The sequence below is a fragment of the Devosia sp. FJ2-5-3 genome (genome assembly GCF_029201545.1).
Classification (GTDB): domain Bacteria; phylum Pseudomonadota; class Alphaproteobacteria; order Rhizobiales; family Devosiaceae; genus Devosia.
This window is the reverse complement of sequence record NZ_CP104007.1, coordinates 3,492,160-3,547,527: the sequence shown is the minus strand read 5'-3', so window position 1 is coordinate 3,547,527 and position 55,368 is coordinate 3,492,160. Positions and strand designations below refer to the sequence as shown.

59 protein-coding genes, 1 other RNA gene and 1 pseudogene (2 of these 61 cut by a window edge) are annotated in these 55,368 nt (G+C 63.0%); 33 read left to right on the top strand and 28 right to left on the bottom strand.

Going from position 1 to position 55,368, the window contains the following annotated elements; genetic code table 11:
- Positions 1 to 603: the 5' portion of a 5-aminolevulinate synthase gene (gene hemA, locus N0P34_RS17115; protein ID WP_345774439.1), read on the bottom strand. Its footprint begins 678 nt before the window's first position; 603 of the gene's 1,281 nt are visible here — the first part of the coding sequence; the start codon lies at positions 601 to 603; its stop codon lies beyond the left edge, outside the window.
- 357 nt (positions 604 to 960) lie between these two features.
- Here hemA and N0P34_RS17110 point away from each other — a divergent pair, with 357 nt between their 5' ends.
- Both N0P34_RS17110 and N0P34_RS17105 read left to right on the top strand, forming a co-directional pair.
- Positions 961 to 2,286, top strand: a complete 1,326-nt coding sequence (locus tag N0P34_RS17110; protein ID WP_275604430.1) for a hypothetical protein — start codon at positions 961 to 963, stop codon at positions 2,284 to 2,286.
- 328 nt (positions 2,287 to 2,614) lie between these two features.
- Positions 2,615 to 3,385 carry an SDR family oxidoreductase gene (locus N0P34_RS17105; protein WP_275604429.1) on the top strand — a complete coding sequence of 257 codons (771 nt, stop codon included), beginning with the start codon at positions 2,615 to 2,617 and terminating at the stop codon, positions 3,383 to 3,385.
- On the opposite strand, the gene N0P34_RS17100 is transcribed toward N0P34_RS17105, so the two are convergent.
- The 3 genes from N0P34_RS17100 to mscL all read right to left on the bottom strand — a co-directional run bounded on the left by N0P34_RS17100 (position 3,382) and on the right by mscL (position 4,722).
- The gene (locus N0P34_RS17100; protein WP_275604428.1) at positions 3,382 to 3,705 is read right to left on the bottom strand and encodes a LuxR C-terminal-related transcriptional regulator; all 324 of its coding nucleotides are present in this window, start codon (positions 3,703 to 3,705) and stop codon (positions 3,382 to 3,384) included. The two genes, N0P34_RS17105 and N0P34_RS17100, sit on opposite strands and share 4 nt — an antisense overlap.
- Before the next feature lie 15 nt (positions 3,706 to 3,720).
- On the bottom strand, positions 3,721 to 4,017 hold the full coding sequence (locus N0P34_RS17095) for a response regulator (protein ID WP_275604427.1): 297 nt from the start codon (positions 4,015 to 4,017) through the stop codon (positions 3,721 to 3,723).
- A gap of 270 nt (positions 4,018 to 4,287) precedes the next feature.
- Entirely contained in the window at positions 4,288 to 4,722 is a 435-nt protein-coding gene (gene mscL / locus N0P34_RS17090) for a large conductance mechanosensitive channel protein MscL (protein WP_275607011.1), read from the bottom strand.
- 153 nt (positions 4,723 to 4,875) lie between these two features.
- On the opposite strand from mscL, the gene N0P34_RS17085 reads away from it, so the two are divergent.
- Complete coding sequence (locus tag N0P34_RS17085; RefSeq protein ID WP_275604426.1) at positions 4,876 to 6,504, top strand: ATP-binding protein; 1,629 nt, start codon at positions 4,876 to 4,878, stop codon at positions 6,502 to 6,504.
- 87 nt (positions 6,505 to 6,591) lie between these two features.
- Here the strand turns inward: N0P34_RS17085 and N0P34_RS17080 are convergent, their stop codons facing one another.
- A complete protein-coding gene (locus tag N0P34_RS17080) occupies positions 6,592 to 6,981 on the bottom strand; it encodes a PRC-barrel domain-containing protein (protein ID WP_275604425.1) in 390 nt (129 codons plus the stop codon).
- A 77-nt stretch (positions 6,982 to 7,058) separates the two neighbouring features.
- Entirely contained in the window at positions 7,059 to 8,672 is a 1,614-nt protein-coding gene (locus N0P34_RS17075; RefSeq protein WP_275604424.1) for an EAL domain-containing protein, read from the bottom strand.
- Between the two features lie 131 nt (positions 8,673 to 8,803).
- Between N0P34_RS17075 and N0P34_RS17070 the strand changes: the two genes are divergently transcribed.
- Both N0P34_RS17070 and N0P34_RS17065 read left to right on the top strand, forming a co-directional pair.
- Entirely contained in the window at positions 8,804 to 9,061 is a 258-nt protein-coding gene (locus tag N0P34_RS17070; protein ID WP_275604423.1) for a hypothetical protein, read from the top strand.
- Positions 9,061 to 9,354, top strand: coding sequence for a hypothetical protein (locus tag N0P34_RS17065; protein ID WP_275604422.1), 294 nt, complete (start codon positions 9,061 to 9,063; stop codon positions 9,352 to 9,354). Before N0P34_RS17070 ends, N0P34_RS17065 begins: the two co-directional genes overlap by 1 nt.
- A gap of 52 nt (positions 9,355 to 9,406) precedes the next feature.
- Here N0P34_RS17065 and N0P34_RS17060 read toward each other — a convergent pair whose 3' ends face one another.
- Positions 9,407 to 10,072, bottom strand: coding sequence for an OmpA family protein (locus N0P34_RS17060; RefSeq protein ID WP_275604421.1), 666 nt, complete (start codon positions 10,070 to 10,072; stop codon positions 9,407 to 9,409).
- Positions 10,073 to 10,243: 171 nt separating this feature from the next.
- Entirely contained in the window at positions 10,244 to 11,107 is an 864-nt protein-coding gene (locus tag N0P34_RS17055; RefSeq protein ID WP_275604420.1) for an LOG family protein, read from the bottom strand.
- A 126-nt stretch (positions 11,108 to 11,233) separates the two neighbouring features.
- Between N0P34_RS17055 and N0P34_RS17050 the strand changes: the two genes are divergently transcribed.
- The 3 genes from N0P34_RS17050 to N0P34_RS17040 all read left to right on the top strand — a co-directional run bounded on the left by N0P34_RS17050 (position 11,234) and on the right by N0P34_RS17040 (position 13,559).
- Entirely contained in the window at positions 11,234 to 12,064 is an 831-nt protein-coding gene (locus N0P34_RS17050; RefSeq protein ID WP_345774438.1) for a DUF817 domain-containing protein, read from the top strand.
- Between the two features lie 170 nt (positions 12,065 to 12,234).
- Complete coding sequence (locus N0P34_RS17045; protein WP_275604419.1) at positions 12,235 to 12,987, top strand: M15 family metallopeptidase; 753 nt, start codon at positions 12,235 to 12,237, stop codon at positions 12,985 to 12,987.
- A gap of 20 nt (positions 12,988 to 13,007) precedes the next feature.
- A complete protein-coding gene (locus N0P34_RS17040; RefSeq protein WP_275604418.1) occupies positions 13,008 to 13,559 on the top strand; it encodes an rRNA large subunit pseudouridine synthase E in 552 nt (183 codons plus the stop codon).
- A gap of 70 nt (positions 13,560 to 13,629) precedes the next feature.
- Here the strand turns inward: N0P34_RS17040 and N0P34_RS17035 are convergent, their stop codons facing one another.
- The 5 genes from N0P34_RS17035 to N0P34_RS17015 form a co-directional block, all read right to left on the bottom strand.
- Positions 13,630 to 14,322 carry a CE1759 family FMN reductase gene (locus N0P34_RS17035; RefSeq protein WP_275604417.1) on the bottom strand — a complete coding sequence of 231 codons (693 nt, stop codon included), beginning with the start codon at positions 14,320 to 14,322 and terminating at the stop codon, positions 13,630 to 13,632.
- Positions 14,309 to 14,776 carry a MarR family transcriptional regulator gene (locus tag N0P34_RS17030; RefSeq protein WP_275604416.1) on the bottom strand — a complete coding sequence of 156 codons (468 nt, stop codon included), beginning with the start codon at positions 14,774 to 14,776 and terminating at the stop codon, positions 14,309 to 14,311. The genes N0P34_RS17035 and N0P34_RS17030 overlap by 14 nt, the downstream gene beginning before the upstream one ends.
- Positions 14,777 to 14,780: 4 nt before the next feature.
- Positions 14,781 to 15,971, bottom strand: coding sequence for a CE1758 family FMN-dependent luciferase-like monooxygenase (locus tag N0P34_RS17025; protein WP_275604415.1), 1,191 nt, complete (start codon positions 15,969 to 15,971; stop codon positions 14,781 to 14,783).
- A 90-nt stretch (positions 15,972 to 16,061) separates the two neighbouring features.
- A complete protein-coding gene (locus tag N0P34_RS17020) occupies positions 16,062 to 16,706 on the bottom strand; it encodes a hypothetical protein (protein WP_275604414.1) in 645 nt (214 codons plus the stop codon).
- Between the two features lie 77 nt (positions 16,707 to 16,783).
- On the bottom strand, positions 16,784 to 17,419 hold the full coding sequence (locus N0P34_RS17015) for a hypothetical protein (protein ID WP_275604413.1): 636 nt from the start codon (positions 17,417 to 17,419) through the stop codon (positions 16,784 to 16,786).
- 419 nt (positions 17,420 to 17,838) lie between these two features.
- Here N0P34_RS17015 and N0P34_RS17010 point away from each other — a divergent pair, with 419 nt between their 5' ends.
- On the top strand, positions 17,839 to 18,201 hold the full coding sequence (locus N0P34_RS17010) for a thermonuclease family protein (RefSeq protein WP_275604412.1): 363 nt from the start codon (positions 17,839 to 17,841) through the stop codon (positions 18,199 to 18,201).
- 23 nt (positions 18,202 to 18,224) lie between these two features.
- Here the strand turns inward: N0P34_RS17010 and N0P34_RS17005 are convergent, their stop codons facing one another.
- Complete coding sequence (locus N0P34_RS17005) at positions 18,225 to 19,010, bottom strand: DUF3037 domain-containing protein (RefSeq protein WP_275604411.1); 786 nt, start codon at positions 19,008 to 19,010, stop codon at positions 18,225 to 18,227.
- Between the two features lie 26 nt (positions 19,011 to 19,036).
- Positions 19,037 to 19,801 (bottom strand): HipA family kinase, encoded by a 765-nt coding sequence (locus N0P34_RS17000; protein WP_275604410.1) that lies wholly within the window; start codon positions 19,799 to 19,801, stop codon positions 19,037 to 19,039.
- 212 nt (positions 19,802 to 20,013) lie between these two features.
- On the opposite strand from N0P34_RS17000, the gene ffs reads away from it, so the two are divergent.
- The 4 genes and pseudogenes from ffs to recR all read left to right on the top strand — a co-directional run bounded on the left by ffs (position 20,014) and on the right by recR (position 23,110).
- An RNA gene (gene ffs, locus N0P34_RS16995) (signal recognition particle sRNA small type) lies at positions 20,014 to 20,109 on the top strand.
- Positions 20,110 to 20,226: 117 nt separating this feature from the next.
- Positions 20,227 to 21,975: pseudogene (locus N0P34_RS16990) on the top strand (DNA polymerase III subunit gamma/tau); the annotation flags it as partial.
- The gene (locus N0P34_RS16985) at positions 21,972 to 22,295 is read left to right on the top strand and encodes a YbaB/EbfC family nucleoid-associated protein (RefSeq protein WP_275604408.1); all 324 of its coding nucleotides are present in this window, start codon (positions 21,972 to 21,974) and stop codon (positions 22,293 to 22,295) included. The pseudogene N0P34_RS16990 and the gene N0P34_RS16985, both read left to right, overlap by 4 nt.
- 218 nt (positions 22,296 to 22,513) lie before the next feature.
- Positions 22,514 to 23,110 (top strand): recombination mediator RecR, encoded by a 597-nt coding sequence (recR, locus tag N0P34_RS16980; RefSeq protein ID WP_275604407.1) that lies wholly within the window; start codon positions 22,514 to 22,516, stop codon positions 23,108 to 23,110.
- Here the strand turns inward: recR and N0P34_RS16975 are convergent.
- From N0P34_RS16975 to rmuC, 4 genes are all read right to left on the bottom strand, one after another.
- Positions 23,107 to 24,516, bottom strand: a complete 1,410-nt coding sequence (locus N0P34_RS16975) for an ATP-binding protein (protein ID WP_275604406.1) — start codon at positions 24,514 to 24,516, stop codon at positions 23,107 to 23,109. The genes recR and N0P34_RS16975 overlap by 4 nt on opposite strands.
- Before the next feature lie 3 nt (positions 24,517 to 24,519).
- On the bottom strand, positions 24,520 to 25,191 hold the full coding sequence (locus tag N0P34_RS16970; RefSeq protein ID WP_275604405.1) for a response regulator transcription factor: 672 nt from the start codon (positions 25,189 to 25,191) through the stop codon (positions 24,520 to 24,522).
- A 68-nt stretch (positions 25,192 to 25,259) separates the two neighbouring features.
- Positions 25,260 to 26,786: a Do family serine endopeptidase gene (locus tag N0P34_RS16965; protein WP_275604404.1), complete on the bottom strand. Its 1,527-nt coding sequence runs from the start codon at positions 26,784 to 26,786 to the stop codon at positions 25,260 to 25,262.
- Between the two features lie 148 nt (positions 26,787 to 26,934).
- Entirely contained in the window at positions 26,935 to 28,359 is a 1,425-nt protein-coding gene (gene rmuC / locus N0P34_RS16960; RefSeq protein WP_275604403.1) for a DNA recombination protein RmuC, read from the bottom strand.
- 132 nt (positions 28,360 to 28,491) lie between these two features.
- Between rmuC and def the strand changes: the two genes are divergently transcribed.
- Complete coding sequence (gene def / locus N0P34_RS16955; protein ID WP_275604402.1) at positions 28,492 to 29,007, top strand: peptide deformylase; 516 nt, start codon at positions 28,492 to 28,494, stop codon at positions 29,005 to 29,007.
- A 213-nt stretch (positions 29,008 to 29,220) separates the two neighbouring features.
- Positions 29,221 to 30,144 (top strand): methionyl-tRNA formyltransferase, encoded by a 924-nt coding sequence (fmt, locus tag N0P34_RS16950; RefSeq protein ID WP_275604401.1) that lies wholly within the window; start codon positions 29,221 to 29,223, stop codon positions 30,142 to 30,144.
- On the opposite strand, the gene N0P34_RS16945 is transcribed toward fmt, so the two are convergent.
- Positions 30,137 to 30,373, bottom strand: a complete 237-nt coding sequence (locus N0P34_RS16945) for a methionyl-tRNA formyltransferase (protein WP_275604400.1) — start codon at positions 30,371 to 30,373, stop codon at positions 30,137 to 30,139. The genes fmt and N0P34_RS16945 overlap by 8 nt on opposite strands.
- Positions 30,374 to 30,388: 15 nt before the next feature.
- Here N0P34_RS16945 and truA point away from each other — a divergent pair, with 15 nt between their 5' ends.
- Complete coding sequence (gene truA / locus N0P34_RS16940) at positions 30,389 to 31,135, top strand: tRNA pseudouridine(38-40) synthase TruA (RefSeq protein ID WP_275604399.1); 747 nt, start codon at positions 30,389 to 30,391, stop codon at positions 31,133 to 31,135.
- Positions 31,136 to 31,245: 110 nt separating this feature from the next.
- On the opposite strand, the gene uxaC is transcribed toward truA, so the two are convergent.
- Positions 31,246 to 32,664: a glucuronate isomerase gene (gene uxaC / locus N0P34_RS16935; RefSeq protein ID WP_275604398.1), complete on the bottom strand. Its 1,419-nt coding sequence runs from the start codon at positions 32,662 to 32,664 to the stop codon at positions 31,246 to 31,248.
- A 217-nt stretch (positions 32,665 to 32,881) separates the two neighbouring features.
- On the opposite strand from uxaC, the gene N0P34_RS16930 reads away from it, so the two are divergent.
- From N0P34_RS16930 to N0P34_RS16885, 10 genes are all read left to right on the top strand, one after another.
- Positions 32,882 to 33,049 (top strand): hypothetical protein, encoded by a 168-nt coding sequence (locus N0P34_RS16930; RefSeq protein WP_275604397.1) that lies wholly within the window; start codon positions 32,882 to 32,884, stop codon positions 33,047 to 33,049.
- 62 nt (positions 33,050 to 33,111) lie between these two features.
- On the top strand, positions 33,112 to 33,783 hold the full coding sequence (locus N0P34_RS16925) for a response regulator transcription factor (protein WP_275604396.1): 672 nt from the start codon (positions 33,112 to 33,114) through the stop codon (positions 33,781 to 33,783).
- Between the two features lie 159 nt (positions 33,784 to 33,942).
- Positions 33,943 to 36,393, top strand: coding sequence for an extracellular solute-binding protein (locus N0P34_RS16920; protein ID WP_275604395.1), 2,451 nt, complete (start codon positions 33,943 to 33,945; stop codon positions 36,391 to 36,393).
- A gap of 87 nt (positions 36,394 to 36,480) precedes the next feature.
- Positions 36,481 to 37,323 carry a 2,3,4,5-tetrahydropyridine-2,6-dicarboxylate N-succinyltransferase gene (gene dapD / locus N0P34_RS16915; RefSeq protein WP_275604394.1) on the top strand — a complete coding sequence of 281 codons (843 nt, stop codon included), beginning with the start codon at positions 36,481 to 36,483 and terminating at the stop codon, positions 37,321 to 37,323.
- A gap of 89 nt (positions 37,324 to 37,412) precedes the next feature.
- The gene (locus N0P34_RS16910) at positions 37,413 to 37,883 is read left to right on the top strand and encodes a DUF805 domain-containing protein (RefSeq protein ID WP_275604393.1); all 471 of its coding nucleotides are present in this window, start codon (positions 37,413 to 37,415) and stop codon (positions 37,881 to 37,883) included.
- Between the two features lie 21 nt (positions 37,884 to 37,904).
- Positions 37,905 to 39,071, top strand: coding sequence for a succinyl-diaminopimelate desuccinylase (dapE, locus tag N0P34_RS16905; RefSeq protein WP_275604392.1), 1,167 nt, complete (start codon positions 37,905 to 37,907; stop codon positions 39,069 to 39,071).
- Positions 39,068 to 39,613 (top strand): hypothetical protein, encoded by a 546-nt coding sequence (locus N0P34_RS16900; protein ID WP_275604391.1) that lies wholly within the window; start codon positions 39,068 to 39,070, stop codon positions 39,611 to 39,613. The genes dapE and N0P34_RS16900 overlap by 4 nt, the downstream gene beginning before the upstream one ends.
- 13 nt (positions 39,614 to 39,626) lie before the next feature.
- Positions 39,627 to 40,187, top strand: coding sequence for a hypothetical protein (locus tag N0P34_RS16895; protein WP_275604390.1), 561 nt, complete (start codon positions 39,627 to 39,629; stop codon positions 40,185 to 40,187).
- Positions 40,188 to 40,277: 90 nt separating this feature from the next.
- On the top strand, positions 40,278 to 41,129 hold the full coding sequence (locus N0P34_RS16890; RefSeq protein WP_275604389.1) for an aminoglycoside phosphotransferase family protein: 852 nt from the start codon (positions 40,278 to 40,280) through the stop codon (positions 41,127 to 41,129).
- A gap of 15 nt (positions 41,130 to 41,144) precedes the next feature.
- Positions 41,145 to 41,645 (top strand): CAP domain-containing protein, encoded by a 501-nt coding sequence (locus N0P34_RS16885; RefSeq protein WP_275604388.1) that lies wholly within the window; start codon positions 41,145 to 41,147, stop codon positions 41,643 to 41,645.
- 180 nt (positions 41,646 to 41,825) lie between these two features.
- On the opposite strand, the gene N0P34_RS16880 is transcribed toward N0P34_RS16885, so the two are convergent.
- From N0P34_RS16880 to N0P34_RS16865, 4 genes are all read right to left on the bottom strand, one after another.
- On the bottom strand, positions 41,826 to 42,563 hold the full coding sequence (locus tag N0P34_RS16880) for a TlyA family RNA methyltransferase (RefSeq protein ID WP_275604387.1): 738 nt from the start codon (positions 42,561 to 42,563) through the stop codon (positions 41,826 to 41,828).
- A complete protein-coding gene (locus N0P34_RS16875) occupies positions 42,560 to 43,156 on the bottom strand; it encodes an SCO family protein (protein ID WP_275604386.1) in 597 nt (198 codons plus the stop codon). The genes N0P34_RS16880 and N0P34_RS16875 overlap by 4 nt, the downstream gene beginning before the upstream one ends.
- A gap of 115 nt (positions 43,157 to 43,271) precedes the next feature.
- Entirely contained in the window at positions 43,272 to 43,523 is a 252-nt protein-coding gene (locus N0P34_RS16870; protein ID WP_275604385.1) for an exodeoxyribonuclease VII small subunit, read from the bottom strand.
- An 8-nt stretch (positions 43,524 to 43,531) separates the two neighbouring features.
- Complete coding sequence (locus tag N0P34_RS16865; RefSeq protein WP_275604384.1) at positions 43,532 to 44,479, bottom strand: histone deacetylase family protein; 948 nt, start codon at positions 44,477 to 44,479, stop codon at positions 43,532 to 43,534.
- A gap of 66 nt (positions 44,480 to 44,545) precedes the next feature.
- On the opposite strand from N0P34_RS16865, the gene N0P34_RS16860 reads away from it, so the two are divergent.
- Complete coding sequence (locus tag N0P34_RS16860; RefSeq protein ID WP_275604383.1) at positions 44,546 to 45,484, top strand: L-threonylcarbamoyladenylate synthase; 939 nt, start codon at positions 44,546 to 44,548, stop codon at positions 45,482 to 45,484.
- Between the two features lie 66 nt (positions 45,485 to 45,550).
- Positions 45,551 to 46,252 (top strand): carbonic anhydrase, encoded by a 702-nt coding sequence (locus N0P34_RS16855; RefSeq protein WP_275604382.1) that lies wholly within the window; start codon positions 45,551 to 45,553, stop codon positions 46,250 to 46,252.
- A 109-nt stretch (positions 46,253 to 46,361) separates the two neighbouring features.
- Here the strand turns inward: N0P34_RS16855 and N0P34_RS16850 are convergent, their stop codons facing one another.
- The gene (locus N0P34_RS16850) at positions 46,362 to 47,309 is read right to left on the bottom strand and encodes a DnaJ C-terminal domain-containing protein (protein WP_275604381.1); all 948 of its coding nucleotides are present in this window, start codon (positions 47,307 to 47,309) and stop codon (positions 46,362 to 46,364) included.
- 115 nt (positions 47,310 to 47,424) lie between these two features.
- On the opposite strand from N0P34_RS16850, the gene pdxH reads away from it, so the two are divergent.
- The 4 genes from pdxH (at position 47,425) to N0P34_RS16830 (ending at position 51,302) form a co-directional block, all read left to right on the top strand.
- Positions 47,425 to 48,054 carry a pyridoxamine 5'-phosphate oxidase gene (gene pdxH, locus N0P34_RS16845; RefSeq protein ID WP_275604380.1) on the top strand — a complete coding sequence of 210 codons (630 nt, stop codon included), beginning with the start codon at positions 47,425 to 47,427 and terminating at the stop codon, positions 48,052 to 48,054.
- Positions 48,055 to 48,064: 10 nt separating this feature from the next.
- On the top strand, positions 48,065 to 49,273 hold the full coding sequence (locus N0P34_RS16840; protein ID WP_275604379.1) for a DUF898 family protein: 1,209 nt from the start codon (positions 48,065 to 48,067) through the stop codon (positions 49,271 to 49,273).
- A complete protein-coding gene (locus N0P34_RS16835) occupies positions 49,274 to 50,413 on the top strand; it encodes a M48 family metallopeptidase (protein WP_275604378.1) in 1,140 nt (379 codons plus the stop codon). It abuts the gene before it with no gap.
- Between the two features lie 64 nt (positions 50,414 to 50,477).
- Positions 50,478 to 51,302, top strand: a complete 825-nt coding sequence (locus N0P34_RS16830; protein WP_275604377.1) for a DUF1499 domain-containing protein — start codon at positions 50,478 to 50,480, stop codon at positions 51,300 to 51,302.
- Between the two features lie 203 nt (positions 51,303 to 51,505).
- On the opposite strand, the gene glpK is transcribed toward N0P34_RS16830, so the two are convergent.
- The gene (gene glpK / locus N0P34_RS16825) at positions 51,506 to 52,996 is read right to left on the bottom strand and encodes a glycerol kinase GlpK (protein WP_275604376.1); all 1,491 of its coding nucleotides are present in this window, start codon (positions 52,994 to 52,996) and stop codon (positions 51,506 to 51,508) included.
- 253 nt (positions 52,997 to 53,249) lie between these two features.
- Complete coding sequence (gene glpD / locus N0P34_RS16820; RefSeq protein ID WP_275604375.1) at positions 53,250 to 54,743, bottom strand: glycerol-3-phosphate dehydrogenase; 1,494 nt, start codon at positions 54,741 to 54,743, stop codon at positions 53,250 to 53,252.
- A gap of 162 nt (positions 54,744 to 54,905) precedes the next feature.
- On the opposite strand from glpD, the gene N0P34_RS16815 reads away from it, so the two are divergent.
- On the top strand, positions 54,906 to 55,368 hold the start of the coding sequence (locus N0P34_RS16815) for an AEC family transporter (RefSeq protein ID WP_275604374.1). 473 nt of this gene lie beyond the right edge of the window; only the first 463 of its 936 coding nucleotides appear in the window; its start codon is at positions 54,906 to 54,908; its stop codon lies beyond the right edge, outside the window.

Here is a 55,368-nt window from a genome sequence, read left to right as displayed (position 1 = left end):
GCAGATTTCTTTGATCGGGGCGATGTCCCCGTCCATGGAATAGACGCTCTCGAACACGATCAGCTTGGGCCGCTTGCGGTCCACCTGGCTGAGCAGTTCGCGCAGATGCGCAACGTCATTGTGGCGGAAAATCTTCTTTTCCATGCCGCTCTGGCGCACGCCCTGGATCATCGAGGCGTGGTTGAGCTGGTCCGAGAAGATCACGCAGTCCGGCAGCAGCCGGGCAATGGTGGAAATGCCGGCTTCGTTGGACACGAAGCCCGAGGTAAAGACGAGAGCCGATTCCTTGCGGTGCAAATCGGCGAGCGAGCGCTCGAGCTCGACCAGCGGGCGGTTGGTGCCCGAAATATTGCGGGTGCCACCGGCGCCGACGCCCATCGCACCGGCGGTGTCCTGCATGGCCTTCACGACTTTTTCGTGCTGGCCCATGCCCAGATAGTCATTCGAGCACCAGATGGTGATTTCGCGCGCATTGTCCGCGTCGTCACGATAGATGGCGCGCGGAAAACGTCCGGCGATGCGTTCGAGGTCGGCAAATACGCGATAGCGCTTTTCTGACCGCAGCGCATCGACTGCTTCCTCGAAAATACCGCGATAATCCATGGATCTTTCCTTTGAGCCTGCGCCCGGATCGATAAGGGGTCAGGTAGGATCCGGCTTGCTAGCGCAAGCCCTATCTAGCTGACAGAAAGTGGCGTTGACATAGGTCAATTCGACGCGCGGCCGATCCCTTGGGGCCCGCGGCTCGAGGCATGGAAACGACGCCGAACTAAGATTCATTCTAAACGGAAGATGGTTGGCTGCCAACCTTTTGAGGGCGCTCCGAAGAGCATATTTCCTATTGGGAGCCGGCTTTGAACCACCGACAGTATTAACCTGCCCGCATGCTGGTAGTTGCCAGTATTTACAAGGTGCGCTTAGATCAGCTCTGCCATCATGTGGCGTACGAGGGGTCGTATCGTGAAGAGTTTTTCGTCTTCAAGCTTTGCCGGGCACCATGGGGATGCTCTGGCGCTGGCGCAGGCGGCGACGCGCCGCAATCCTCAGGCGCTGTTCACCGATTTCCAGTGGTTCTTGTACGAGGGACGGGACACCGTCTTCTTCACCGCCTTCTCGACCAATTCCTATGACAGGGAAGGTCTGGCCAATATGGTGGCCGAAATGGTGGCGCTGGCGCCACAGCTGACCCACGGCTTTGTCGGTGCCCAGCCGGGTCAGCCCTTTCCGAAACATCTGCTCGACGCCATCACTTCGGTCGAAATGGTCGATGAGTTCGATGGCTATCCGGATAAATGGCTGAGCAAATCGACCGATATTTTCGAGCGCAAGGATTTGCCCCTGTTCCGCGTTATGGCGGCCGTCCGTCGGCACGGCCCGGATGCCCAGGGTCGCGCCGCGATCCTGCAGGTGCGCTCCAGCCACGCCCTGCTCGAGGGCTCGGATTCGGCGCTTCTCACCCGCTCGGCCTCCGCCGGCCACGGCGTGCAGTCCGACAAATCCCACACACTGCCTTTTCTCGATCGCCTCAAGAGCGCACTGCGCGGCTGGTCGACGGTTTTCCTCTATCTCCTCGCTGCCAACATTCTGGCCCCGCCGGAACGGCCCTGGGGCTTCAGGACCCTCGCCGTCGAGCGCCATCGCCTGCGGCGTCTCGCCAACAAGCTCGGCGTGCGCCAGCGCTCGCTGATGTTTGCCCTCGTCACCCATGCGCTCAATGGCGAGGGTCAGGAAAAGCATATGAGCAAGAAGGTGATCGGCGCGGCCTACACCATGCTCGACACCAAGCGGAACAGCGCCGACGATGATTTCTTCCGCGTTCGCGCCCTCGAGGCCAAGTTCAAGGTGATGGAGGATTTCGTCGCCTATGTCCGGGCCGTCGACAACACCGTGGCCGGCATCGAGCAGAAGGACATCACCTCGTTCCAGGTGGTGGTCAATTCCATGTTCAAGGCCATGCGCGCGCTCAACCGCGTCATTCCGGCCCTGCCCAACAAGCGGTTCTGGCGCTTCAATGGCGGCATGCACATCGTGCTCACCCTCGTTCCGCCCCACCGCACCTATGGGCCGATGACCCATGGCATGATCGAGCCGCTCTATTGCGGCGCCTGGCATACCGAGGTGAACATCTGCACCTTCTGTCCCGGTCGCGACTACGTCACCCTCAACTTCTCCATGGAGCAACGCCATCTTGCCAATGTCGACAAGATCCTCGCCCTGCTCGACGAGGTCGAGCGGCGCGAAGTAACGCCCCACACCATGGCCCCCTCGGTCGAAAAGTTGCACTGACCCCGACCCGTTTCGCCACCATTTTTATGCGCACGCGCCAACGCACCCTGGCGCCCGCGACCCGCTCCCCTGTGCGCCGTCCAAACACCAATCGCCCCCAAAACGCCGCGCCTCCCTCAGGCCTGACCCGAGGGCCCCTCCGCGAGCCCCCAAGCCCCCAATGTGGCCGCCAAACTCCACCGCTCCCGGACCACCCCCACCAGGCCCCACGCCTGCAAAATGCGGGCGCGCCTCATTCTGAGGTACGTACATCAAATCCCCTTGCCCCTCCGTCGACTTGCCGCTATCACATTCATGTCGCCTACAAACCCGCCGGAAAGATCGGCTCATGAGCCAATACGCCAATTACCCCAGCCTCCGCGATCGCCCCGTGGTCATCTCCGGCGGCGCCACCGGTATCGGGGCGGGCCTGGTGCGGCATTTCGCGGCCCAGGGCGCACGCGTCGGCTTTGTCGATATCGCTGTCGATGAGGGCCATGCCCTGGCGGCCGAATTGCAGGCAGAAGGGCAATCGGTGCTGTTCACCCCCGCTGACGTCACCGACACCGAGACCTTCCAGGCAGCCATCGCCGGCTTTGCGGCCAGCCATGGCGCGGCGCGGGTTCTGGTCAACAATGCCGCCCACGATCAGCGGCACGATTGGCGCGAAGTGACCCCCGCCTATTGGGACGAGCGCATCGCCGTCAATCTCAAGCATTTCTTCTTTGCCATCCAGGCCGTGGCGCCCGGCATGCAGGCGGCCGGCGGCGGCTCGATCATCAATTTCGGCTCCATCAGCTGGATGATCATGACCCCGTCCATCCCCATCTACGAAACCGCCAAGGCCGCCGTGCATGGCCTCACCCGCTCCATGGCGCACGAACTCGGCCGCGACGGCATTCGCGTCAATTCCCTGGTGCCGGGCGCGGTCATGACCCAGCGCCAGCGCGATCTCTGGATTACCCCTGAGGATATCAGCGCCATCCAGGCCCATCAGGCGCTGCCGGGCCTGCTCGGTCCGGACGATTGTGCGCGCATGGCCCTGTTTCTCGCCGCCGACGACAGCGCCATGATTTCCGGCCAGCATTTCCTCGTCGATGCCGGCTGGGCCAATACTTAGCTGGTCAGGACGATCCGCATCAAATCGGCGGTGTTGCGCGCGCCCAGCTTTTCCATAACCCGCGCCCGGTGCACTTCGATGGTGCGCGGCGAGATCCCCAGTTCGCGCCCCGCTTCCTTGTTGGATTGACCATTGGTGATCAGCAGCAGCACTTCGCGCTCCCGCGGCGTCAGCTGGGCAAACCCGCGCACTTCCACTGCGCGCCTGCCGCCCTGCATGGCCCCCAGATGGACGTCGCGCCGCAACGTGTCGCGGATGATGGTCAACAGATGTTCGCTGTCGATGGGCTTGCTCACCACGTCGGTGGCGCCCAGCTTCATCGCCGTCACCGCCGCCTAGAGCTGCGGCACATTGGCCAGCATAACCACCGGCGTGCCGGTCCGCAGGGCCTTGACCCGGCGCAGCAGGGGCAGGCCGCTTTCTTCCCCCACCGCCAGATTGATCACCGCCACGTCGGGACGCCGCCTGTCGAGGCTGGCGAGAAAGTGCGGTGCTTCCAGCGAAAAAGTGGTCTGGAACCCCTCGAGGCGAAACAGGACGCTCAGCCCCTCGCACATAGCCGGATCGCTATCGACGATGTGCACCAGTCGATCGCGATTGAGAAAGGTATGGTAGTAGTTTTCGCCACTCATATTCCCTTGCCTCTTAGCTGTTTTGCTCATGCAGATGAGGGGATCTTGCAATCCGGACGAATTCGGACCCCCAAAGTCGCTATCTTCGCCCCACGCCCGTATTTTGCTTGAGGGGATCAGTCCGGACTATAGTAAATCTACTTAGGAGTGACCACCTAGAGTTAGGCTAATAGTCCTATTTAGTATTGTCAATGGACCTAATTCCTACTCTGCGGCCAAATAAAAACGGCCGGATGGTGTCCGGCCGTCTGTCAGTCTACGCAAATTTTCCTAGCGGGGCGTGGCGCGCAGGGCGTCGCGAATTTCCGTCAGCAGCACTTCTTCCTTGGTGGGGGCGGGAGTGGTCTCGACCGGCTCCTTGGCTGCCTCGCGCTTGAGGCTGTTGATGCCCTTGACCACCATGAACAGCACGAAGGCGATGATGGTGAACTTCACCACGGCATTGATGAACAGCCCGATATTGAGCGTCGCCACGCCGGCGGCCTTGGCGGCGGCGATGGATGGAACGGGCACATTGTCCGGATTGGACAGCACCACAAACAGGTTCGAAAAGTCGATGCCGCCAATGATCAGGCCGATCAGCGGCATGAAAATGTCATCGACAATGGAGGATACGATGGCGCCAAAGGCCGCGCCGATGATGACGCCGATGGCCAAATCGATCATATTGCCCTTGACGGCGAAGTCGCGGAATTCCTTGAACACACTCATAATTTGGCCCTCTCATGGGTTTCAGACGCCCTTGAGGGCGCGCGTTTGGTGCACAGACCACAATTGTCGAGCTTTCCGGCTTTGGCAATGCCCACTGTGTCGAACTTGCGCCGCGCCCCGTCACGGCGGATAACCGCACTTTAACGAATGCGCAACCATGGCCTGATCATGCCGCTTCCACCCGATGATGTCGCCGCTAGTCTGCGGCTGGCGATCGACTTTCTGCCCCAGGGCATCGGCGTTTTCGATGCGGGGCTGCGGCTCGTCGTCTCCAACCAACGCTATAATAGTCTCCTGGCCCTGCCGAACGACCTCACGCGTGCGGGCTCTGCCCTGTTCGACATCGCCCTGTTTCTGGCCGAGCGCGGTGATCTGGGCAAGGGCGACGCCGCAAGGCTCGCCATCGAGCGCATCAATTTCATCACCGCCGCGCCCACCACGGTCACGCTGCGCATCGCCAATTCCGGCCAGTCGCTCGAATTCCATTCGACCCGCCTGGCGGATGGGGGCCTCGCCATCGCCATTTCCGACGTCACCGACCGGGTGCGCGCTGAAAAGGAGCTCGAGCAGGTCAATCTCACGCTCGAAGGCCGCGTTGCCGAGCGGACGGCCGCGCTCACCCGCGTCAATGCGGAGCTCGAAGTGGCGCGCGCCAAGGCCGACGCCGCAAATCACGACAAGACCCGGTTCCTGGCCGCGGCCAGCCATGACCTGCTCCAGCCGCTCAATGCGGCGCGTCTTTACACATCCACGCTGATCGAACGCGCCAAGACGACTGCCTTTGCCGAGCTGGCCAATTCCATCGAGGCTTCGCTGACGGCGGTGGAAGACATCATGTCGGCCCTGCTTGATATCTCGCGGATCGACAGCGGCGCCCTCAAGCCCGCGCCCACCATCGTCGCGGCGCGCGACCTGCTGCGAAAGATGGAGGTGGAGTTCGCGCCCCTGGCGCGTGAGCGCCAGGTGTCGCTGCGCATCGTCGCGACCGATGCCGCCATCGTTGCCGACCGCACCCTCGTCGGCCGCATCGTGCAGAATTTGGTCTCCAACGCCATCAAATACACCCCGTCCGGCGGCAAGGTGCTGGTCGGGGTGCGCCGACGAGGCAATCGCATCCGGCTCGATGTCATCGATACCGGCATCGGTTTCAATCGCGATCAGCACAAGCTGTTATTCGCCGAGTTTTCGCGGCTCGATCGGGGAGCGCGCATGGCTCAGGGGCTGGGCCTCGGGCTCTCCATCGTCCAGCGCCTCGTCACGGCGCTGGGCCTCACGCTCGAGCTCGACAGCCGGGAGGGCACCGGCTCGCGCTTTTCCCTTTATCTGCCCGCCGCCCGCAATATGCGCTCGCAGGTCCCTGTCGTCCCACCGGCGCCCGAGCCCGGCTTTGGCAATTTCGATCTGAAAATCCTCTGCGTCGATAATGAGGAGGCCATCCTCGAGGCCATGCGCGGCCTGCTCGAGCATTGGGGATGCGATGTCCGCACCGCGCTCTCGCTCAAGCGTATCGACAAGGAGAGACTGCTCGAGGGCTGGTATCCCGATCTCGTGCTGATGGATTATCACCTCGACCAGACTTCGGGTCTCGACGCCATTGAATGGCTCCGCCACAATCTCGGCGGCCATTTGCCGGCGGCCCTCGTCACCGCCGATCGCAGTCCGGCCGTCCGGTCTCTCGCCGAAGAGCGTGGCATCGCGGTCATCAACAAACCCGTCAAGCCAGCGGCCCTGCGCGCCACGATTTCCGGACTCGCCAATCAGCGCGGCCTTGGCTGACCCCGCATGACAAATCCGGCCCCTCGTAGGAGACGCCGGATTGCAGGGGTGATTATGATGCGATCAGGTCACCAGGACCCGTCCGCTTCAGATCCAGTATGGCACGACGCCATAATAATCGTAGACCCGGCGGCCGTTTTCTTCGGTCCAGTAGCCATCGTCCTCGCGCTCATAGCGCGGCGCGCCTTCCAGCTGTCCCTTACTGATATCGATGCGATAGCCACCAAGGCTTTCGTCATAATTCAGCTTGGACCAGGGCAGGGGATAGTGCTCGTCCCCGATGCCGAGAAATCCGCCGAAGCTGAGCACGGCATAGGACACCTTGCCGGAGCGCTTCTCGACGAGAATCCGCTCGATCGAGCCGATATGCTCGCCGCGTGGGTCATAGACCTTCGTGCCTTCCACCTTGTCGGAAGCAATCAGGTCATGAGTTTCCTTGATGTTGGGATCGGCGCTGCGAACGTCATCATAGGCCATGATGGTCCTCCTTCGGTTTGAGTGTGTAAGGAGAACGACTTAGCGGCCTCAGGGTTGCAAAATTGGTCCGATTTCCATCACGCGACGAGGCGCGGCCGCGAATTGGGGCGAGGTCCGTTCGTGGTCAGGAAGGCAATGAAGCCGACAATGTCGAGGGGCCGGGAAATGAAATATCCCTGCACATAATCGACCTTTCCCGTCTCGCGCAGCGCATCCAGCCGGGCCTGGCTTTCCACCCCCTCCACCACCACGAGGCGGTCCGTGGCAGCCACCATGTCGATGGCATGGTCCAGCATCCGCACCATGACGGAATCATTGGGCGCCATGGCAAAGGAACGGTCGAGCTTGACCCCGTCGACCGAAACCGCTGCCAGATTGCGCATGGACGAATATCCGGCCCCGAAATCGTCGATGAAGATGCGCACACCCGCGCCCTGCAGTCGTTCGATCTCCCCCTGCGCGGTCTCGAGCTGGATTTCCTGGGTTTCCACGATCTCGAAGATCAGGCTGAACGGTTCGCCCGGCGCCAGAAACGGGGCAAAGGTCGTCAGCAAGGTCTCCGCCTTCAGGTCGCGCGGGAAGATATTGAAGCTGACATGCAGCCTCTGGCCCGCCGGCATGTGCGCTGTGAGGTCCTTGTGCGCCCGATCGGCCACCAGCGTGGTGAAGCGCTGGGTCAGCCCGTGCTTTTCGATCAGCGGAATGAAGCGGTCGGGGCCGATAAGCGTTCCGTCCACATCGCGCCATCGCGCCAGCACCTCGCATCCGGGGATGCGGTCGCGCTTGAGGTGCAGCAGCGGCTGGTAGACGCATTCGATCGTGTCCGGCCCCAGGCGCCGCAGAAAGCGGGCTTCGAACGACCAGTGCCGCGCGATCAGCCCATGCACCTGTTGGGACACCCATGCCGCCAATACGGCGCAGATCACCAGGGTCACCACGATCGTCGCCGCACCCAATGCAAAAAGGTCGGGCAGCCGGGCCTTGCTGACAAGACAATGCACGCCGCCCTCGTCGCATCGCATCAGATATTGGGCAGTGCTCAGGAGATTGCCGCCCCCTTCTGCCTCTTGCGCCACGCTGGCCGCATAAATGCCCGTTGCGCCGCCGCGATGCCACCAGCGTCCGTCCGGCGCCCGCAGGATCAGCTCCATCTCCAGCCAGCGTGGCATCGTTGTCGGCATCGTCGGCTGGGGCACGATCATCGCGAACCTGCCGCGCTGGGCGATGCTGCCGGTCAGGCCTTCCAGCCGCAAAAAGGAGAGGTCGCGATCCAGCCAGAACGCCATGTTGAACGGGCTCTGGGCCACCACTTCGGGCGCCCCGAACGGAACGGGCTGCTCGAACAGCCCGGAATTGACCGAGCACTGCGCCACCCCATTGGGGGCGAACAGCAATTCATTGATCCCGTCGGGCAAAAAGGCGATGCGGCGCAATTCGTCCATGAAGGCGGGCGAACAGGGCGTTGCGACCAGCCGCGCGTCCATCTGGTCGAATGTGCTCAGCACATTGATGCGCAATTGCTCGTAGCCCACCAGCGCGCGCGCCGTTTCCTGGCGCATGTTCTGCTGCACCTGTCCGGCGATGAACCACGTGGACAGCCCCACGAGGCCGGCAAATGCAATCACGAACAGCACAAGGCGCACGCTCTTCTGGTGCGCGCTCGAAATCAGGATCGAAACAAAGCCGCTCATCTCGGCCCTCCGGGGCATTGCCTCGATCAAGCACTGCCCCACGTCAAGTTGGGGTTAATACGCGATGGAACTGTGTCCCAGAGGCCTGCATTGCATGTTTACACCCATGGCGTCAAAATGCGGAGGTACAAATGGCTTTTGACAGTCTCAAGGCCCAGGCGAGCGCTGCAAACGCCTTGGCCCCCATGCAGATCGCCCAGCATTCGCTCTTTACCGCCAAGGAAAAGATCGAGCTGCTCCACCAGCTCAAGGCCGAAGTCACGGGCGCGAGCGCCGAGGGCGACGATCTCGGTTTCAGCCCCGAGGAAATCGACGCCGCCATTGCCTATGTGCGCGAGGGCATTGCCGATGGCGTCGGCACCCAGACAGTTTTCAAGGGAGATTTCTGATGGCGACCACTGAAAACAGACCCACCCCCACCGTCGCGTCCGTCGACCATCTGGTCGACGAAAACGGCGCCCGCATCGATGTGCCGGATGCTTCCCAGCTCAAGGTGGCCGGCGAGCACGAGGACGTGGTCGCGGCCACGAGCCCCACCAATTGGTGGCTCTATGGCCTTGTCGGCCTCGCCATCGTCGTGGCGCTGCTGTTCCTGATGCAGATGTTCTCCGGCGCCCCCGGCACCGATGTGCTCCCCGGCAGCCCCACCTCCGCCCCGGTGGTCGAAACCCCCGCCCAATAAAAAACGCGGCCCGTGAGCCGCGTTTTTTTCATCAATGCAGTGCGATCCGATCTTACCCGCGAATGGGCGAGATCTGGATTTCGACGCGACGGTTCTGGGCGCGGCCGGATTCGTTGGCGTTCGACGCGATCGGGCTCGTCGAGCCCTTGCCCTCGATATAGAAGCGGCGCTGGTCGATGCCCTGATTGGCGAGGATCGTCGCCACCGAAACGGCGCGGCGCTGGCTGAGGGAAAGATTGTGCTCGTTCGAGCCGGTCGAGTCGGTGTGGCCGTAGACATCGACGATGGTCTTGTCGAACTTCTTGAGCACCAGCGCGACCGAAACCAGCGTCTGGTTGAACTGCGGCTGCACGCTCGACTGGTCGGTGGCAAAAGTGATGTTGGACGGCATGTTGAGGATCACCTGGTCACCGACGCGGGTCACCGAAACGCCCGTGCCCTGCAGCTGCGCGCGCAGCTCGGCTTCCTGCTGGTCCATGTAATTGCCGATGCCGGCGCCCGTCAGGCCGCCAACGCCCGCGCCGATCAGCGCACCGACGCGCGGATCCCCGCCCACGGCAGCACCCACGATCGCACCGGCAACCGCGCCGCCACCAGCGCCGAGCAGCGTGCCGCCGGCTGTGTTGGAGAGCTGGCTCTGCCCGGTATAGGGATTGGTGGTGGTGCAAGCGCTCAGCGCCAGGGTCGCGGCCAGCGCGACGAGAACCTTGGATTTCATGCGTATCCCCCGAAGGACTGAGATCTGGAAGGCCGGCGGCCCCCAAAGCTCGATCTCAAAACAAAGTAAAGAATCTGTGTGGCCGTACGTGCCTAGTGAATGCGGCAGGAACGTGATGCGGGATCAATGATGAACCGCGGATGAACCCCACTCAACGCTGTTGCGTGCGCCTCAGCCGCCGATCCAGCTCGGCTCGCTCACTTCCGGCAGATCATAGAAGGCGCGCACCACATCCCATCCCTCTTCGGCATCATCGACAATGGTGAAGAGGTCCGGATCGGTGGGCGAGATCGTACCGGCTTCCGCCAGCGCCTCGAGATTGATCACCTTCTGCCAGAAGTCCCGGCCGAACAGCACCACGGGGATCTTTTCCATGCGCCCGGTCTGGATCAGGGTCAGCGTCTCGAAAAACTCGTCGAGCGTCCCGAACCCTCCCGGGAACACGGCCACCACCTTGGCCCGCAGCAGGAAATGGATCTTTCGCGTTGCAAAATAGTGGAAGTTGAACGACAGATCCGGCGTCACATACAGGTTCGGCGCCTGCTCGTGCGGCAGCACGATGTTGAGCCCGATCGAGGGTGCGCCCATATCGGCAGCGCCGCGATTGCCGGCTTCCATCACGCCAGGGCCGCCGCCCGTCACCACGACATATTCCTTGAAATCGTTCGCCGCCGACGTCTGCGAGGCCAGCTGCGCGAACCTTCGCGCCTCATCGTAATATTTCGACGCCTTTTCGAGATTGCGCTTCTGCGTCTCGTTCTTGGCCGCCCAGGCCGGCTTGCCGGGCTCGGGAATGCGAGCCCCGCCAAACAGCACCACGGTGGAATTGATGCCGTGTTCGCGCAGGCGGAATTCGGGCTTGAGATATTCGAGCTGGAAACGAACCCCGCGAATGTCTTCCGAGGTCAGGAATTCATCATCGGCGAAGGCCAGGCGATAGGCCGCGCTCTGCGTCTGGGGCGTGGATGGCGCCTTGCTCGCGGCGGCCACGTCTTGCTTGGAGGTGCGCAGCGGCGTCGGATGGCGTCTGGCCAAATTTCGTCTCCATTATTGTCTGCGCCGTCCAGCGCGAATACGCCACAATTGGACAGCTTTACTTGAGGGCATAACCAGCCCCGAAGAATCGGGCAAGGGCAGGGGGTCGCCATTCGCTTCACGACTTTGGAAGTCTCCATCGATGCGGCGGCCCATAAAATCCTCGCGCGCCTGCCGCGCGGCCCCCTTGCCGATGGCCTTGTTGAGTTCCTGGTCTTCGGCCTCAAGCAGGCCTGGGCCTGTCTTTTCGGCGGGCTCATGCTGGCCATGATCCTCGCCACCACCCTGTTCTGGCCTGATACCGGCCTCAGCCGCTACGATTTCTGGTTCCTCATGGCCTTGCTGATCCAGGCCGCCATGCTCGCCTTCAAGCTTGAAACCCTTGAGGAAGCCCGCATCATTCTGATCTTCCATCTCGTCGGCACCGGCATGGAAATCTTCAAGACCGCCGTCGGCTCCTGGGTCTATCCCGAGGATGCCATGTTCCGCCTCGCCGGCGTGCCGCTCTTTTCAGGCTTCATGTATGCCTGCGTCGGCTCCTACATGGCCCGCATCCAGCGCATTTTCGACATCACCTTCACCCGCTATCCGCCGGTCTGGCTCACCGCGGTGCTGGCGCTGGCCATCTATATCAATTTCTTCGCCCACCATTATTTCCCCGATTTGCGCTGGGTGCTCTTCGCGGCCATTGTCCTCCTCTATGGCCGCGCCTTCATGCATTATCGCGTCTTCCGCTTCCGTCATTCCATGCCCATGCTGCTGGCCTTTCTCCTCGTCGCGCTCTTCATCTGGATCGCCGAAAACATCGGCACCTGGTCGCGCGCCTGGATTTATCCGCATCAGGCCAATGGCTGGTCCATGGTCAGCCTCAACAAGCTGGGATCGTGGTATCTGCTCATGCTGATCTCGGTGGTGCTGGTGACTCTCGTCCATCCCCCGCGCCCGCGAACAGATTGAGCCCTCTCCATAAACGCCAAAACAATCATTTCTTGGCACCACTGGCACAGATTTGAGAAGCCCCAACCACCGGGCTGCCCTCGGACTTGATCCGAGGGCCACACTCCACGGGCAATAAAGCGCGGGCAGGGACCCCGTTCTACGAGACACTAAAAACGAGGAGCATCCCCATGCCGACCAGAACAATGCTGACCGCCCTTGCCCTGCTGGCAGGCACCGCGACCGCCATGGCCGAAACCCTCCCGGAAAACTTCGTCTACCTCGCCGATATCGCCCCGCAAATCCGCCAGGACATGCGCTATGCCGGCGACCACAATTTCGTCGGCCGCCCCATTACCGGCTACGAAGCTGCCGAATGCATCCTTTCTCGCCCAGCTGCCGAAGCCCTGCGCGATGCCGCCATCGAGCTTGCCGAACAGAACCTCGTCCTTCGCGTCTATGATTGTTATCGCCCCGCCCGCGCCGTCGCCGATTTCGCCCAATGGGCCCGCGATATCGACGATCTTGCCATGCAGGCCGAGTTCTATCCCCGCGTCGACAAATCCCGCCTCTTCGAGCTCGGCTACATCGCCGAGCGCTCCGGCCACAGCCGCGGCAGCACGGTCGATCTCACCATAGAACCCGCCGAAAGCGCACCCACGCCCTGGGCGCACGGCGAGGCGCTCCTCGACTGCGCCCTGCCGGACCGCTACCCCGACAATCCCCTCGATTTCGGCACCGGCTATGATTGTTTCGACAATCACGCCCACCACGGCGCCGCAGGCATCAATCCCGAAGCCGAGGAAAACCGCAAAATGCTGGCCGATCTGCTCGACCGCCACGGCTTCGCGCCCTATGCGGAGGAGTGGTGGCATTATACACTGCGCGACGAACCCTTCCCCGATACCTATTTCGATTTCGTCATTGCGGCGCGACCGGACTGACAGGGCCAGACAAACTCGGCATGACGCGCCTCATTCTCTTCAACAAGCCCTATGGCGTCCTCACCCAGTTCACCGGCGGCGAAAAGGGTGAAACCCTGGCCGATTTCATTCCAATTCCCGGCGTCTATGCGGCCGGCCGGCTCGACAAGGACAGCGAGGGCCTGCTCCTCCTTACCGATGACGGCAAGCTGCAGGCGCAGATTTCCTCGCCAAAGTTCAAGCAGCCCAAAACCTATTATGTGCAGGTCGAGGGCATTCCCGACGAAGCCGCCCTCAATGCCTTGCGCAAGGGCGTCACTCTCAAGGACGGCCCGACGCTCCCTGCAAAAGCCCGGATGATCGACCCGCCCGAACTCTGGCCGCGCGATCCCCCGGTGCGCTATCGAAAATCCGTGCCCGACAGCTGGATCGCCCTCACCATCACCGAGGGCCGCAACCGCCAGGTTCGCCGCATGACCGCTGCAGTGGGCCACCCCACCTTGCGCCTCGTGCGCTGGTCCATCGGCAATTGGACCCTCGAAAACCTCGCCCCCGGCCAATGGGTCGATGCACCGGCCCGCCCCGGGCGCTAGACACGACCTGCATGGTCAGCCCTCGCCGGCACGCCAACCCGTCCCCTGACGGGCTGGCTGCCTTTGGCGGTCAGGCCCGCCCGCCGGTGGCAAGCCGCATGAGATCGGTGTCGAAATCCACGCCCTCATTGCCCTGCTCGGTTCGCGCCGCGCTGCTGCCGAACTGGTGCTGGTAACTGCCCCAGGCTTTTTCGGAAATGGCCCTGCCCACCCCGGCCGTCACGAAGGCCGCCAGTTCAGTTGCCGCCCGGTCGATCCGCCGCCCAAGGTCGGGAACGCCCCAATCCTCCGGTGCCGCAAAGATCGAGGTCGGCACCGGCAGGGCGCGCATATAGGCAAAGAGCGGTCGCATCTGGTCGTCCAGCACCATGGCGTGTCGCGCCGATCCCGCAGTCGCAGCAAGGATCATTGGCCGAGCCACCAGCAGATCATTGTCCATCACGTCGACAAAGCTCTTGAAGAGGCCGCTCAGCCCCGCCTTGTAGACCGGGGAGGAGACGATCACCGCGTCCGCGCCCGCCACCTTTTCCAGCGCCGCCGACAGCGCCTCATTGGCAAAGCCGGCCACCATGGCCTTGGCGATGTCGGTCGCCAGCGGCCCGAGTTCGATAATGCTGACGCTCGCCGTCCTGTCCGCCTCGGCCAGCCGGTCGACGCTCTTCTGCGCGATCCTGTCGGCGAGGAGCCGCGACGAGGACGGATCGCTCACCCCGGCATTGATCACCACGAGGCGGATGGGGTCGTTCTCTTTATTTTCGTTCATTGTCATCTCCAGATTGCTCGCCCTCCGCACCCGCAAGGCGGCGGCACAGATCGCGCAGCATGGTCATCTCGTCGGGGTTGAGGCAGGCCGAGACCCTGTCGCTCACCTGCCGTCCATGGGCTGCGCCGACGCGGCGCTGCTTGTGTAGGCCTGCTACGGAGAGGCGCAGCACGCTGGCCCGCCCGTCCTCGGGGTCGCTCTGCCGCTCGATCAGCCCCTTGGCTTCGAGCCGCCCGACCAGCCGCGACAGGCCGGCTTGGCTCAGCAGCACGTCATTGGCCAGCTCCGACATGCGCAGCCCCTGTGGTGCGTTGGACAGGGCGTAGAGAACGCCATATTCGCTCTCCACCAGCCCATCCCACACATCCTGCGAGAGCAGGTCCCGCGCCATGGTCGCCTGGGCGCGAAACAACGCCTCCCAGGCTTCATTGGCCAGTTTGGTATCGCCCTTCATGGCCTCACCCCACCAGCGGCAGGTCGGCGGACAGGTCTGCCGGCGTGTCCTGATAGGGGCGTGTGCCGGTCAGATTGTCCCCGCGATTGGGGTTGGGCGTCGGCTGGCGCGGCGGTGCATCCCCATATTTCGCCTTGACCCGGGCCTGGTGCGTCGGCGCTTCGGCAGCCCCCGGCGACCGGCGGGCGGCCATTTCCCGGCGTAGCACCGGCACGACTTCGGTGCCCAGCAATTCCACCTGCTCCAGCGCCATTTCGAGCGGCAGGCCCATGGCGTCGATGTTCCACAGCTGTCGCTGGTAATCGCCAAACGCCTCCTGGAAGGTCAGCGTCTTGTCGATCACCTCCTGCGGGCTACCCACGCTCAGCGGGGTGCCCCTGGCGAAATCCTCCAGCCCATAGCTGTTGCCATAAAGCGGATTGCCCTCGAAGAACGGCCGGAAACTCTCATAGGCATCCTGCGAGTTCCGGGCGATGAACGCATGCCCGCCCAGCCCCACGATGGCCTGTTCCTTGGTGCCGTGCCCGTAATGGGCGAACCGCTCGCGATAGAAATTGACCAGCGGCACGAAGTGGAAATTCGGGGCGAGGATATTGTTGGCGAAAAAGCCATTGCCATAATAGGCGGCCTGCTCGGCGATTTCGGGGGTACGGATAGAGCCGTGCCAGACAAAGGGCGCAACATCGTCCAGCGGCCGCGGCGTTGAGGTAAACCCCTGCAGCGGCCCGCGGAACGTGCCTTCCCAATCCACCACATCCTCATGCCAGAGCTTGTGGAGGAGATTGTAATTCTCCAGCGCCAGCGGCACGCCCTTGCGGATATCCTGCCCGAACCATGGATAGACCGGCACCGTATTGCCCCGGCCCAGCATCAGGTCCATCCGCCCCTTGGAGACATGCTGGAGCATCGCGTACTCCTCGGCGATCCGCACCGGGTCATTGGTGGTGATCAGCGTCGTCGAGGTACTGACGATGATGTTCTTGGTGCGCGCGGCGATGGCCGCCAGCAGCGTCGTGGGCGCGGAGGAAAAGAACGGCGGATTGTGATGCTCGCCAATGGCAAACACATCCAGCCCCACCGCATCCGCCCGCTCGGCGATCTGGATCATCGCATCGATCCGCTGCGCCTCGCTGGGCGTGGTGTTGGTATGGGGATTGCGGGTCACGTCGCTGACCGAAAAAATACCGAACTGCATGACAGCCTCCTGAACTCTGCCCAAGATATATGCGTGCGCATGCAAATATCAAGGCCCGCCAGTCCGGCGCTCCGGCCGGGGCAGGGGCCCCTAATCGTGCAAGAGCCCCTCGCGCCAGAATTCGTCCCAGCCGGCCAGCTTCTGCCCGCTCTCCTTGTCCCGCCCGGCCTCGGCGGGCACGGGCGTCTTCGGCGCCTTCTTTTCCTCGCGCTTGAGTTTTGCCTTCCAGGCCGCCTGCCGGCGTCGTTCGGCCGTCGCCAGCGCATCTTCCTCGCGCCAGTTTTCCACCATGTCGCGGTCCAGCATCTCGGTCACGAACACCGGGTCGAAGACATGGAAAGTGATCTTTTTCGCCCGCCCGCGCAGTTTGACGGTCCGCGTCCCCGCGCTCACGAGCCGCCCGTCCTTCAGCCAGCGATGCCGCTCGCTGGTCTTGATATCGAGAATGTCCTCGATTTCGCGCGGCAGCACCGGCAGCGTCTCGATCCCCACCAGCCCCGCCGTGACGATCCCGACCGCCGCGTCGAACTTTTCGCGGTCTTCCTCGGCCATTTTGAGCACCAGCACCGTGCCGCGCACATCGAGCCGCCGCCCGGTTGAAAACCCCAGCCGCGCCCGCATTTCCTGCAATATGCCCTTGGCCCGCACCGACGAGCCCAGCCCCGCCCCGGGGGGCAGGTCCCACTCATGGACAAGCGTCAATTCTGCGGCAGGTTTCTTGGGAGCACGGGCCATCTCCCTCAAATAGGCTTTTTTGCCGGGGGATCAACGCCGCAACGCGCCGCCCGCAGAGCCCCCCGATCACACTCTGGTCAGAGAAACGCCCGCTCGATCCCCGCCCATTCGCTGTCGTGCGCGCCGTCAAAATTCTCCATCCCCGGCCGCGTCAAACACCCGCGCGGCGTCACATAGCTGTCGATCCGCCGCTCCGGCTTTTCGTGCCAGGTGATGTTGAAGGCCCAATATTTGGGAAAGAAATAGAGGCTCGCATAGGGCAGATGGTCGTGGATCCACCAGGCGAGCTTCGTCCACTCGCCTTCGCCCTGAAACTGGTCCCAGAACGCCGGGATGATGATGCAGGCCGTCGCCCCCATATACCCGTTGGCGTCGCGCCGGTCCCAGATATGGCCGGCATAATTGGCTTCATTGACGGCGCAATTATACCCCGCCTTGCCGGCGCGCTGCATGTCATTGCCCAGCCCATTGACCTCCACCGAGCGAAACGCCGACCGCACCGCGATCCGCCCAAACCGATCCTGCAGCGGCTCCAAAAGCTCTTCGCAAAGCCGCGTCCCCGCCGCAATCGCCAGCGCGGGATCATCCGGCACATTGTTCAGCCCATGAACTGACGCGATGTCCGAAAACAAAAAATCCCGCATGAAAAAGCTCTTGGACAGCCTGACGCGCCCAAACTCAGTCAGCGCCGAGACGGACGCGGGCTTTTTCATTTCTTGTATTTTTTCCCCCTCACCCAATACGACGCCCTCTCCCACCCAAAGACGCCGCCACCCCCACAATGTCATTCCCGCGAAAGCGGGAACCTCCGTTTCTCCAATCTACCTCCCCAAACTACTTACAAACCCCGCTTCCCGACCACCCGATTTTGCGCAACTCTGTTCCGGCTGACGCGCTGCGCCGGCTCTGGGCTTGCCTTGGGAGAGAGGGCATGGGGTTTTTCAGGTTTCTGGCTCGGCTGTTCGGCTCATCAAAGCCGCGCTCGCGCGCCAACCCGCAACAATCCTTTGGATCGTCACGGCCGATAAGCCGACCCCGGCCTGTCCGCCCCTTACCCTCCGCCCCAATTTCCCCACCCATTCGAACCACGCCGGGCAATCTGCCCTCCACAGAATTGCGCGGCACCTGTTGGGTGATCGATGGCGATACGATCGTCATCGACAAAATCCGCATCCGTCTCGCTGGCATTGACGCGCCCGAACTCGATCACCCCTGGGGCCAAAAGGCAAAATGGGAGATGGTTCGGCTCTGCAAGGGCCAGATCATCACGGCACATATTCGCCCCGAACTGTCCTATGACCGCATTGTGGCCCAGTGCTTACTGCCCGACGGCCGCGATATTGCGGCAGAACTCGTCCGCGCCGGTCTCGCTCTCGATTGGCCGAAGTTCTCAGGCGGGCGCTACAAACACCTCGAAACCCCCGAAGCCCGAAAGAAACTCTGGATGGTCACCGCGCGGCAACGCGGCGCATGGCGCACGCAGGTGGATGAGTAGGCGAGCAAATACTAGAGCAGCGCCTAGCTGTCATGAAAGGCAGCGTTCTCTCGAATATCGTCCACCAAAGGTTCGATCTCATCCAGCCGATAGAGTTTAACATTACTCTCGTTCATTTGAATTTTAACAGCATTATAAAACTCAGATGACTGCTTGGCGAAATCGCCCACGATTACCAGCCTTTTTCGGTTTTGAGCTGCTTGGTAGTGCTTCCAAATTAACGCTCCCTCCATAGCGCGCTTTCCAGCCTCTCTGAGACTGTCCGATGGAGCCGAGGACAGCCTCATGCCGTCGATGAGATTATAGCAACCATTTTGGTAGCCAAAAGGTACGTCGACCTTAATCCCGTACTCTGGCAGTTCCACCGGCGCAGGGTCCTGAAGGTAGTGCTCTACGCCGCGCTCGACGAAGCATTCCCTCAGCTTACGGCGAATTCGTGGCTCTCTATGTGGTGGCTGCTCGTCCCCTACCAATTCGCTAAACAGGGAATTCAAGACATTTTCCGCATCATCTACCGCCACAGGCATCAACGGTGACAGTCGCAGGCCGTTGGCCCGTTTTAGTGCGAACGTTTCCAAGAATTTCAGTTCAGGATTTTGCTGCCAGTCGTATTTGAGGCGAGATGCAAAGCCTTCCTTGATGGCATCCAAGTAAATCTTCGGCTGTCTGCCGAAAAGGCGCTCGATACGTGCCGGATTTTTACTAAATTTTATGCCGAGGTGTCGCTCATTTTGTACAATCAAAACGATTCCGACGTTTATAAATTCCAGCCGCTCAGGTGAAGGACTGTACTGGATAATTGCGTACATGCCACTTTGTCGCATCTCCATACCTCCTAAAGTTCGAGAGCAGTTTGATTGATCAGACCGTTTCTTATGGTCTCACAGACCCGGTCTCTGCGTTTTATGATGACGTCGGCCCATTTGGACCGGGTAGCGCCGGTAATGCCCCATTGCGCTGGAATTGACGCTAGAACGTCTGTGATATCGCTATCTTTGACCTCAGATAGGCTATGGATTGCCGCATTTAGAGCGGCATCATTCAGGCTTGGCATAAATTCTGGAAAAAGTCCGTAAATCCTATCGTCGTTGACATCGATAGCATCGATGTCAGTCTCAATGTCTCCCTCGGTGAAGCAATGACTATGATCCAAGACGATCATATCAAACTTCCTGCCGACGGGGGCAAACAATAAATTGTCGCGCTTAGGTGTTGGGTCAAGGTAGTCGTTCGGCGGGCAGCGGTCAAAGTTCCGTATCCAAGTGTCGAAGGCCACCAGGAGGGCAGGATCTTGGGGTTTGGCTAGCCTACTCACGAAGGAGTCGCCCACTGTCGCCGGCTCAGCTCTAACTTCTTTCGATACGAAGGCCGGGCCAAGGCCGACAAAAGAGCCAAGTTTAAGCGGGATTTCGATATCTTCAACATTAACAATGGCAAAGGGAGGAATCGTTAGGCCGATTAGCGCTGCTAACTCGGAGCCCACCAATTCACAGGCAAGGGTACCTGTCCCAGCAGGGTTTCCTATTCCCTTAAGGTAGCCTATCCCCGCATCAGTTTTGACCTTAGATACCAGGGTGCTCGTGGGGTAGGTTTCTATCACACGGTCTACGGTGCGGGGCTGCCAAATCGTTCCACATCTTACCATGCAGGCACCTTACCATGCGCAATGTTACTTGGTTCGGTGTTACAGCCCATTTTGATGTTCCCCCGGTTCAAAAGGAAACAAAACGCGCCGCCCGTCAATACTCGTCCCCCTACGTCTCCCCACCCACCCCCTTGCATCGCGCAAAAAGAATCCGCATATAGCGCCTCGGGAGGTTGGCGCGGACGTGTTCCTCGTCCATCGGGTCAGGTCCGGAAGGAAGCAGCCCAGTCGAGATCCTCACGGGTCGATGCCAGCCTCCTACTCAGCCCCATAAATTTGCGGGCAAGAATGGAGAATCGGCCATTATTTTGTTGGCCCGATGCCCTATGATCACCGGATGATCGCAACCAGATTTCACTTCAAGCCGACAAGGGAAGGGCAGGATGGCTGACGCTGTAAGCACGCCCTATCTGGTGCTCGCCCGAAAATACCGCCCGCGCGACTTCTCCACCCTGGTGGGGCAGGACGCCATGGTGCAGACCCTGGGCAATGCCTTTGCGCAGAACCGCATCCACCACGCCTTCATCCTGACCGGCGTGCGCGGCGTGGGCAAAACCACCACGGCCCGCATTCTCGCCCGTGCCTTCAATTATGAAGATGGAAATGGCCGCCGCCCCACGCTCGATCTCGAAATCGAGGGCGAGCATTGCCGCGCCATCATTGAAGGCCGCCATGTCGACGTCATCGAGATGGACGCCGCCAGTAATACCGGCATCAACGACATTCGCGAGATCATCGACTCGGTCAAATATGGCCCGGCCTCGGCGCCCTATAAGGTCTATGTCATCGACGAGGTGCACATGCTCTCGACGGCGGCCTTCAATGGCCTGCTGAAGACGCTCGAAGAGCCGCCGCCTTATGTGAAGTTTATCTTCGCCACGACCGAAATCCGCAAAGTCCCGATCACGATTCTGTCGCGCTGCCAGCGCTTCGATCTCCGGCGCATTCCCGCCGATGTGATGACGGCCTATCTCGAAAAAATCCTCGGGCAGGAGAACATCTCCTTCGAGCCCGACGCCCTCGCCATGATCGTGCGCGCCGGCGAAGGCTCGGCCCGCGATAGTCTATCCCTGCTCGATCAGGCCATCGCCCATGGCGGCGGCACCGTGTCGGCGGCGACAGTGAAAGCCATGCTGGGCCTGGGCGACCGCGCCCGCATCATCGATCTCTTCGAAGATCTGATGGCTGGACGTATTGCCGAGGCGCTGACCGCGCTGCGCGAGCTTTATGATCTCGGCGCCGATCCGCAGACACTTCTGGCTGATCTCGCCGAATTCACCCATCTCGTCACGCGCATCAAAATCGTGCCCGCCGCGGCAGACGATGCCTCGCTGACGCCCGACGAGCGCAATCGCGGAAAGGACCTGGCCCAGCGCCTCCATATGCGCGCGCTCACCCGCGCCTGGCAGATCCTTTTCAAGGGCAATGAGGAAACCGCCCGCGCCGGCAATGGCCTGCAGGCGGCGGAAATGACGCTGATCCGGCTGGCCTATGCCGCCGATCTGCCCAGCCCCGACGAAGTCATCGCCAAATTGAGCGGGCAGGTGCTCTCCAATGCGCCCATGTCGACGCCGTCTCCCCGCGGCCCTTCTGGTGGTGGAGGAGGGGGCAGTGCCTCGGCCATGCGCGTCGAAGCGCCCCAGCCGATGATTGCCACGAGCCAGCCGGCCCCGGTGGCGACCCCGCAGGCCGTCGCCCAGCCGGCGCTGGCCACCATCGCCTCCTACAAAGACCTCATTGCGCTGGCCACCGCCAAGCGCGACGTGCTGGTCAAGCTGGCGCTCGAATCCCAGATGCGCCCGGTTTCCTTCGAGCAGGGCCGCATCGAAGTGGCCCTGTCCGACAATGCCGATCCCACCATGATCTCGACGCTGTCGGCGCGGCTCCAGCTGTGGACCGGCCAGCGTTGGCTGGTCATGGTGTCCTCGCGCCCGCCCGAGGGCCTCACCATTCGGCAGGAGCGCGACCAGCGCAAGGAAGCGGCCACCTCCGCCGCTTATGAAGATCCGCTGGTGAAGGCCATTCTTGAAACCTTTCCGGGGGCCAAGCTCGTTAACGTCACAGTGCGCGACGACGAGGCCGCCATTCCCGAAATCGCCCCGCCACCCAACGAAGAGGATGACGAATGAAAGACATCATGGGCATGATGAAAGCCGCCAGCGAAATGAAGGGCAAGATGGAGGCCATGCAGGCCGAGCTTGCCGAGCTGGTCGTCGAAGGCCGCTCCGCCGGTGGCATGGTCACTGTCGCGCTTTCGGGCAAGGGCGAGATGCGCTCGCTCAAGCTCGATCCCTCGCTGATCAAGGCCGACGAAGCTGATGTGTTGGAAGACCTCATCATCGCCGCCTACAACGACGCCAAGGGCAAGAGCGAAGCGGAAATGCAGCGCCGCATGGCCGAAGTCACCGCCGGCCTCCCCATCCCCCCCGGCATGAAGCTGCCGTTCTAGGTTTTGGTTTTTTGGGCCGTGCCCGCCACACCCACGCCGTCATTCCCGCGAAAGCGGGAACCTCTGTTTGGCACCGCCGCAAACTAAGGGCCAGCACTCTTCTCCCTTCTCCCCTCGAGGGAGAAGGTGGCACGTAACGCCGGATCAGGGGTTTCACACCCCCGTCCCGCCAACGCTAACAGTCTGCTAACCAATTCACCCCAAACGCGACAAAAATCATGGCTTCTGGCGGACCCGAAATCGAGCAATTGATCCAGCTCCTGGCGCGCCTGCCAGGGCTCGGCCCCCGCTCGGCCCGCCGGGCGGTCTTGCACCTGATCAAGAAAAAAGAGCAGCTCATGCTGCCGCTTTCGGCCGCGCTGGACAGGGCTGTTCTGGCCGTAAAGACTTGTGAAACCTGCGGAAATGTCGACACCACGAGCCCCTGCTCGATCTGCCAGGACCCGCGCCGCGGCGAGAGCGGCATGCTCATCGTGGTCGAAGACGTGGCCGATCTCTGGGCGCTCGAACGCGCCGGCGTCGGCGCCGTCCGCTACCATGTCCTGGGCGGCATCCTCTCCCCCCTCGACGGCATCGGCCCCGACGATCTCAACCTTAACACGTTGATTTCACGAGCTTCTGACTATTCCGAGCTGGTCCTGGCCATGAACGCCACGGTCGAGGGCCAGACCACCGCCCACTACATCACCGACCGCCTCGCCGACACCGGCGTCAAGATCACCCGCCTCGCCCATGGCGTGCCGGTCGGCGGCGAGCTCGATTATCTCGACGAGGGGACGTTGAGCCAGGCGCTGAAGGCCCGCACCCAGATCTAACTATTTGCCGGAACTTCCATAATCGCCCTGACCCCGGGCTGGTTGTCCTCGATGCGGAAGCTGCCGCCATGCAGCCGCGCCACGGCATTGACCAGTGCCAGCCCCAGTCCCGACCCCGTCTCCGACCGGCTTTTTTCCAGCCGCACGAACCGTTCCAGCACCCGCTTGCGCTCGCCCTCGGGAATGCCCGGTCCATTGTCGGCCACGACCAGCTGCACCATGGCGCCGACCCGCTTCAGTTCCACCGTGATTTTCCCGGCGCTCCCATTTTCCGGTCGGGCATATTTCATTGCATTTTCAAGGAGATTGACCGTGGCCTGGCCGATCAGTTCGCGATTGGCCCGCAGGGTCACCCCCTCTTCGACCGCGGTCACCACCTCAATGCCCTCATCCTCGGCCACGGGGGCGTAAAGCTCGGCCATATCAGCAATAATCGCGCTGATGTCGATTTCGGAGAGCGCGCCAGAGGGCGCACCGGCCTCGGCTCGCGCAATCATGAGCAGGGCATTGAATGTCCGGATCAGCCGGTCGCTCTCGCCAATGACATTTTCCAGCGCCGTCTGCCGCATCTCGTCTGTCGACCCATCCCGCAGCGCCGCCTCGGCCTGGTTGCGCAGGCGGGTGAGGGGGGTCTTGAGGTCGTGCGCGACATTGTCCGTCACCTCCTTAAGTCCCTGAAGCAACTGCTCGATCCGGTCGAGCATGGCATTGAGGTTCAGGGCCAGCCCGTCAAACTCGTCATTGCGCCGCGTGATCGGAACGCGCTCGGCCAGATTGCCCGACATGATTTTCGTCGATGTGTCGCGGATCGTGTCGATGCGTTTCAGCACGCGCCGCGCCGTCACTCCGCCGGCGACGACGGAAAAGAGAATGATGCCGGCAACCCCGACCAGAAAGCTCTGGAGAATGATCGCCGAATAGCCCCGCCGCTCCACCACGTCGCGCCCGACGACAAGCCGCATGCCGCTGCCCAGCTCGACCGAGCGCACGATCGCCACGCCCGAGCGTACCGCCGCCTCGGGTCCCGCGCCTTCGTTGAGCGGCCCGGCCCTGTCATAGTCGAATGTATAAACGCCCGGATTTATAAGCACTTCCGCCGGAACCGCCACGAGATTGCCGAGCAGGAACTGGCCTGAAGCATCGCCGAGATAATAGATGCCGGGTCCGGGTTGGCTGGCGATCCGGTTGAGTGCAAATGCGAGGCCCCGAACGCCCTGGTTGACCTCGATGCGCTGCAGCAGCCGCACTTCCCGGTCGATATCATCGGCCTGCTGGCGCTGGATCTGCACGCTCGATTGCCAGCCGATAAAGGCCATCAGCAGGATGGCGAAGACGCTGAAAATAGTAATGAAAGTGGCGGTCAGCCGAACGGTCGATGTGCGCCAGACCTGGGCGAGCCGGCTCAACTTCTAGTCCCTGATCATATAGCCGGCGCCGCGCACCGTGTGCAGCAACGGCATCTCAAAGCCCTTGTCGATTTTGGAGCGCAGGCGCGACATGTGCACGTCGATGACATTGGTCTGGGGGTCAAAATGGTAGTCCCAGACATTTTCGAGCAGCATCGTCCGGGTCACCACCTTGCCGGCATGCTTCATCAGATATTCGAGCAGGCGAAATTCGCGCGGCTGGAGGAGGATCGCCTCGCCGTCGCGTTCGACCTTGCGGCTCAGCCGATCGAGCGATAGCCCGCCCACGCTATATTGGGTCGCGGCCTCCACGGGGCTCGAGCGACGGGCGAGCACTTCGACCCGGGCCAGCAATTCGGTAAAGGCATAGGGTTTGGTGAGATAATCGTCGCCGCCGGCGCGCAGGCCGGTGACGCGGTCATCGACTTCGCCGAGAGCGGAGAGAATGAGAACAGGGGTGGTATCGCCTTCCGCGCGCAGCGATTCGACGATGGAGAGGCCATCCCGTCGCGGCAGCATGCGGTCAACGATCAGCACGTCATAATCCATGCCCGAGGCCATGGCATAGCCGGTCTCCCCGTCAGCGGCATGATGGGTCACATGACCGGCTTCGTCGAGCGCCTGGATCAAATAGCTCGCGGCCTCGCGATCATCTTCGATGAGCAGGATTTTCACGGCTGACGCTCCGCACCAGGAAAAAATGGCCCCGGGAAACACCCGGGGCCAGGGTTTGTCAGGCGAACTTATTCGGTAATGGGCAGCCCGATAAAGGTGCTATCGCCATTGCGAGCAACTTTCACCAGGGCCGTTTCGAGGCCCCTGCTGCGAACATTGTCGATCGCCTTGTCGAAATCGGCAGCGCTCGAGACCGGCGTATTGTCGACTTCGAGGATCACGTCGCCGACGGACAGACCGCGCTGGGCGGCAGGCGTGTCGGGCTCGACTTCCTGGATCAGCACGCCACCTGTGCCGTCACCATTGGGCACGAGGGTCAGGCCGAGCGTCGACTGGGCCTGTGGCACTTCGGCCGGAGGCGTCGGCGTATTGGTCTCGGCCACGTCCTGGTTGAGTTCGGTCAGCGTGACGTTGAGCTTGGTCTCGGCACCATCGCGCCAGATGGTCAGCTCGACGACGGAGCCAGGCGACTTGCTGGCGATGGTCCGGCTGAGATCGAGTGCGTCGTCGATCCGGTCGCCATCGACCGCGGTGATGATATCGCCCGACTTGACGCCCGCGGCGCCCGCAGGGCCATCAGCGGCCGGCTCGCGCACGATGGCACCGAGCGGCTGGCTAAGCCCAACGCCATCGGCAATGTCACGGCTCACGTCCTGGATCGAAACGCCCAGATAGCCGCGGGTCACGGTTCCGTCCGTGATCAGCTGGTTGACGATCTGCTTGACCGTGCCGGCCGGGATGGCAAAGGCGATACCGACATTGCCGCCATTGGGGGAATAGATGGCGGTGTTGACGCCGACCACTTCGCCCTTGGTGTTGAAGGCCGGGCCGCCCGAATTGCCGGTGTTCACGGCCGCGTCGATCTGCAGGAAATCACCATAGTTCGAGCCGCCGATATTCCGGCCCGAGCCCGAGATCACGCCCACGGTCACAGTGCCGCCAAGCCCGAAGGGATTGCCCACGGCAACCACCCAGTCGCCGACGCGGCTGGCTTCTTCCTCGAAGGTCACGAAGGGCAGGTCTTCCCCGGCGATCTTGAGAACGGCCAGGTCGGTGCGCTCGTCGGTACCGACGATTTCTGCAACCTGCTCACTGCCGTCTTCCATCACCACGGTTACCTTGGTGGCGTCTTCCACCACGTGGTTGTTGGTAACGACATAGCCGTCAGCCGAAACGATGAAGCCCGAGCCTGCAGCCATGAACTGGCGCGGACGGGGTTCCTGCTCGCCCGAGCCGCCGCGTCCACCAGGACCGCCGGGGCCGCCGAACTGGTCGAAGAAGTCACGGAAGGGGTGGCCTTCGGGCAGGTCGGGGAAATTGAACTGGAAGTCACGGCCGCGCTGGACATTGCGACCGGGCGCCTGCGCTTCGACGAGGATCGAGACAACGGCCGGCTTGACCGCGTCGACCAGGTCGGCAAAGCCCTGCTGCTGGGTGACCTGGGGCACCAGGATCTGCGCCGCATTGCGCACCTCGGCATTGACGGCCTGCCCAGTGAGGACAAAGGCGGTGGAAACCCCGCCGACGCCCACCAGCAGAGCCAGGGCGGAAGCGCCGAGCCAGCGGCGGGTACGCGAAATAAGTGTGGGTCGCATGAGGACGAGTCTCCTTGCAAAAGCTCTCAACAGCTTGTGGCCTTACATATGGAACGTCCCGCCTTTCTGTGAAGTTGCGCCAATATTAAGCTTTGGCAATGTTGCGGGCAGGATTGCGGCAAGCCGTGTCGGTAAGCGGGGCAGGGGCCTAGTTCCGGTCCCCCGGCTCATCGCTAACAAGCCGCAGGCTCGGCTGTTCGTCGAGGCCACCGTCCCATTTCGGCGGAATAGTTTTGGTGGTCTTGGCCCCCAGCTCGCGCAGCATTTCCACCTGTCGCACCACATTGCCACGGCCGGACGAGAGCTGATTGCGCGCCTCGTCAAAGCTGGATCGTGCCTTGTCGAGATGGCTGTCCAGCTTGTCCATGGAGCCGAGAAAGCCTGCGATCTTGTCGTAAAGCGCGCCCGCCCGTTCGGCGATTTCCTCGGCATTCTGGTGGCGCTTTTCGATGTCCCAGACATTGCGCACCGTGCGCAGCACGGTCATCAGCGTCGTCGGCGTCGTCAGCATCACGCCGCGCGACATGCCGAATTCCACCAGTTTTGCGTCATGCTGGATGGCCGTAGCCAGCGCGGACTCAATGGGCACGAACATCATCACATAGTCGAGGCTCGATCGCGCCGCGCGGTGATAGGTCTTGTCCGACAGCGTCGTGATGTGATTGCGCACCGAAGCGATATGGGCGCGCAAATGCTGCTCGCGGTCCTCTTCGGGGCAATTCACATAGGCGTCGAACGCCGTCAGCGACACTTTCGAATCGATCACCAGCACATCGCCATTAGGCATGCGGATTTCGACGTCGGTGCGCAGCCGCTGGCCATCTTCGCCCATATGGCTCTGCTGGGTCGTGTACTGATCGCCCTCGCGCAGGCCCGACTGTTCGAGAATGGTGGACAGGATCATCTCGCCCCAGGCGCCCTGGGTCTGGGAATTGCCCTTGAGCGCCCGGGTCAGGTTCTGCGCCTCGGTTGTGATCTGCAGATTGCTTTCCACCAGCGCCTGGATGCGCTCCTTCATCGCCGAGCGGTCCTCGATCAGACCCTTGTGGAATTCACCGATCTTGTCGTGCAAGGGCTTGAGCAGCACGTCGACCTGCTCGCGGTTCTGCTTGGTAAAAGTCTCGCTGTGGCTGCGCAGCACGTCCCCGGCAATGGCCTTGAATTCGTCGGTCATCTGCTGGCGCGCTTCGGTGAAGCGTTTCAAATTGACCTCGTTCTGGCGCGCCTGCTCGTCGAGCCGGGTCCGCATCGCGGCAAGCTCCGCCATCAGCTCGCCATTGCGGCTCCGCTCCTCGTCAATGATGTCTGCTGATCTTTCCCTCTCCCGTCCCAGTTCCAGATCGAGTTCGCGGATGCGCAGATCGCGTTGCGCGATAAGCTCGGCAAAACCGGCTTTGAGATTGTCGCTGGCGTCCTGCGCGGCACTACTGGCGCGCGCCGCATTGCCCTGCGCCCAGGCAACGAGCATCCAGATCATGACGAAAAACAGGAGGCCCAGTCCGGCAGCCAGAGCCATGCCGACACTGATCGGCAGATCGCCGAGAACGAACAGAGATGTATTGAGCGTTTCCATGAAACCAGCCTATACCCACCATTCGTTCACATAATGTTCTTTTCGCGACCAGCGCAACCCTGCTCCGCAGTTGACCCGGCGCGGTCAAATACCATATCGAGAGGCAACTCCTTTTTTGCCGGACTTTTTGCCATGGCCATCCGCCCTATCCTCATCATTCCTGACGCGCGGCTTCGCGCGGTCGCCGACCCGATCGTGGAGATCGACGAGGAGATCAAGACGCTGGCCAAGGACATGCTCGACACCATGTATGACGCGCCGGGGATTGGCCTTGCCGCGCCGCAGATCGGTGTGATGAAACGCATCGTGGTGATGGATCTTGCTGGCGAAGACGAACCCGCCGACCCGCTCGTAATGATCAATCCGGAAATCACCAGTTTCGGCGACGAGATCCAGGTTACCGAAGAAGGGTGCCTGTCCATTCCCGAGCTTTACTACGAGGTCGAGCGGCCCTCCACGGTCACCGTCACCTATACCGATCTCGACGGCAAGGAAGTGGTCAAGGACGCCGATGGCAAGCTCGCCGTCTGCATTCAGCATGAACTCGATCACCTCGATGGCGTGCTCTATATCGACTATCTGAGCCGCCTCAAGCGCGACCGCGTGATCAAGAAGTTCGAAAAGCAGGCCAAGCTGGCGGCTCGTTGATTTGAGAGCCGCCGACCTTCCTCACCTTTTGGGGGAGAGGGACAGACCGTTCTGCGTTCAGCAGAAAGGTCAGGGTGAGGGGCTCTCTCCGCACGCCGGGTGTTCGGGGCGAAAGCGCTGACCTCTCACCCCAACCGAAGTTCGCCACGCCAATTCGGTGCCCCTTCGGGCCGCTTCTCCCATGACGGGGGAGGGAAGACAGGAGTTACCACCATGCGCGTCGTCTTCATGGGCACGCCCGAATTTTCGGTCCCGACGCTGACCGAGATCGTTTCGTCGGGCCACGAAGTGGTGGCGGTCTATACGCGCGCGCCAAAACCGGCCGGCCGTGGCCAGGCTGAGCGCAAGAGCCCGGTGCATGAGGCGGCGGAGGCCTTCGGCATTCCGGTCTTTACGCCGAAAAGCCTCAAGGGCGAGGCTGAGCAGGCCCAGTTTGCCTCGCTCGATGCCGATGTCGCCGTCGTGGTCGCCTATGGCTTGCTGCTCCCCAAGCCAATCCTTGATGCCCCTGCCGATGGCTGTCTTAACCTCCATGGCTCGCTCCTGCCGCGCTGGCGCGGAGCTGCGCCGATCCAGCGCGCCATCATGGCCGGCGACGCCCAGACCGGCATAGTCGTCATGCGCATGGATGAGGGCCTCGATACCGGTCCCATGGGTCCCACCGAAATCATCCCCATCGGCAAGGACATGACTGCCGGTGAATTGCACGACCAGATGATGCGCCTTGGCGCCGACCTCATGGGCCGCGCCCTTGCCGCGCTCGAACGCGGCAGCCTCGATTTTACCGTCCAGCCCGAAACCGGCATCACCTACGCGCAAAAGATCGACAAGGCCGAGGCCCGTCTCGATTTTTCGAAATCGGCCGACGCGGTGCACAGCACCATTCGCGGCCTCTCGCCTTTCCCGGGCGCATGGTTCGAGCTCGAACTCGCCGGCAAGCCCGTTCGCATCAAGGCGCTGCGCTCTACCCCCGTCGATGGCAACGCTGCCCCCGGCACGCTCATCGGCCCCGACCTCACCATCGCCTGCGGCTCCGGCGCCGTCCGCCTCACCCAGGTGCAGCGCGAGGGCAAGGGCGCCATGGACGCCGTCACCTTCCTCCGCGGGGCAGGGGCCTTGCCGGAGCGGGTCAGCTAAATCCGAACGTTTTCCTGAGGATTTGGTATAGTTCTTCAGCGCCGTGTTGATCGAATTGCATGTTCTGCGAGCGCTTGCCTACCAGCTTTCTCGTTGGACTGCCGTGCGTATTGAGTTGAAGGAGTTTCTTCCCATCGCGCTCAAAGACGACATAAGTAGCCTCGACTTCACCATGCAACTTGTAGAGATCGTTTTGTTCGATCTCTTCAATTTTCCTAATTAGTACCATTGGTCCCTCCAAGCCTTGTACAGATATAAGCTCACGCTCGAATATGATGGAACCCCGTTCAGCGGCTGGCAGCGCCAGTCCGACCGGATGAGCGTGCAGCAGGCGCTGGAAGAGGCGATCGCCAAATTCTCCGGCGAAGTCGTTACCACCCAGGCCGCCGGCCGCACCGATTCCGGTGTCCACGCCCTGGGTCAGGTGGCCCATTTCGATCTTTCGCGGGATTGGGACCCGTTCCGCGTCCGGGAAGCGCTCAACTACCATCTGCGCCCAAACCCTGTCGGTGTTCTGCTCTGTGAAGCTGTCGATGACAGTTTCGAAGCGCGTTTTTCCGCGCTCGCCCGCCACTACGAATACCGCATCCTCAATCGGCGGGCCCCGGCCGTGCTCGAGCGCAACCACGTCTGGCATGTGCCCATGCCGCTCGATGCCGATCTCATGCACATTGCGGCCCAATCCATTTTGGGCCTGCACGATTTCACCACCTTCCGCTCGTCGGAATGCCAGGCGAAGTCACCCCTGCGCACGCTCGACCATTTTGCCGTGCGCCGGGAACTGGACCATGTCGTGGTCACCGCCAGCGCGCGCAGTTTCCTCCACCATCAGGTGCGCTCGATGGTCGGCTCGCTGAAACTGGTGGGTGAGGGGAAGTGGACGCCGGCACGATTCCGCGCTGCCCTCGACGCCGCCGACCGCAGCAAGTGCGGCGGCATGGCCCCCTCAAGCGGGCTCTATTTCATGCGCGTGGATTATCCGGCTGCATAGAACACCGGCTTCCCTCGGGCGTGACCCGAGGGCCATGTCACGAGCCCCGATATCGGCAGCTCATCCCTGGATAGAGAAGCCCGAGGGATGCTCTGTGCAATTGGGCTTTCCTACCCGATCCGATAGGCGTCCTTGGCCGCCTGATAGCTCAAATGTCTGGCGATCTCCTCGGCAGAGGAGCGGCTGAGCCGGTTCTCGCCCACCCAGCGCCCCAGGAAGCCGCAGACTTCGCGCCGCCACACATCGTGCCGCGCCGGGATCGACAGCAGCGCCCGCGTATCGTCGTTAAACCCGGCCAGATTATAGAAGCCCGCCGTCTCCACTACCTGGTCGAGATAGCGGCGAATACCCTGCGGGCTGTCGTGGAACCACCAGGGCGGCCCGATCAGCAGGCTCGGCCAATAGCCGGCCATCGGCGCCAGCTCGCGGGCATAGGTGGTTTCGTCGAGCACGAACATGATGAGCCGCAGATTGGGCTCGTTGCCGCAGCGCGACAGCAAGGCCTTGAGGCCACCCACATAATCGGTCGGCCCCGGAATATCGGCGCCGAAATCAGGTCCACGCTCACCGAACAGCAGCGGATCGGTATTGCGACGGGAGCCGGCATGGATCTGCATCACCATGCCGTCTTCGACCGACAACAGCGCCATTTCGGTCAGCATCTGCGCACGGAACAGCTCGGCATCTGCAGAATCATGCTTGCCGGCCAGCACCTTGTCCAGAAGCGCCTGCTTTTCCACCAGCGGCAAATCTGCCGTATTGGCCGTCGGCACGCCATGGTCGGTCGCCACAGCCCCAAAGCGGCGGAACAGTTCGCGGCGCTTGCGATGGGCGTTGATCAGCCCGTCCCATCTGCTGATGTCTTCGCCGGTCAGTTCGCCGAACTTTTCCAGGTTCTCAACGATGGCCGGGCGGCTCGGATCGGTGACATCGTCCGGACGATAGGTCGTACGCACGCGTCCGATATAGCCGTCACCCTCCATGCTCTGGTGATGCGTCAGCGGATCGAGGGCGAATTCGGTTGTCGCGATCACCTCGACATTGAACCGGTCGAGAATGGCGCGCGGCAACAGTTCTGGCGTGCCGAGCTTGGCGTCGATGGCGTCATAAATGCTGTCCGCCGTCGCTGCAGACAATTCCTCATTGATCCCGAACACCGCCTGCAGCGAATGGTCCACCCACATCTTCGAAGGCGTTCCGGCAAAGAGATAATAGTTCTCGGCAAAGAGCTTCCAGGCCGTGCGCCCATCGCCTTCCACCGGTTTGCCATCCTTGCGCGGAATGCCCAGTGCGTCATAGCTCAGCCCCCGGCTGCGCAGCATTCGCAGCACATAATGATCCGGCGTCAGGAACAGCGCCGTCGGGCTGGCAAAGCGGCCATTTCCGGCGAACCATGACGGGTCCGTATGCCCATGCGGGCTGACGATGGGCAGGTCCTTCACGGCCGGATAGAGATCGCGCGCAATCGACTTTGCGGGCTCGGATGCGGGGAAGAGACGGTCGGGGTGAAGGTGCGTTGGCTGGGTCATGGCAAATATGTGCCATGATCGCCGCTGCGTTTCAACATCTTCCATACAAGATGGTACCTGTTAAAATTTAAGACAAATTAACCCCGATCCAAGCCGTCATTTCGTCGCCCGCTGGAGGCGGCGTATTCTCGCTGCGTGCGGGTGAGAAACAGTCCACCAAGGCGGCTGCCCAGTGAAAGTATCGGTCGAAAGACCCAGTCGATGCGAGGGAACAGCCATGGCCAATCTCGATACGCAAAGTCTTCCCGAGGATCTCTCGGCCCTGCGCAGCCAGGTTCGTCGCTCTGCCCATGTCCAGCATGCCAAGCGCATGATGCTGGCTGCGGGCCTCTGTGCCTTCGGCATGGTAGCCGTCGCCGCCGCGCTCCTCATCAGGATCGTCTGATCGCCCCGCTTTCCTCTGGCCCTCCGGTTCGCCTATCATGAGCGCGGATTATGGGGCCGCCTATGCGCATCTTGCTGGTCGAGGATAATGAAGATCTGGGGGAGGCGATCGAAAAGCGCCTCCGTGCCGCCGGCCACAGCGTCGAATGGGTCCGCGACGGAGCCGATGTCGTGCACACGGCACTTGGCCAGGATTTCGACGCCGTCGCTCTCGATCTCATGCTCCCCAATCGCGACGGCATCAGCCTCATCGCCGAGCTGCGCCGCGGCCGGTTCTCGGCCCCGATCCTGGTCATGACCGCGCGATCCGAGATCGATGACAAGGTCAGTCTCCTCGATCTCGGCGCCGACGACTATCTGGTAAAGCCCTTCGACCTCCGCGAAATGGAAGCGCGCCTGCGCGCCCTCATGCGCCGCACCGGCGGGCAAACGAGCAGCACGCTTTCCCTTGGCAATCTCGAACTCGATCTTGCCGGGCTCAATGCCACGATCAACGGCAAGGGCCTCGAACTCGGCCGCCGCGAATTCCGCCTGCTCGAAATTCTCCTCACCCATGCCGGCAAGGTCGTGGCCAAGGAGCGGCTGATGAACCAGCTGTTTAATTTCGACGAGGCCGTGTCGGTGAACGCGCTCGAGCTCCACATCTCCCGCCTGCGCAAGAAACTCGAAGCCGCCCGCGTCGAAATCGGCACCGTCCGCGGCGTCGGCTATGTGGCGAGAGCGGTGGATGGCTAGCATGTCGCCACCCCCACCTAGCCTCCCCCTGAAGGAGGGGGAGGGACGGATCGAGTGCGCAATGGGTTCAGCGAGCTCCCTTCCTTCTCCTCCCCCTCTCAGGGGGAGGCCGGGTGGGGGTAGGGGAGCCACTGACTTCCGCCTCGGCCACGCCCAGCCATGACCCCCACATTCTCCATCCGCCGGCGTATCCTGGCCCTTGCCGTCGCGCTGCTTCTCGGCGCCGCAATCGTGCTCATCGTCTTCATCCGCGACTATGCCGACCGCGCCTCGGATCGCGCCTTCGACCGGCTCCTCGCCGCATCCGCCCTCACCATTGCCGGCGCCGTCCAGGTCGAAAACGAAACCGTCTTCGTCGAGCTGCCCTTTGCCGCCTTTGCCATGTTTTCCGGGCTCGATCGCGTCTTTTACGCCGTGGAAGACCCCGACGGCCGCACCGTCACCGGCTATGAAGATCTCGCGCAGGCCCTGGGCGAAACCATCACTGCCGAGCCCCATTTCTCCGATGTGGTCTATCGCGACGAACTGGTGCGCGTCGCCACGATCGGCCGGTTGATTTCGACCGCCAGCGACACTGGCTGGGTGACCATCCATGTCGCCGAAACCCAGCGCCAGCGCGAGGCCCTCGCCGCCGAAATCCTCTCCAACGCCATCGTGCCGGTTATCGCCCTCACCCTGCTGGCCGTGGCCCTCGTCTGGTTCGGCATTTCACGCATGTTCGCTCCCTTGACCCAGCTCGAGCAGGAATTGCAGTCCCGCCCGCCGGACGATCTCTCGCCCCTGACGGTCCCGGTGCCGGTCGAAGTGGACCACCTCGTTTCCGCCCTCAACGGCTTCATGGGCCGGCTGCGAAATGCCATGGAGCGCGTCAGTGGGCTCGTGGCCGAAGCGGCCCATGAAGTGCGAACGCCGCTGGCCTCGCTGCGCGCCCAGGCGGAAATCGCCATGGACGAGCCCGATCCCGAAGCCTTGCGGCGGCGCGTCAAGCGCATCCACACCGGCGCCGTACACGCCAGCCAATTGGTCAGCCAGCTGCTCATGGACGCCACCATTTCCCATCGCCTCGAAAGCCAGGACAGCGAAACCACTGTCCTGTGGGCCCTCGTCGAAGAGGTTGGCCTGCGGCTCGATCCCGATCTCGCCGGCCGCGTCCATCTCGTTCCCAGCGACGCCGCGCGGGCGGCCAGCATCCGGGGCGACCGCCTGGCCCTGCGCGAAATGATCCGCAACCTCGTCGACAACGCGCTGGTCTATTCCCTCGGCGCTGTCGAAATCACCGCCGATCTTGAGGGCGACCGGCTCCTGCTTCGCGTCAGGGATCGCGGCCCCGGCATTGCCGCAGATGAAAAGGGCACCGTCCTCGAACGCTTCAAGCGCGGCACGTCGAGCGCCGGCATTATTGGCTCGGGCCTTGGCCTGTCCATCGTCTCGCGCGTTGTCGGCGCCCATCGCGGCAAGCTCCATTTTCTTGATCGCGAAGGGGGCGGACTGGTGGTTGAAATTGATCTTCCGATCATCGCCCAGCCCGTGCGCGCCACGGGTGTTCTCGCGGCGCTCGTCTTCGGCCTCATGTCTCTTGCCGCCCTCCCCACCGACGCAGAGGCCGCGTCGAGCCATTATCCCGCGCCCGATGGCTCCAGTTCCACGGTCCTCACCATTGCCGGCGTCACCGATACTCCGCTCTTTGTCGCCTTCATCACCGGCTATCAGGCGCAATATCCGGATGTGAGCGTCGTTTACGAGGAAATGGATTCGCGCCCCCTCTACGAGCAATTCCTCGATGGCACGCTTCCGGTCGTGCCCGATCTGCTCATCAGCTCCGCCTCCGATCTTCAGCTCAAGCTCGCCAATGATGGTCATGCGCTGGCTCATGAGAGCCCCTATCTGTCCCAGCTTCCCGCATGGGCGCGCTGGCGCGATGAGGTCTTCGGCTTCACCTTCGAGCCGGCGGTGATCATCTACAATCCCGACCGCATCTCGGCAGCGGAGGTGCCCCGCACCCATCTCACCCTGGCCGAATTGCTCGAATCCCAGACCGAGCGCTTTCGCGGTGAAATCGCCACCTATGACATTGCGCTCTCCGGGGTCGGCTATCTGCTGGCGGCGCAGGACCAGACCATTTCCTCCACGTTCTGGCGGCTCGCCTCCGCTTTCGGCCGGGTCAATGCCCAGTTCTCCGGCTCCAGTCCCGCCATTCTCAACAGCGTCGCCGATGGCACGTTGGCGCTTGGCTACAATGTGCTTGGCTCCTATGCCTTCGCCCGCCAGGCCGATGGCGCCAATATCGAGATCGTGGTCCCCGACGATTACGTGCTGGTGCTGACCCGCTCCATGCTGATCCCGCGCACTGCGCCTCATCCCCAGCTGGCGCGCAATTTCATCGATTTCGCGCTGTCGCCTGCTGGCCAGTCGATTGCTGCCGGCGATACTGCGCTCGGCTCCGTCATTCCGGGTGCGAACGGTCCCTGGACCAGCGAGGCCATTGCGGCGCGCGGTCGCGGCGTTATCCAGGCCATTCCGCTCGGGCCCAGCCTCCTGGTTGCGCTCGACAGGCTGCGCCGCCAGCGTTTCATCGATACCTGGCAGGAGATCGTTTCGCCCAAATCCTGAGCGAAGAAGGCTCCGGGAAGTCCGCAATCCCGTTGACAGCCCCACGCGCCCGGCTATGGTCCGCGCCAATTATCCATAGGAGCCGTCATGTCGCACGCCCAGCTTGCCCAGATCATCGATACCGCTTTCGAAAACCGCGCCGAGATCAATTTCGACACGCGTGGCGAAGTTCGTGATGCGGTGGAAACGGCGCTGAACCTGCTCGACAATGGCGAAGTCCGCGTCGCCGAGAAAGTCGACGGCGAATGGCAGGTCAATCAGTGGCTCAAGCGCGCCGTGCTCCTTTCCTTCCGCCTCAATGACAACCAGGCCATGACCGGTGGCGCCCAGGGTTCGACCTGGTGGGACAAGGTGCCGACCAAGTTCGACGGCTGGAGCGAAAACCAGTGGCGCGCCTCTGGCTTCCGGGCCGTCCCCGGCGCCATCGCCCGCAAGTCGGCTTATATCGCCAAGAACGTCATCCTCATGCCCAGCTTCGTCAATCTCGGCGCCTATGTCGATGAAGGCACCATGGTCGATACCTGGGTCACCGTCGGCTCCTGCGCCCAGATCGGCAAGAACGTCCACCTTTCGGGCGGCGTCGGCATTGGTGGCGTGCTCGAGCCGCTGCAGGCGGCTCCGACTATCATCGAAGACAATTGCTTTATCGGCGCGCGTTCGGAAATCGTCGAAGGCGTCGTCGTCGGCGAAGGCTCGGTCATCTCCATGGGCGTCTTCATCGGCGCTTCGACCAAGATCGTGAACCGCGCCACCGGCGAAATCCACATCGGCAAGGTGCCGCCCTATTCCGTCGTCGTCTCCGGCAGCCTGCCCGGCAAGCCGCTCCCCGATGGCACGCCCGGCCCGAACCTTTACTGCGCCGTCATCGTCAAGACCGTCGACGCCCAGACCCGTTCCAAGACCGCCATCAACGACCTGCTGCGCGACTAAGCCGGACTGGCGCCTCAAAAGCGATTCGCCTAATCTCGACATCGCGCCGGCCATCGGGTCGGCGCGATTGTCTTTTGAGGGGAAGACTCATGGAAACTCTGCAAGCGCTCTACACCACCACTTCGGGTCGCCTGTCGCGAAAACAATGGTGGCTCGGCGTCGTTGGTCTGATCTTTGCCAGCATCGTGCTCAGTCTGCTTCTGGGCTTCGTTACCGGGGCATTCTTCGCCTCGATCATCACCTATGTGATCCTGTTTTATCCAAGCTGGTGCCTCGGCATCAAACGGCGGCAGGATCGCGGCAATGACGCCACCGACTTCAAGATTTTCATGGGCTTTTCGGCCCTTGTCACACTGCTGCAGACTTTCGGCCTGGGCTTTACCATCACCGACATCGGCAATGACGTCATGGTGCCCACGCCCGACATGTGGATGAGCATTTTGATGTTGCTGCTCGCCGTCGCCGGCATCTACATGCTGGTGCAGCTTGGCTTCCTGCGCGGCACCCCGGGCTCCAACACCTACGGACCCGACCCCCTCGCCATGACCGCAACTGCCTGAACGAACAAGGACGGGATAACCGTGACCATTCTTTCTTCGGACGATCCCGTCCGCCTGCTCGAACGCCTCATCGCCTGCCCCTCGGTTACCCCCGAGGAGGCCGGCGCGCTCGGTGTGCTGGAAACCGAACTCACCGCCCTTGGCTTTGCCGTCACCCGGCTGCGCTTCGAGGGCGATGGTTCTTATCCCGTCGACAATCTCTTTGCCACGCGGGGCACGGGCGGTCGCCGCCTGCTCTTTGCCGGCCATACCGACGTCGTGCCCCCGGGCGACCACGCCCTCTGGGCCAGCGACCCTTTCACCCCGCGCATTGCCGACGGCAACATCTTTGGCCGGGGCGCCGCCGATATGAAGTCCGGCATTGCCGCCTTCGTGGCCGCCTGCGCCGCCATCCCGCCCGAGGCCGGCACCATCCAGCTCGCCATCACCAATGACGAGGAAGCCGATGCCGTCAACGGCACGGAAAAGCTCTGCGCCTGGATGAAGGACAACGGCCACGCCTTCGATTTCGCCATTGTCGGCGAGCCGAGTTCGGCTGAAACGCTGGGCGACAGCATCAAGATCGGCCGGCGCGGCTCCTTCTCCGGCCGCGTCACCGTCAGCGGCACCCAGGGCCACGTTGCCTATCCGCACAAGGCCAACAATCCGCTGCCCGTCCTTGCCGCCATCGCCACGGCGCTGAGCACTGAAACGCTCGACACCGGCACCGAGCATTTCCCGGCCAGCAATCTCGAGCTGACCACGATCGACGTCGGCAATCCGGTCTCCAACGTCATTCCCGCCAGCGGCGGTCTCCACTTCAATATCCGTTACAATGACCTCTGGACGCCCGACACGCTGGCCGACTGGGTCCGCGCCCGCATCGCCGGCGTCGACGCCAGGGGCTGCACGATCGACTTCCAGATCGCCGGAATTCCCTCGCGCTCCTTCCTGTCGCCGCTGAGTGCCGATATCGAAATCCTCTCCGACACCATCGTAGCCCTCGCCGGCCGGCGCCCGGATTATTCCACCGGCGGCGGCACCTCCGACGCCCGTTTCATCGCCCAATATGGGCCGGTGGTCGAATGCGGCCTTGTCGGCCCGTCCATGCATAAGACCGACGAGCACATCGCCCTCTCCGATCTCACCGGCCTCACCGAAATCTACCGGCATTTCATGGCCCGCTTCTTCGGGTCCGCCACGCCATGAAGATCTGGGCGGCCCTGAGCGAGGCTTTCGCCGGCTGGATGAAAATCCTGCGCGGCGATAGCGGCTGGCAGTCCCATTTTGCGCTTGGTCCTGCCGGCCTCGCCACCGCCCTCGTCATTTTCGTCTTCTTCGCGCTCGTCTCCATCGCCATCGCATCCATTGGCGTCAACATGCCCACCTTGCCAGGGCTTGCCGCTGGCCTCGTCGTGCAGTGCCTGTCTCTCCTGGCCTTGCTCCTTGCCGCCCTGATCACGCGCAGCGCCGTGCCGGGCCGGCAGCCGCTTCTTGCCCTCATCGTCCCGGGGCTCTACGCTCTGGTCTGCTATCTCGTGCTGGGCACGGTCTTTTCGATGTTTGGCGGCATTGTCCTGCTCATCCTCTGGCTGGGGCTCGGCTATCTCTTTTATCGTCTTGCCCGCATGGCGGCGCAGTGGAGCATCGGGGTGTCCATTGCTTTCGCCGTTTTGACCATGGCCCTGCTTGTCGGCATGCCCATGACGCTCTACATGCTAACTGGCCCCATCGCCGCGCCCGCCCCCTAGACGAGACCTTGCCTTGGCCCAGCCGTCCCAGACCTTTACCGATGAAGCCCTCAACGCCGTTCGTGGCTTTGTCGCCCTCGTCACCGGCAAGCGCGACGCCGCTGCCTTTTTCGATTTTTCGCCCAAGGGCCTGGTCGGCAGCCTGATCGCCGTCCTCGTCGCCGTGCTGCTGGCCGGCTTCGGACCCATGCTGATTGGCGCGCCCGTGCCGGCCGGCGCCCCGACCCAGTCCATCATCGTCAATGGCGTGCTCTTCGCCGCCCAGGCCGCGATGGCCTGGATCGTCCTGCGCCAGATGGGGCGCCAGGATGGTTTCGTGCCCTATCTCGTCGCCAGCAATTGGGTGACCCTGGCTTCGGGCCTGCTTTTGCTCGTCTCCACTCTCTTCGGCGAAGTCGGCATCGTGCTGCTCCTTGCCATCGTGGTGATCGCGCTCCTCACCTTCATCAATATCGGTCGGTTTATCGTCACCCTTTCGCCGGTCCAGATCGGCCTGCTGTTTGTCTCCCAGACAGTGGGCGTGTTCCTGGCGCTGGGCGTTGTCGCGCTGGTTCTGCCCGCCCCGCCCATGTAGTAGGGGGGCAAGGCCCCATTTCCTTCACCTTTGCGCGTCAATTGACACGAGCCAGTCGAATCGAACGCAGCCTTCTGCTCTAATGGCGCCATGATGAATCAGTCTCCTGCAGAAACCGCGCTCAGCCGCGCCATGATCCGCTGGTCCCTCACCAAGTCCGCCCTCGTGGCGGAGACCCCGCGCAGCTGGATATTCCGGGTCGAGCAGAACGGCCGCAACTTTGCTGCCCTGAAAATCCTCAAGGCCATCGCCGCCGATGAAGAGGGCAGGGGCGCGCGCCTCCTGCAATGGTATGAGGGCGACGGCGCTGCCACCGTCTTCGATATCCATGGCGACACCATCTTCATGGAATGGCTCGATGGCGTCACCCTGGGCGAACCCGCCCGGGCCGGCCGCGACGAAGAGACGACGATTGCCTTTGCTGCGGTCGTCGCGGGGCTGCATCGGCCGCGCAGCGAACCGTTGGATGGCCTCCAGCCGCTGCGTGACCGCTTTCAACTGCTGTTCGATACCGATGTGCGGGCCTGGCCCCATACCGCGCGCGATCTCTACGCGCGCTCGGCCGGCATTGCGCTAAAACTCTTCGACAAGCCCAGCGCCATCGTGCCGCTCCATGGCGATCTGCACCACGACAACATCATCTCCTCCGATCGGGGCTGGCTGGCCATAGACCCCAAGGGCCTCCTCGGCGACCCGTCCTATGATCTCGCCAATTTCTTCATCAACCCCGAGCGTGCCGGCAGCAGGATCGCCGATCCGCGCAATATCGCTGCGCGCCTTGACATCCTCACCCAGCGCCTCAGTTACCCGCGCAAGCGCGTCCTGGGCTGGGCCGCTGCCCATGCCGCTCTCTCGGCCTGTTGGGATCTGGAGGCAGAAAAGCCCATCGTCAATCAATTGGCCGTCCTCCCCAATCTGCTCAGCGCCTATGACCAGGCCTGATCCCGGAACGATTTGATGCTGCACCATTCCCGCCGCGCCGTCCTCGCCATGGGCGCCGCCTCGCTGCTGGCTGCCTGCTCGGCCACCATTCCGCCCCTGCCGGCATCCACCTCCAATCGTCCCGAGGATCTCTCCCGGGAGCAGATCATGGCCGGCATCAATGCCGTCCGAAAGGCCAATGGCGCGCCCGACTGGACCTATAATCCGCGCCTTGAGTCCGCTGCCCGCTCCCATGCCCGCCTCATGGCCAGCAAGGACACGCTCAGCCACGATCTCGGCATCACCCTGCGCCAGCGCGTCACCGAAGCCGGCTATCTCGGCGCCGTCGGCGAAAACGTCGCCAAGGGCTACAAAACCCTGCCTGATGTCATCGAAGGCTGGCTGGCCTCCCAGGGCCATCGCAATACGCTGCTCTCGCCCAAATTCGTCGAATTCGGTCTCGCCACGGCCCGCACCGGCTCCGGAAAACTCTACTGGGCCCTCATCGCCGGCGGCAGCTTTCAGGCCTGGCTCTGACGGACTCCGAGGTATGGTGCGCGATATGCGCGCCTCCGTTTGAGACACTCTGTTGGTTATTCGCTGGCCTCTCAGCTCCATCGCCCCCTCGCCCCTAAGGGGAGAGGGCGGGGTGAGGGGTGAATGCCTATCAGTCGGCACTTACTCCTCGCTTGCGTGAAGCTACCACAAAGCCCAGAACTACCCCCGCGAAAACACCAACACCGTTTCCCTGTTCCCGTCACCACCGGCAATAGGCGAGGGCACGCTCATCCGATGCGCAAAGCCCAGCCCCTCGACAAAGGCAATCACCGCGCCCATCGCCCGCGCGCTGGCGGCGTCGTCCGTAACGATCCCGCCTTTGCCGACATGCTCGCGCCCAACCTCGAATTGCGGCTTGAACAGGATCACCGCATCCGCCTTCGGTCCGCACAACCCCAGCGGCGCTTCCAGCACCTTGGTCACCGACACAAAACTCACGTCCGAAACAAGCAAATCAATCACATCGGGAATGATCTCCCGATCGAGCTCCCGCGCATTGGTGCCCTCGAGGCTGACCACCCGCGCCTCGCTCCGCAGCTGTTCATGCAACTGCCCGTGCCCGACATCGACGGCAAACACCTTTGCCGCCCCGCGCTCCACCAGGACCTGGGTAAATCCACCCGTCGATGAACCGACATCGAGGCACGTCCGGCTTTCGACCGCGATGCCCCCAGCATCCAGCCCCGCCACCAGCTTCAGCGCCGCCCGCGACACATAGCGCGCCGCCGGATCATCCAGCGTCACCGCGTCAGCCGCACCGACCATCTGATTGGGCTTTTTTGCCGGCGCGCCATTGACCAGCACCGTGCCGCGCAGAATGGCGTCGCGCGCCCGTGCGCGGCTGGGCAGCAGGCCCCGCTGCTCCAGCGCCAGGTCGAGCCTTATCCGCTCGCTCACCCCTCGACGAGCCGCTTGACCTTGGCCAGCGCGGTGTCCTGCGCCTCTTCATAGGATATCGTGCTCTGGAACTGCCCGTTCTTGTCGATCAGGAAGGTCAGCGCCGTGTGGTTGACGAGATAGAACTCGCTCTCCACATCGCCCGCCTTTTCCGAAAAGGCGCCAAAGGCGGCCTTGGCCTGGGCCGTTGCCACCTCGTCGCCGACGAGCCCGATGATCGAGGGATCGAAGCCCTCCACATAGCCCTTGACCGCCTCGAGCGTGTCGCGCTCGGGGTCGACGGTGACGAAGATGATGCGCAGATCGTCGGCGTCGAGCCCGAGCTGCGCCCGCCACGCCGTGGTCTCGGCCAGTGTCGTCGGGCACACATCGGGGCAGAACGTATAGCCGAAGAAGATCAGGCTCGGCGTCCCGCGCAGATCGTTCTGCGTAAAAGTGCCGCCCTGCGTCGAGGCCAGTGCAAATTCCTGCCCCGTTACCCCAAGCGGCCGCTGCGGTGGCCGGAACATGAACAGCGCCGTCGCGCCGATCGCCACCACGGCCACCAGCGCCCACAACACGATCCGGAAATTCCGCAAGCTCTTGTTCGTCATTGTTCTTCTCTATCTGCCGGGCGCACTTGGCACGCAGCCGCCCCACGCTCCGATCTGTTCCTCCCCCTTTTCAGGGGGAGGCTAGGTGGGGGTATCACTCAATGCCAGAAAAACCTCAGTTCGCGTCGAGCGGCTCGACACCCACGGCCTTGCCTTCGCGGCTCAGCGTGATCTTTTCGATCCGCGCCTCGGCCGTGCGCAGCAGGGTCTCGCAATGCGCCTTCAGCGCTTCGCCGCGCTCATAAATGGCGATGGATTCGGCCAGCGGCGCGCGGCCGCTTTCCAGCTTCTGGACGATCAGTTCGAGTTGTTCCAGCGCGGCTTCGAAGCTCAGCGTCTTCACATCGTCATGGGCAGTTTCGGCCATGGCTCGTCCTATTCTTTGTCATTCGGCGCAACCCCGTTGAGCAGCATGGCCACATGGTGACGCACGCCCCCGCCGAGGCCCTTGAGGTCATAGCCACCTTCGAGCAGCGACACAATCCGGTTGCCGCAGCGCCGTTCGGCCACATCCATCAACTTTCCCGTGAGCCAGGAATAGTCGCTGTCCCCCCAGTTGAGCTGCGCCAGCGGGTCGAGCCGGTGGGCATCGAACCCCGCCGAAATCAGCAGCAGATCGGGGGCGAAATTATCGAGCGCCGGCAGGATGATGTCCTTGTATGCCGCCCGCATGTCGCTGCCATCGCCCTGTGCATCGAGAGCCACGTTGACGATATTGCCCACCCCGGTCTCGCGCGGATGGCCGGTGCCGGGATAAAGCGGCATCTGGTGGCTCGAGGCGAAGAAGATATTGGGATCGTCCTTGAAGATGTCCTGCGTGCCATTGCCGTGATGCACGTCGAAATCGACGATGGCGATCCGCTCGGCGCCATATTTGCGCTGCGCTTCCCGCGCCGTGATGGCGATGGTGTTGACGAGGCAAAAGCCCATCGGCCGCGAAATCTCGGCGTGATGGCCCGGCGGGCGAATGGCGCAGAAGGCATTGTCGACATCGCCCAGCAATACGCCATGCAGCCCTGCCAGCGCCCCGCCGAGACCGGTCGAAACCGCGTCGAGCGAGCGATCGGAAATGAAGGTGTCGGCGTCGAGCTGGCCGATGCCCTCGGCCGGGCGCGCGTCGCGAAGCTGGCCCATATAGCTGCTGTCATGCACCAGTTCGGCCAGCGTGATGTCGCCTTCGGGCGCATCCTTGCGCACCAGGGGCTCAAACAGACTGGCTGCCAGCGCATCTTCCACCGCCCGCATGCGGTCGGCGCGTTCGGAATGCCCCGCTGGCGTGCGGTGATCCTCGAAATTTCGTTGACTGACGAGAAGCGTGCTCACCTGTGGCCTTCCGGTTCTGCGCATCTGTGTCTTGACGCGGCCCGGGCCTGTTGTCAAACAGCCGCCATGACCATTTCCCCGGACCAGCAAGAGATAGAGGACGCTGCCGCCTTGCTGCGCGCCGGAAAGCTCTGCGCCTTTCCCACCGAGACAGTCTATGGCCTCGGCGCGGACGCCACCAATGCCGATGCCGTGCTTTCCATTTACGAGACCAAGGGCCGTCCGCGCTTCAATCCGCTGATCATCCACTTCGCCGATCTCGAGATGGCGCAGACTTACGCCGAATTCTCGCCGCTGGCCCTGCGCCTTGCCGCGCTCTGGCCCGGCCCACTCAGCATTGTCCTGCCGCAAAAGCCCGGCAATGGCCTTGCCGATGTCGCCACCGCCGGCCTGACCACTGTCGCCATTCGCATTCCCGATCATCCTCTGGCCCGCGCTCTTTTGCGCGCCACCGGCCGACCGCTCGCCGCGCCTTCCGCCAATCCATCGGGCAAACTGTCGCCAACCACCGCCGCCCAGGTGCGCCGCGGTTTTGCCGGTGCCGTCCCCGTGCTCGATGGCGGCCCCTGCAAGGCGGGTGTTGAATCCACCATCATCGCCATCGATGGCGATCGCCTCGTCCAGCTGCGCGCCGGCGCCATGCCGCGCGAGGACATCGAGGCGGCAATGGGGATGAAAGTGGAACTGGCCGAAAAAGGCGCAAAAATCTCGGCGCCGGGCATGCTCCTCAGCCACTATGCCCCCGAAGCCCGCATCCGCCTCAATACGACGCCGCAACAGGGCGAAGCCTATCTCGCCTTCGGTCCCGGCGTGAATTTCGACGGTCCGACGAAAAACCTATCGCTCACCGGCGATCTCCGCGAAGCCGCACGAAATCTCTTTTCCATGCTCCACGAGATCGATGCGACGGGCGCCTCGACCATCGCCGTCGCCCCCATTCCCGAGACCGGCCTCGGCGAAGCCATCAATGATCGTCTCGCCCGCGCGGCTGCCCCGCGCCCCTAGCGGCGGTGAGAAATTGGCAATCTTGCCCGTGCACACTGCCTCCAAGGCTTTGGGGGAGTTCTGAAAATGTGCATGTCGTGTGGGTCACTTTCGGTCCGGCCATCGCGGCGAACCGTGCTGATGGGTGGCCTCGCCGCTCTGGCTGCCGGCACGCTGCCGCTCGCGGCCCAGCCGGCCGATGAGACCGTCGATCCCGATGCGGCGCTCCAGCGCCTTCTGGAGGGAAATGCCCGCTATGTCTCCGGCAATCGGACCAACACTGATTTCTCGGCCGGTCGCGCCGAGCGCGCCCTGAGCCAGCGGCCCTTCGCCGCGATCCTCAGCTGCGCTGATTCCCGCGTTTCCCCTGAGCTGGCTTTCGATCAGGGCCCCGGCGATCTGTTCGTCGTGCGTCTCGCCGGCAATTTCGTCAGCGACGATGGCCTCGCCAGCCTCGAATACGCCGTCAACTTCCTCGGCACCCGGTTGATCATGGTGCTTGGCCATTCCAATTGCGGGGCGGTGGACGCAGCCATCAAGGTGGTTCGCGACAATATCGAGCTGCCCGGCCATCTCCCCGAAATGCTGCGCGAGATCAAGCCCGCTGCCGAACTGGCGCTGGCATCAGGCGGCGACGTGCTCAACACGGCGATCACCGAAAATGTGCGTCTGGGGGTCAGCCGCCTCACCACCGCCCAGCCGATCATTGCCGGTCAGGTCGCCTCAGGCAACGTCAAGATCGTCGGCGGGGTCTACGATCTGGCTACGGGCGCTGTCGGCCTCGTCTGACATCGGCTCCACTCCCTCCCCCTCGCGGGGAGGGCCGGGTTGGGGGGATGAGAGCCACCGCTTCATCCCCTCATCGTTACTCGTCCGGGCAATCCATCAAGCCTGGGGCTTAGTTATCCCGCACCTTGTACGGCTTCTGGTCGCGCATGAACCGCGCCAGCGCCTCCAGGTCCGGGTCGCCGCCCGGTGGCAGGATCACCCGCAAATTCACGTAGAGATCGCCATCGCCATAGAGGCCCTTGCCCTTGAGGCGCAGGGCCTTGCCGGTGTCCACACCGGGCGGCAAATTGAGCTCCACGGGGCCATCCAGCGTCGGCACCCGCACCTTGGCGCCCAGCACCGCTTCGTAAAGCGCGATGGCCACATCGGTGCGGATATCGTTGCCGTCGCGCCGGAACTGCTTGGACTTTTCGAACTTCACGGTCACCAGCGCGTCGCCCGGCTCGCCATAGGGGCTGGGAGATCCCTGGCCCTTGAGGCGGATCTGCTGGCCTTCCTCGACCTTCTCGGGCAGCTTGACCGACAGCACCTTGCCCGTGGGCATGCGCACCGGCACCGAGGCGGCCTTGTGGGCGTCTTCCAGCGACACCGCGACGGTCACCACGATATCGTCGCCCTTTCCAGGACGCGCGCCGGTTGTGCCCCCTGCAAACGGGTCCCACTGGGCGCCGCCTGCGGTTCGGGCACCGGCACCCGCGCCACCGCGCGGTTGCCCGCCGAAGCCGCTCATGAATTCCTTGAGGATATCCTCGGCGGAGAAACCGGCGCCGGCCCCTGCCGCGCCGCGCGCGCCGCCTCTGGCACCACCGGCGCCCCCAAAACCGGCAAAGCGCGGATTGCCGTCGGCGTCGATTTCGCCGCGGTCGAACTGGGCCCGCTTCTCGGCATTGCCCAGCAGATCATAGGAATGCGTTGCCTCGGCAAACTTGGCGTGAGCCGAAGGGTCTTCGGGATTCTGGTCAGGGTGATATTTCTTGGCCAGCTTGCGATAGGCGGACTTGATGTCCTTCTCGCTTGCGGACCGTGGTACCCCGAGCACGGTGTAAGGATCGCGCATTTGGTCCAATCTAGTGTGGTCAGGCGTTGCTTCGCCTACAATTCGAGTCCTATATGGCCACGCCCCCTTCGCTTGTCCAGTTTGTGAAGGGTGAGAAGCGCGGGAAATTACGAAGATGCAGCATACACTTTCCGAGCGCCTGTTCGACGACGGCGACCGGACAGGGCTCGATCCCATGGCCATTTTCGAGGAGTGGTTCGCCCTCGCCAAGGCCTCCGAGCCCAACGATCCTCATGCCATGGCCCTCGCCAGTGCGGGCGAAGACGGCATGCCCGATGTGCGCATGGTGCTGCTCAATGCGCGCGATGCACGCGGTTTTGTCTTCTTCACCAATTTCGAAAGCGCCAAGGGCCAGCAGCTGCGGGCCAATCCGCAGGCGGCCATGGTCATGCATTGGAAGACCATCCGGCGCCAGGTGCGCGTGCGCGGTCCCGTCGAGGTCGTCCAGCCCGAGGAGGCCGATGCCTATTTCGCCTCCCGCGCCCGCGGCAGCCAGATTGCGTCCGCAGCCTCGCTGCAATCCAGCCCGCTGCCAAGCCGCATGGCGCTGATCGAACGGGTCACAGATCTTGCCGCCGAGATCGGTGATGGCGCCGTGCTGCGGCCGCCTCACTGGTCGGGCTTTCGCATTCTCCCGGTCAGCATCGAATTCTGGAAGGATGGCGAGTTCCGCCTCCACGACCGGGTGAAATTCGTTCGCGACGCGCCGAGCGCCCCCTGGACCAGCCAGCGGCTCTATCCGTAGCGGACCTGCCATGGCTGGCGAAATTTCGGGCACATCCGCAATTCGCTTCTGGGGCAGGCGCAGCGCGTTCGCCCTGATCCTTCTGCGGTACTATGTCCTACTCGTGCCCACGATCGGCCTCTACCGGTTCTGGCTCACCACGGCCCGCCGCCGCTTTTACTGGGGCCACACCGATATCGGTGGCGATACGCTTGAATATACCGGCGGGGCGGGCCAATTGCTGGTCGGCTTCCTCATGGCGCTGGTGGTCTTCGTCCCGGTCTACGGGCTCTTTTTCTATCTCTCCACCCAGTCGGCCAGCGTTGTGATCATCGGCTATGGCGCGGCTGCGGTGCTGCTCTGGTTCCTCTTCGGCTATGCAAGATATCGCGCCCGCGATTTTCGCCTGTCGCGCACCCTCTGGCGTGGCATTCGTTTCGACCAGGCCGGCAGCGCCTGGGTCTACGCGCTGCGCCGCTTTCTCTGGTCGATCCTGACCCTCGTCACCCTTGGCCTCGCCTATCCCTTCATGGCCGCCGATCTCTGGTCCTATCGCTACGCCAATAGCTGGTATGGCGACCGAAAGTTCGGCTTTGCCGGCAGCTGGAAACACTTGGCGCTGCCTTTCTACCTCGCCTGGGCTGCCATGGCCGCGATTGTCGTCTGGGCCATTGTCATCGCCGAGCAGACCGGCCTCCTCGAAAACCCGCTCGAAGGCGATCCCGCGGGCTATTTCAATTTCCTCCTGCCGCTCCTTGCCGGCTTTACCGTCGTCACCTTCTACCGCGCCGCCGAAATCAGCCGCATGTTCTCCGCCGTTCGTCTGGGCGACGCGACACTCACCCTGCGCTTTTCCGGCCTGCGCCTCTTCTGGCAATATGTCCTTTTCGCCATCGCGCTGGTCGCCGCCTACATCCTCCTCGCGCTGGGGGGCTTTGTCGTCCTCACCATCCTCGCCAGCGAGGCCTTTGCCGGCTACGGGGTGGATTTCGACCTGCTGCTGCGGGCCATGCAGTCGAGCACCATCACGCTGCTCGCCATTATCTTCGGCTATCTCCTGCTCTTTGGTGCCTTCACCTATGTTCACGAGCTTTTCCTCGGCTATGGCTTCTGGCACCTGCTCGCCAATAGCGCCTCGATAGCGGGGCTCGACACGCTCTCCGATGTCCGCGCCCGCGCCGAAGACAAGGCCCTGGCCGGCGAAGGCCTCGCCGATGCCCTCAATATCGGGGGCTATTAGATGATACCCGCCCGCTACCACGATGGTCTCTCCTCCCGCGTACACGACGTCGTCCTGAGCTATGAGCGCACCGAGGGAGACGGCGCTCTTCTCGTCCATCCCGCCGGCTCGTCCGATGTCCTCGTCCGCTGGCCTGCGCAAAACCTCGTCCAGATCGCTGCCCGTCCCGGGCAATTGCGCCTTGGCGCCACCGATGCCCCGGATGGCGCGCGGGTCATCGTGGAGACCGAAACCGATATCGCCCGCATCCGCGCCACCCTGCCTCTGCTGCGCCAACGTCAGCGGCAAGAGCGCGCAAGGCAGTTCCGCCTCGCCATGATCGGCACCCTGTCGCTGGCCTCGATCATCCTCGCCTACATCCTTTTCGTGCCCCTTCTCGCCAGTCGCGTCGTCCACCTCATTCCTCCCGGCTGGGAAGAGGGCATCGGCGCGACCGTTGCCGAACAGGTCGAGGCGAGCCTTGGCGGCGCTGCCGGATTGCCGCTGTGCGATCCCGATCCGCAAAGTCTGGCCAATCGCGCCATTGCCCGCTTCGCCGCCGAGGCGCTGGCCGAAACCACATCCCCCTTCACCCCCGATATCCGCGTCGTCCGCTCCGATATTCCCAATGCCTTCGCCATTCCGGGCGGACGGATCTATTTCCATTCGGCCCTCCTCAATGCGGCGCGCACACAAGATGAATTCGCCGGCGTCCTCGCCCACGAGATCGGCCATATCGCATATCGCCACGGCATGGAGCAGCTGGTCTCCACGGCCGGCACCGGCGCATTGATCGGCCTCATCCTCGGCGACATGACCGGCATTTCCGTCGCAGCGGGCCTTGGCGCCACCATCATCGACGCGCGCTTCTCCCGCGAGGCCGAGCGCGAGGCCGACCGCTTCGCCGCACTCGTGTCCCAGCGCCTTGATTACCAGCCCGCCGGCCTTGCGGCGCTCATCGCCCGCGTCAGCCAGGATGATGCTTTCGGCCGGGCGCTGGCGCTCCTCAACACCCATCCCCTCACCGATGATCGGCGAGTGGCGCTCGAAGCGCTGTCGCGCGAGCGTCCAACCGGTCTCGAGCCGCCGTTTACCCCGGAGGAATGGGAGGCGATCCGCACCATGTGCCAAGCTCAGGCCACCAAAGTGAAGCGGCCCTGATCATCTTCAAACTAGAGAAAGACCTTGCCGCTAGAGTGCGCGCAGCAAAGGGGAATTGGCGCCGGTGCGCATACTGATCCGTACCTCGAAATGGGCCATCTGGGCACAGCGGCTGGGCCGGCTGGCTGTGCCGCTGCTGGTCTTGCCCATTGGCTTGCACCACCTTGGCTTTATCGATTCCCCCAGCTTCTCCATCGCCGCCTTGATCGCCGGCGCTCTGGCGCTCCTTGCCATACTCGTTGCGCTGCTCGCGCTGATGCGTCTGTGGTACAGTGGCGATCAGGGCTGGGGCAGGGCGCTGATGGGGCTCTTCCTGGGCTTGGTCTGCCTTCTGCCCTTTTCCTATTATGGGTATCTCGCCTGGCGCTACCCGCCGGTCACCGACATCGCCACGACAGCGTGGGGCGAACTGCCGCTGCTCTTCCTGCCCGATACGCGGGCCATGCCCGCTCCGCAGCTGATCTCCGCCGATGATCAGGCCCGGATTTTCCCCAATGCCACGACGCGCCGCTATCCGCTCGATCCGGCGCAACTCTTTTCCATGGCCGAGCGCCTCGTTGCCGAGCGCGGCTGGGATGTGCGCCTGCGCTATGCTCCGGGCGAAAACGGACCGGATGGGCGGCTCAATGCGCGCATCACGACGCTCGCCGGCTGGCGCGAGGAAGTGGTGATCCGCGTTTCCCCGGACCCGCAGGGCGCGGCCATCGACATGCGCTCGGCCTCGATCAATGCCGTGCACGATTTCGGCTCCAATGGCCTGCGCATTTCCGAATTCATGGTCGCCCTCGACGGCGAAGTCACCACGCTCCTGCGCGACAACCCCAACGCCAACCAGCCCCAACCCGCCGACGAAGATGCCGCTCCTGAGGTCGAGGACGCAGGCGGTTAACTCTGCGCATAGACGATGCGTCACCTCCCCCCTTGAGGGGATGGGTGTGCCTTAGCAAAGCCCCGAACCATCGTCGCCCGCCAGGTTCCCTCGGGCTTGACCCGAGGGCCACTCCGCCAGCCCCATTCTCCCCAAGCCCACCGGCCAGACACCCTCCCCCTTGAGGGGAGGGCCGGGGAGGGGGCGAGCCACCAGTCCTTGCCCTAACGCGTCAGGGTCCGCTGCACCGCATCATCCCAGCCGCGCACTTTCTCTTCGCGCACCGCCTCATCCATTTTCGGCTCGAAGCGGATATCGCGCGCCCAGCTCTGGGCGAACGCATCCATGCCCGGCCAGATGCCCGCCTTCATGCCGGCGAGCCACGCCGCCCCCAGCGCCGTCGTCTCCAGGATCGTCGGGCGGTCGACCGGCGCATCGAGAATGTCGGCGAGAAACTGCATCGTCCAGTCCGATGCCACCATGCCGCCATCGACCCGCAGCACCGTCTCCTTGCCGTCGCCCTGCCAGTCCTTTCGCATCGCCTCGAGCAAATCCCGCGTCTGGTAGCAAACTGCCTCCAGCGCCGCCCGGGCGATTTCGGCCGGCCCGGTATTGCGCGTCAGCCCATAAATGGCGCCCCGCGCCTCGGCGTCCCACCAGGGCGCGCCCAGCCCCACGAATGCCGGCACCATATAGACATGCTGGCTCGGGTCTGCGCTGCGCGCCAGCGGGCCGGTCTCGCTGGCATGCTGCACCAGTTTCAGCCCGTCGCGGATCCACTGCACCGCCGCCCCGGCGATGAAGATCGATCCCTCGAGTGCATAAATGGTCTCGCCATCGAGCCGATAGGCGATTGTGGTCAGCAGCCGATTATTGGAGCGGACCAGATCCCGCCCGGTATTGAGCACGGCAAAACACCCGGTCCCATAGGTCGATTTCACCATGCCCGGTTCGAAACAGGCCTGTCCGATCGTCGCCGCATGCTGGTCGCCCGCAACGCCAAGGATGGGAATTTCCGCCCCAAAGAGGCTTGCATCGGTTGTCCCGAAATCATCGGCGCAATCCTTCACCTCCGGCAGCAGCGCCTTCGGCACGCCAAGGAGGCCCAACAATTCCTCGTCCCAAATATTGCGCGAAATATCGAACATCAACGTCCGCGCCGCATTGGTCGCGTCGGTGGCATGCACCCGCCCTCCCGTCAGCCGCCAGATCAGAAAGCTGTCCACCGTCCCGAAGGCCAGCTCACCCTGTTCCGCCCGTTCGCGCGCGCCCTCGACCGTCTCGAGCAGCCACTTCACCTTGGTGCCGGAAAAATAGGGGTCGAGCAGCAGTCCCGTGCGCTCGGTGAACAGCGCCTCATGCCCTGCCTCTTTCAGCCCCGCACAGATCGAAGCCGTCCGCCGATCCTGCCAGACGATCGCATTGTGGATCGGCTTGCCGCTCGCCCGGTCCCAGATCAGCGTCGTCTCGCGCTGATTGGTAATCCCGATTGCCGCCACATCCCCGGCGCCGATCCCGGCCTTCTCGAGCGCAATCCGAATGGTCGAAACCACACTCTCCCAGATCTCCTCCGGGTCATGCTCCACCCAGCCATCCCTCGGGAAAATCTGGGTAAATTCCTTCTGGCCCACCCCAACGATCTTGCGGTCCGCATCGAACACAATCGCCCGGCTCGACGTCGTCCCCTGATCGATAGCCAGAATATATTTTGTCATTTTCCCTCCACCTGCTGCGTCACCCTCTCCCCTTTCGGGACCTTTCGGTTCGGGTGCGCAGCTTTGCCCAAATCATTTTGCGAAGCCCCGCTTCCCTCGGGCTTGACCCGAGGGCCACTCCGCGAGCCCAGATGCAGGCAAGTTACCCGCCGATAGAGCCCCTCGGGTCAAGCCCGAGGGAATACTGCCGAGGCTCTCCCCACCACCACCGCCCCCCTCCTCCCCCGCCTTCAGGGGAGGAGGGGAGGGGGTCTCACTTGCCCGCCAGATAATCCTCCAGCCGCGCCACATCCTCCGGCCCGACCCGCAGCCCCAACTTCGTGCGCCGCCACAAAATATCTTGTGCCGTCCGCGCCCATTCCTCTGCAACTAGATAATCCACCTCGGCCGCGTAGAGATCGGCGCCAAAATGGGTCCCCAGCGCCTCCACACTCTTGTGCTCCCCCAGCAGCACCCGCGCCTTGGTCCCATAAAGCCGCATCAGCCGCCGCGTCAGCTTCTGTGGCAAATCGGAAAAATCCATGCCCAGCCGGCGCACTTCCGCCTCGAAATTGAGTGTCGGGAAATCGCCGCCGGGCAGGGTGCTTTGCTTGGTCCAGGCCGGGCCCTTGTGTCCGAGCAACCCCTCGATCTTTTCCAGCACCGATTCCGCCAGCCGCCGCGAGGTCGTCAGCTTGCCGCCAAACACATTGATCGCCGCGCCCTCACTGGCGGTGCCATCGACCTTCAGCACATAGTCGCGCGTTGCCTCCTGCGCCGCGCTGGCGCCATCGTCGAACAGCGGCCGCACGCCCGAATAGCTCCAGACGATCTCGTCCCGCGTCACCGGCTTGGCGAAATATTCGCTGGCCGCGCCAAGGAGATAATCCGTCTCCTCTTCGGAAATCTTCACATCCTTGGGGTCGCCGACATAATCCCGGTCGGTTGTGCCGATCAGGGTAAAATCATCCTGATAGGGAATGGCGAAAATGATCCGCCCATCCCCGTTCTGGAAAATATAGCAGCGGTCGTGATCATAGAGCTTTTTCACCACGATATGGCTACCCTGGACCAGCCGCACATTGCGCGCCCCGTTCTTGCCCATCACCCCATTGATGACATTGTCCACCCAGGGTCCGGCCGCATTGACCAGCAGTTTTGCGCGTACGTTCTCACGCCCGCCCTCGCCATCGAGTTCGATGGTCCAGCCGCCATGCTCGCGCCGCGCCGACACCACCTTGGTGCGCACAAAGATCTTTGCGCCCTTGTCCGCCGCGTCGCGGGCGTTCAGCACCACAAAGCGCGCATCGTCCACCCAGCAGTCCGAATATTCGAACCCGAGCCTGAAACCCGGCTTCAGCGGCTTGCCGGTCACATCGCGCGTCAGGTCCAGCGTCTTGGTCGGCGGCAGCAATTTGCGCCCGCCCATATAGTCATACATGGCGAGCCCCGAGCGCAGCACGAAGGCCGGGCGCAGGCCCTTGTGGTGGGGAAGGACGAAGCGCAGCGGCCAGATGATATGCGGTGCCGCCGCCCACAGCACTTCGCGCTCGGCAAGCGCCTCATGCACCAGGCGAAATTCATAATGCTCGAGATAGCGCAGCCCGCCATGCACCAGCTTGGTCGCGGCCGAACTCGTGCCCGAGGCAAAGTCGTTCATTTCGGCGAGACCGACGGTGAAGCCGCGCCCGACCGCGTCGCGGGCGACGCTCGCGCCATTGATCCCCCCGCCAATGACGAAAACATCCAGCATCGCCGTCTCGCTCATGATCTTATCCCCGCGCCTTTCGTTTTTACGTCAGTATCTTTCGTTTGTGAACGCTTTATGTTTCGTTTTGGCAGGAGACTCCTTCCATACCAGATCGCAATTGACCACACCGGAATGAACGTTTAGGCCTGCGCTGTTCCTCCGGCCCGGACCTGCAGGCCAATGCTCGACATCCTCTTTGTTATCGCGCCCATCTTCGCCATGATGGCGCTTGGCTTTGGCGCCGTTCGCTTCCGCCTGTTCCCGGCCGAGGGTGTCAAAAGCCTCATCGCCTTCGTCAATAATTTCGCGACGCCCTGCCTGCTCTTCCTGTCCATCCTGACCAGCGATTTCCGCTCGGCGTTCAATCTTTCCATCATCGGGCCGTTTTATCTCGGCGCCTTCATCTGCTTTGCCGTCGGCATCTTCATCGCCCGGCGTGTCTTTGCCAATCGTCCGGGCGAAAGCGTCTCGGTCGGTTTTGCCGGCACCTTCACCAATACCGTGCTCATCGGCCTGCCCATTCTCACCCGCGCTTACGGGGAAGGGGCCCTGCCGGTCACCCTGTCCATTATCGGGCTCCATGGCGCGATCCTGCTCACTCTCGGCATGGTGACGATGGAACTCGTCCGCCGCGATGGCCAGC

Excerpts from the sequence above, each read along its gene's own strand:
- N0P34_RS17065 (WP_275604422.1), top strand. The coding sequence starts at position 9,061 with ATGGCGACCACTGAAAACAGACCCACCCCCACCGTCGCGTCCGTCGAC.
- N0P34_RS16835 (WP_275604378.1), top strand. The coding sequence starts at position 49,274 with ATGATACCCGCCCGCTACCACGATGGTCTCTCCTCCCGCGTACACGAC.
- N0P34_RS16890 (WP_275604389.1), top strand. The coding sequence starts at position 40,278 with ATGATGAATCAGTCTCCTGCAGAAACCGCGCTCAGCCGCGCCATGATC.
- N0P34_RS16855 (WP_275604382.1), top strand. The coding sequence starts at position 45,551 with ATGTGCATGTCGTGTGGGTCACTTTCGGTCCGGCCATCGCGGCGAACC.
- glpD (WP_275604375.1), bottom strand. The coding sequence starts at position 54,743 with ATGAGCGAGACGGCGATGCTGGATGTTTTCGTCATTGGCGGGGGGATC.
- N0P34_RS17095 (WP_275604427.1), bottom strand. The coding sequence starts at position 4,017 with ATGAGTGGCGAAAACTACTACCATACCTTTCTCAATCGCGATCGACTG.
- N0P34_RS16920 (WP_275604395.1), top strand. The coding sequence starts at position 33,943 with ATGACCCCCACATTCTCCATCCGCCGGCGTATCCTGGCCCTTGCCGTC.
- N0P34_RS17060 (WP_275604421.1), bottom strand. The coding sequence starts at position 10,072 with ATGAAATCCAAGGTTCTCGTCGCGCTGGCCGCGACCCTGGCGCTGAGC.
- N0P34_RS17020 (WP_275604414.1), bottom strand. The coding sequence starts at position 16,706 with ATGGCCCGTGCTCCCAAGAAACCTGCCGCAGAATTGACGCTTGTCCAT.
- N0P34_RS16965 (WP_275604404.1), bottom strand. The coding sequence starts at position 26,786 with ATGCGACCCACACTTATTTCGCGTACCCGCCGCTGGCTCGGCGCTTCC.
- glpK (WP_275604376.1), bottom strand. The coding sequence starts at position 52,996 with ATGACAAAATATATTCTGGCTATCGATCAGGGGACGACGTCGAGCCGG.
- N0P34_RS16985 (WP_275604408.1), top strand. The coding sequence starts at position 21,972 with ATGAAAGACATCATGGGCATGATGAAAGCCGCCAGCGAAATGAAGGGC.
- def (WP_275604402.1), top strand. The coding sequence starts at position 28,492 with ATGGCCATCCGCCCTATCCTCATCATTCCTGACGCGCGGCTTCGCGCG.
- recR (WP_275604407.1), top strand. The coding sequence starts at position 22,514 with ATGGCTTCTGGCGGACCCGAAATCGAGCAATTGATCCAGCTCCTGGCG.
- N0P34_RS17080 (WP_275604425.1), bottom strand. The coding sequence starts at position 6,981 with ATGGCCTATGATGACGTTCGCAGCGCCGATCCCAACATCAAGGAAACT.
- N0P34_RS16900 (WP_275604391.1), top strand. The coding sequence starts at position 39,068 with ATGAAGATCTGGGCGGCCCTGAGCGAGGCTTTCGCCGGCTGGATGAAA.
- uxaC (WP_275604398.1), bottom strand. The coding sequence starts at position 32,664 with ATGACCCAGCCAACGCACCTTCACCCCGACCGTCTCTTCCCCGCATCC.
- N0P34_RS17100 (WP_275604428.1), bottom strand. The coding sequence starts at position 3,705 with ATGAAGCTGGGCGCCACCGACGTGGTGAGCAAGCCCATCGACAGCGAA.
- pdxH (WP_275604380.1), top strand. The coding sequence starts at position 47,425 with ATGCAGCATACACTTTCCGAGCGCCTGTTCGACGACGGCGACCGGACA.
- dapD (WP_275604394.1), top strand. The coding sequence starts at position 36,481 with ATGTCGCACGCCCAGCTTGCCCAGATCATCGATACCGCTTTCGAAAAC.
- N0P34_RS17040 (WP_275604418.1), top strand. The coding sequence starts at position 13,008 with ATGACGCGCCTCATTCTCTTCAACAAGCCCTATGGCGTCCTCACCCAG.
- N0P34_RS16840 (WP_275604379.1), top strand. The coding sequence starts at position 48,065 with ATGGCTGGCGAAATTTCGGGCACATCCGCAATTCGCTTCTGGGGCAGG.
- N0P34_RS17035 (WP_275604417.1), bottom strand. The coding sequence starts at position 14,322 with ATGAACGAAAATAAAGAGAACGACCCCATCCGCCTCGTGGTGATCAAT.
- fmt (WP_275604401.1), top strand. The coding sequence starts at position 29,221 with ATGCGCGTCGTCTTCATGGGCACGCCCGAATTTTCGGTCCCGACGCTG.
- N0P34_RS17030 (WP_275604416.1), bottom strand. The coding sequence starts at position 14,776 with ATGAAGGGCGATACCAAACTGGCCAATGAAGCCTGGGAGGCGTTGTTT.
- N0P34_RS16870 (WP_275604385.1), bottom strand. The coding sequence starts at position 43,523 with ATGGCCGAAACTGCCCATGACGATGTGAAGACGCTGAGCTTCGAAGCC.
- N0P34_RS17025 (WP_275604415.1), bottom strand. The coding sequence starts at position 15,971 with ATGCAGTTCGGTATTTTTTCGGTCAGCGACGTGACCCGCAATCCCCAT.
- rmuC (WP_275604403.1), bottom strand. The coding sequence starts at position 28,359 with ATGGAAACGCTCAATACATCTCTGTTCGTTCTCGGCGATCTGCCGATC.
- N0P34_RS17075 (WP_275604424.1), bottom strand. The coding sequence starts at position 8,672 with ATGAGCGGCTTTGTTTCGATCCTGATTTCGAGCGCGCACCAGAAGAGC.
- N0P34_RS16925 (WP_275604396.1), top strand. The coding sequence starts at position 33,112 with ATGCGCATCTTGCTGGTCGAGGATAATGAAGATCTGGGGGAGGCGATC.
- N0P34_RS16860 (WP_275604383.1), top strand. The coding sequence starts at position 44,546 with ATGACCATTTCCCCGGACCAGCAAGAGATAGAGGACGCTGCCGCCTTG.
- N0P34_RS16875 (WP_275604386.1), bottom strand. The coding sequence starts at position 43,156 with ATGACGAACAAGAGCTTGCGGAATTTCCGGATCGTGTTGTGGGCGCTG.
- N0P34_RS17005 (WP_275604411.1), bottom strand. The coding sequence starts at position 19,010 with ATGTACGCAATTATCCAGTACAGTCCTTCACCTGAGCGGCTGGAATTT.
- N0P34_RS17045 (WP_275604419.1), top strand. The coding sequence starts at position 12,235 with ATGCCGACCAGAACAATGCTGACCGCCCTTGCCCTGCTGGCAGGCACC.
- N0P34_RS17105 (WP_275604429.1), top strand. The coding sequence starts at position 2,615 with ATGAGCCAATACGCCAATTACCCCAGCCTCCGCGATCGCCCCGTGGTC.
- N0P34_RS17085 (WP_275604426.1), top strand. The coding sequence starts at position 4,876 with ATGCGCAACCATGGCCTGATCATGCCGCTTCCACCCGATGATGTCGCC.
- N0P34_RS17070 (WP_275604423.1), top strand. The coding sequence starts at position 8,804 with ATGGCTTTTGACAGTCTCAAGGCCCAGGCGAGCGCTGCAAACGCCTTG.
- N0P34_RS16930 (WP_275604397.1), top strand. The coding sequence starts at position 32,882 with ATGGCCAATCTCGATACGCAAAGTCTTCCCGAGGATCTCTCGGCCCTG.
- N0P34_RS16910 (WP_275604393.1), top strand. The coding sequence starts at position 37,413 with ATGGAAACTCTGCAAGCGCTCTACACCACCACTTCGGGTCGCCTGTCG.
- N0P34_RS17015 (WP_275604413.1), bottom strand. The coding sequence starts at position 17,419 with ATGAAAAAGCCCGCGTCCGTCTCGGCGCTGACTGAGTTTGGGCGCGTC.
- N0P34_RS16885 (WP_275604388.1), top strand. The coding sequence starts at position 41,145 with ATGCTGCACCATTCCCGCCGCGCCGTCCTCGCCATGGGCGCCGCCTCG.
- N0P34_RS16945 (WP_275604400.1), bottom strand. The coding sequence starts at position 30,373 with ATGGTACTAATTAGGAAAATTGAAGAGATCGAACAAAACGATCTCTAC.
- N0P34_RS16850 (WP_275604381.1), bottom strand. The coding sequence starts at position 47,309 with ATGCGCGATCCTTACACCGTGCTCGGGGTACCACGGTCCGCAAGCGAG.